This window comes from Blastococcus sp. SYSU DS0552 (assembly GCF_054050815.1).
In genome coordinates this window covers 1-55,350 of record NZ_JBJHAB010000005.1, presented here as the reverse complement: position 1 = coordinate 55,350, position 55,350 = coordinate 1, and the positions used below count along the sequence as shown (strand labels likewise).

At 75.0% G+C, this 55,350-nt stretch carries 56 protein-coding genes; 16 read left to right on the top strand and 40 right to left on the bottom strand.

Features of this window, described 5'->3' with window-relative positions; translation table 11 throughout:
* Window positions 1–9 precede the first annotated feature (9 nt).
* Window positions 10–279: a DUF2277 domain-containing protein gene (locus ACI8AG_RS06505; RefSeq protein WP_456588574.1), complete on the top strand. Its 270-nt coding sequence runs from the start codon at window positions 10–12 to the stop codon at window positions 277–279.
* Window positions 280–348: 69 nt separating this feature from the next.
* Here ACI8AG_RS06505 and ACI8AG_RS06500 read toward each other — a convergent pair whose 3' ends face one another.
* The gene (locus tag ACI8AG_RS06500; protein WP_456596361.1) at window positions 349–594 is read right to left on the bottom strand and encodes a hypothetical protein; all 246 of its coding nucleotides are present in this window, start codon (window positions 592–594) and stop codon (window positions 349–351) included.
* A 75-nt stretch (window positions 595–669) separates the two neighbouring features.
* Between ACI8AG_RS06500 and ACI8AG_RS06495 the strand changes: the two genes are divergently transcribed.
* Both ACI8AG_RS06495 and ACI8AG_RS06490 read left to right on the top strand, forming a co-directional pair.
* Window positions 670–1,152, top strand: a complete 483-nt coding sequence (locus ACI8AG_RS06495; protein ID WP_456596360.1) for a GNAT family N-acetyltransferase — start codon at window positions 670–672, stop codon at window positions 1,150–1,152.
* Between the two features lie 49 nt (window positions 1,153–1,201).
* Complete coding sequence (locus tag ACI8AG_RS06490) at window positions 1,202–2,635, top strand: hypothetical protein (RefSeq protein WP_456596359.1); 1,434 nt, start codon at window positions 1,202–1,204, stop codon at window positions 2,633–2,635.
* An 11-nt stretch (window positions 2,636–2,646) separates the two neighbouring features.
* Here ACI8AG_RS06490 and ACI8AG_RS06485 read toward each other — a convergent pair whose 3' ends face one another.
* From ACI8AG_RS06485 to ACI8AG_RS06460, 6 genes are all read right to left on the bottom strand, one after another.
* The gene (locus tag ACI8AG_RS06485) at window positions 2,647–3,348 is read right to left on the bottom strand and encodes a glycosyltransferase (protein WP_456596358.1); all 702 of its coding nucleotides are present in this window, start codon (window positions 3,346–3,348) and stop codon (window positions 2,647–2,649) included.
* Window positions 3,345–4,196 (bottom strand): NAD-dependent epimerase/dehydratase family protein, encoded by an 852-nt coding sequence (locus ACI8AG_RS06480; RefSeq protein ID WP_456596357.1) that lies wholly within the window; start codon window positions 4,194–4,196, stop codon window positions 3,345–3,347. Before ACI8AG_RS06480 ends, ACI8AG_RS06485 begins: the two co-directional genes overlap by 4 nt.
* On the bottom strand, window positions 4,193–4,996 hold the full coding sequence (locus tag ACI8AG_RS06475) for an aldolase/citrate lyase family protein (protein WP_456596356.1): 804 nt from the start codon (window positions 4,994–4,996) through the stop codon (window positions 4,193–4,195). The genes ACI8AG_RS06480 and ACI8AG_RS06475 overlap by 4 nt, the downstream gene beginning before the upstream one ends.
* A gap of 58 nt (window positions 4,997–5,054) precedes the next feature.
* Window positions 5,055–6,128 carry an ABC transporter ATP-binding protein gene (locus tag ACI8AG_RS06470; RefSeq protein ID WP_456596355.1) on the bottom strand — a complete coding sequence of 358 codons (1,074 nt, stop codon included), beginning with the start codon at window positions 6,126–6,128 and terminating at the stop codon, window positions 5,055–5,057.
* On the bottom strand, window positions 6,125–7,642 hold the full coding sequence (locus tag ACI8AG_RS06465; RefSeq protein WP_456596354.1) for an ABC transporter permease: 1,518 nt from the start codon (window positions 7,640–7,642) through the stop codon (window positions 6,125–6,127). Before ACI8AG_RS06465 ends, ACI8AG_RS06470 begins: the two co-directional genes overlap by 4 nt.
* 92 nt (window positions 7,643–7,734) lie before the next feature.
* Entirely contained in the window at window positions 7,735–8,745 is a 1,011-nt protein-coding gene (locus ACI8AG_RS06460) for an iron ABC transporter substrate-binding protein (protein ID WP_456596353.1), read from the bottom strand.
* A gap of 261 nt (window positions 8,746–9,006) precedes the next feature.
* Between ACI8AG_RS06460 and ACI8AG_RS06455 the strand changes: the two genes are divergently transcribed.
* On the top strand, window positions 9,007–9,714 hold the full coding sequence (locus ACI8AG_RS06455; protein ID WP_456596352.1) for a hypothetical protein: 708 nt from the start codon (window positions 9,007–9,009) through the stop codon (window positions 9,712–9,714).
* A 49-nt stretch (window positions 9,715–9,763) separates the two neighbouring features.
* Entirely contained in the window at window positions 9,764–10,147 is a 384-nt protein-coding gene (locus ACI8AG_RS06450; protein WP_456596351.1) for a PaaI family thioesterase, read from the top strand.
* A 9-nt stretch (window positions 10,148–10,156) separates the two neighbouring features.
* Here the strand turns inward: ACI8AG_RS06450 and ACI8AG_RS06445 are convergent, their stop codons facing one another.
* Complete coding sequence (locus ACI8AG_RS06445) at window positions 10,157–10,387, bottom strand: hypothetical protein (protein ID WP_456596350.1); 231 nt, start codon at window positions 10,385–10,387, stop codon at window positions 10,157–10,159.
* 135 nt (window positions 10,388–10,522) lie between these two features.
* On the opposite strand from ACI8AG_RS06445, the gene ACI8AG_RS06440 reads away from it, so the two are divergent.
* The gene (locus tag ACI8AG_RS06440; RefSeq protein ID WP_456596349.1) at window positions 10,523–10,804 is read left to right on the top strand and encodes a DUF427 domain-containing protein; all 282 of its coding nucleotides are present in this window, start codon (window positions 10,523–10,525) and stop codon (window positions 10,802–10,804) included.
* A gap of 9 nt (window positions 10,805–10,813) precedes the next feature.
* Here the strand turns inward: ACI8AG_RS06440 and ACI8AG_RS06435 are convergent, their stop codons facing one another.
* From ACI8AG_RS06435 to ACI8AG_RS06390, 10 genes are all read right to left on the bottom strand, one after another.
* The gene (locus ACI8AG_RS06435) at window positions 10,814–11,227 is read right to left on the bottom strand and encodes a hypothetical protein (RefSeq protein ID WP_456588566.1); all 414 of its coding nucleotides are present in this window, start codon (window positions 11,225–11,227) and stop codon (window positions 10,814–10,816) included.
* Window positions 11,228–11,391: 164 nt separating this feature from the next.
* On the bottom strand, window positions 11,392–12,366 hold the full coding sequence (locus ACI8AG_RS06430) for a ferritin-like domain-containing protein (protein WP_456596348.1): 975 nt from the start codon (window positions 12,364–12,366) through the stop codon (window positions 11,392–11,394).
* Between the two features lie 149 nt (window positions 12,367–12,515).
* Window positions 12,516–12,734: a hypothetical protein gene (locus ACI8AG_RS06425; RefSeq protein ID WP_456596347.1), complete on the bottom strand. Its 219-nt coding sequence runs from the start codon at window positions 12,732–12,734 to the stop codon at window positions 12,516–12,518.
* A gap of 207 nt (window positions 12,735–12,941) precedes the next feature.
* Window positions 12,942–13,733, bottom strand: coding sequence for an enoyl-CoA hydratase/isomerase family protein (locus ACI8AG_RS06420; protein ID WP_456596346.1), 792 nt, complete (start codon window positions 13,731–13,733; stop codon window positions 12,942–12,944).
* A 33-nt stretch (window positions 13,734–13,766) separates the two neighbouring features.
* Window positions 13,767–14,630 (bottom strand): glycerate kinase, encoded by an 864-nt coding sequence (locus ACI8AG_RS06415; protein WP_456596345.1) that lies wholly within the window; start codon window positions 14,628–14,630, stop codon window positions 13,767–13,769.
* Window positions 14,549–14,941, bottom strand: a complete 393-nt coding sequence (locus ACI8AG_RS06410; protein ID WP_456596344.1) for a glycerate kinase — start codon at window positions 14,939–14,941, stop codon at window positions 14,549–14,551. The genes ACI8AG_RS06415 and ACI8AG_RS06410 overlap by 82 nt, the downstream gene beginning before the upstream one ends.
* Window positions 14,884–16,164: a nickel-dependent lactate racemase gene (gene larA, locus ACI8AG_RS06405; protein WP_456596343.1), complete on the bottom strand. Its 1,281-nt coding sequence runs from the start codon at window positions 16,162–16,164 to the stop codon at window positions 14,884–14,886. Before larA ends, ACI8AG_RS06410 begins: the two co-directional genes overlap by 58 nt.
* A 31-nt stretch (window positions 16,165–16,195) precedes the next feature.
* Window positions 16,196–17,080, bottom strand: coding sequence for a fumarylacetoacetate hydrolase family protein (locus ACI8AG_RS06400; protein ID WP_456596342.1), 885 nt, complete (start codon window positions 17,078–17,080; stop codon window positions 16,196–16,198).
* Window positions 17,081–17,094: 14 nt separating this feature from the next.
* A complete protein-coding gene (locus ACI8AG_RS06395) occupies window positions 17,095–18,213 on the bottom strand; it encodes a cupin domain-containing protein (RefSeq protein ID WP_456596341.1) in 1,119 nt (372 codons plus the stop codon).
* A gap of 37 nt (window positions 18,214–18,250) precedes the next feature.
* Window positions 18,251–19,429: a hypothetical protein gene (locus ACI8AG_RS06390; protein WP_456596340.1), complete on the bottom strand. Its 1,179-nt coding sequence runs from the start codon at window positions 19,427–19,429 to the stop codon at window positions 18,251–18,253.
* 314 nt (window positions 19,430–19,743) lie between these two features.
* Here ACI8AG_RS06390 and ACI8AG_RS06385 point away from each other — a divergent pair, with 314 nt between their 5' ends.
* On the top strand, window positions 19,744–20,274 hold the full coding sequence (locus tag ACI8AG_RS06385) for a flavin reductase family protein (RefSeq protein ID WP_456596339.1): 531 nt from the start codon (window positions 19,744–19,746) through the stop codon (window positions 20,272–20,274).
* Between the two features lie 29 nt (window positions 20,275–20,303).
* Window positions 20,304–21,287 (top strand): alcohol dehydrogenase catalytic domain-containing protein, encoded by a 984-nt coding sequence (locus ACI8AG_RS06380; protein WP_456596338.1) that lies wholly within the window; start codon window positions 20,304–20,306, stop codon window positions 21,285–21,287.
* A gap of 30 nt (window positions 21,288–21,317) precedes the next feature.
* On the opposite strand, the gene ACI8AG_RS06375 is transcribed toward ACI8AG_RS06380, so the two are convergent.
* The 8 genes from ACI8AG_RS06375 to ACI8AG_RS06340 form a co-directional block, all read right to left on the bottom strand.
* Window positions 21,318–22,970, bottom strand: a complete 1,653-nt coding sequence (locus ACI8AG_RS06375) for a thiamine pyrophosphate-binding protein (RefSeq protein ID WP_456596337.1) — start codon at window positions 22,968–22,970, stop codon at window positions 21,318–21,320.
* A gap of 5 nt (window positions 22,971–22,975) precedes the next feature.
* On the bottom strand, window positions 22,976–23,794 hold the full coding sequence (locus ACI8AG_RS06370) for an ABC transporter ATP-binding protein (protein WP_456596336.1): 819 nt from the start codon (window positions 23,792–23,794) through the stop codon (window positions 22,976–22,978).
* Between the two features lie 53 nt (window positions 23,795–23,847).
* Window positions 23,848–24,744: an ABC transporter permease gene (locus ACI8AG_RS06365; protein WP_456596335.1), complete on the bottom strand. Its 897-nt coding sequence runs from the start codon at window positions 24,742–24,744 to the stop codon at window positions 23,848–23,850.
* Entirely contained in the window at window positions 24,741–25,550 is an 810-nt protein-coding gene (locus ACI8AG_RS06360) for an ABC transporter permease (protein ID WP_456596334.1), read from the bottom strand. The genes ACI8AG_RS06365 and ACI8AG_RS06360 overlap by 4 nt, the downstream gene beginning before the upstream one ends.
* A 71-nt stretch (window positions 25,551–25,621) precedes the next feature.
* Complete coding sequence (locus tag ACI8AG_RS06355) at window positions 25,622–26,626, bottom strand: ABC transporter substrate-binding protein (protein WP_456596502.1); 1,005 nt, start codon at window positions 26,624–26,626, stop codon at window positions 25,622–25,624.
* A gap of 176 nt (window positions 26,627–26,802) precedes the next feature.
* Window positions 26,803–27,660 (bottom strand): SDR family NAD(P)-dependent oxidoreductase, encoded by an 858-nt coding sequence (locus ACI8AG_RS06350; RefSeq protein ID WP_456596333.1) that lies wholly within the window; start codon window positions 27,658–27,660, stop codon window positions 26,803–26,805.
* Entirely contained in the window at window positions 27,653–28,609 is a 957-nt protein-coding gene (locus ACI8AG_RS06345; RefSeq protein ID WP_456596332.1) for a LysR family transcriptional regulator, read from the bottom strand. Before ACI8AG_RS06345 ends, ACI8AG_RS06350 begins: the two co-directional genes overlap by 8 nt.
* Before the next feature lie 13 nt (window positions 28,610–28,622).
* The gene (locus tag ACI8AG_RS06340; RefSeq protein WP_456596331.1) at window positions 28,623–29,429 is read right to left on the bottom strand and encodes an alpha/beta fold hydrolase; all 807 of its coding nucleotides are present in this window, start codon (window positions 29,427–29,429) and stop codon (window positions 28,623–28,625) included.
* Between the two features lie 479 nt (window positions 29,430–29,908).
* On the opposite strand from ACI8AG_RS06340, the gene ACI8AG_RS06335 reads away from it, so the two are divergent.
* Together ACI8AG_RS06335 and ACI8AG_RS06330 are read left to right on the top strand one after the other, a co-directional pair.
* The gene (locus tag ACI8AG_RS06335; protein WP_456596330.1) at window positions 29,909–35,866 is read left to right on the top strand and encodes a DUF4011 domain-containing protein; all 5,958 of its coding nucleotides are present in this window, start codon (window positions 29,909–29,911) and stop codon (window positions 35,864–35,866) included.
* Between the two features lie 74 nt (window positions 35,867–35,940).
* On the top strand, window positions 35,941–36,276 hold the full coding sequence (locus ACI8AG_RS06330) for a hypothetical protein (protein WP_456596329.1): 336 nt from the start codon (window positions 35,941–35,943) through the stop codon (window positions 36,274–36,276).
* Between the two features lie 27 nt (window positions 36,277–36,303).
* Here the strand turns inward: ACI8AG_RS06330 and ACI8AG_RS06325 are convergent, their stop codons facing one another.
* Genes ACI8AG_RS06325 through ACI8AG_RS06310 form a run of 4 tightly spaced genes read right to left on the bottom strand, consistent with a single transcriptional unit; the run spans window position 36,304 to window position 40,478 of the window.
* A complete protein-coding gene (locus tag ACI8AG_RS06325) occupies window positions 36,304–37,362 on the bottom strand; it encodes a DUF3048 domain-containing protein (protein WP_456596328.1) in 1,059 nt (352 codons plus the stop codon).
* A 57-nt stretch (window positions 37,363–37,419) separates the two neighbouring features.
* A complete protein-coding gene (locus tag ACI8AG_RS06320; protein WP_456596327.1) occupies window positions 37,420–37,842 on the bottom strand; it encodes a hypothetical protein in 423 nt (140 codons plus the stop codon).
* 55 nt (window positions 37,843–37,897) lie between these two features.
* A complete protein-coding gene (locus ACI8AG_RS06315; RefSeq protein ID WP_456596326.1) occupies window positions 37,898–40,117 on the bottom strand; it encodes a SpoIIE family protein phosphatase in 2,220 nt (739 codons plus the stop codon).
* A gap of 10 nt (window positions 40,118–40,127) precedes the next feature.
* Window positions 40,128–40,478 carry an STAS domain-containing protein gene (locus ACI8AG_RS06310; RefSeq protein WP_456596325.1) on the bottom strand — a complete coding sequence of 117 codons (351 nt, stop codon included), beginning with the start codon at window positions 40,476–40,478 and terminating at the stop codon, window positions 40,128–40,130.
* 68 nt (window positions 40,479–40,546) lie between these two features.
* Between ACI8AG_RS06310 and ACI8AG_RS06305 the strand changes: the two genes are divergently transcribed.
* Entirely contained in the window at window positions 40,547–40,975 is a 429-nt protein-coding gene (locus ACI8AG_RS06305; protein WP_456596324.1) for an ATP-binding protein, read from the top strand.
* A 12-nt stretch (window positions 40,976–40,987) separates the two neighbouring features.
* Here the strand turns inward: ACI8AG_RS06305 and ACI8AG_RS06300 are convergent, their stop codons facing one another.
* Complete coding sequence (locus tag ACI8AG_RS06300; RefSeq protein ID WP_456596323.1) at window positions 40,988–41,527, bottom strand: flavodoxin family protein; 540 nt, start codon at window positions 41,525–41,527, stop codon at window positions 40,988–40,990.
* 123 nt (window positions 41,528–41,650) lie between these two features.
* On the opposite strand from ACI8AG_RS06300, the gene ilvA reads away from it, so the two are divergent.
* Both ilvA and ACI8AG_RS06290 read left to right on the top strand, forming a co-directional pair.
* A complete protein-coding gene (gene ilvA, locus ACI8AG_RS06295; RefSeq protein ID WP_456596501.1) occupies window positions 41,651–42,937 on the top strand; it encodes a threonine ammonia-lyase IlvA in 1,287 nt (428 codons plus the stop codon).
* Between the two features lie 125 nt (window positions 42,938–43,062).
* Window positions 43,063–44,445, top strand: a complete 1,383-nt coding sequence (locus ACI8AG_RS06290; RefSeq protein WP_456596322.1) for an HNH endonuclease family protein — start codon at window positions 43,063–43,065, stop codon at window positions 44,443–44,445.
* A 237-nt stretch (window positions 44,446–44,682) separates the two neighbouring features.
* Here ACI8AG_RS06290 and ACI8AG_RS06285 read toward each other — a convergent pair whose 3' ends face one another.
* Window positions 44,683–45,330, bottom strand: a complete 648-nt coding sequence (locus tag ACI8AG_RS06285; protein ID WP_456596321.1) for a response regulator — start codon at window positions 45,328–45,330, stop codon at window positions 44,683–44,685.
* Window positions 45,327–46,610, bottom strand: a complete 1,284-nt coding sequence (locus ACI8AG_RS06280; RefSeq protein WP_456596320.1) for a sensor domain-containing protein — start codon at window positions 46,608–46,610, stop codon at window positions 45,327–45,329. Before ACI8AG_RS06280 ends, ACI8AG_RS06285 begins: the two co-directional genes overlap by 4 nt.
* A gap of 165 nt (window positions 46,611–46,775) precedes the next feature.
* Between ACI8AG_RS06280 and ACI8AG_RS06275 the strand changes: the two genes are divergently transcribed.
* The 3 genes from ACI8AG_RS06275 to ACI8AG_RS06265 are packed head-to-tail and all read left to right on the top strand — an operon-like array spanning window position 46,776 to window position 48,927.
* Window positions 46,776–47,714, top strand: coding sequence for an ABC transporter ATP-binding protein (locus ACI8AG_RS06275; protein WP_456588551.1), 939 nt, complete (start codon window positions 46,776–46,778; stop codon window positions 47,712–47,714).
* Entirely contained in the window at window positions 47,711–48,493 is a 783-nt protein-coding gene (locus tag ACI8AG_RS06270; protein ID WP_456596319.1) for a hypothetical protein, read from the top strand. Before ACI8AG_RS06275 ends, ACI8AG_RS06270 begins: the two co-directional genes overlap by 4 nt.
* Window positions 48,490–48,927, top strand: a complete 438-nt coding sequence (locus ACI8AG_RS06265; protein ID WP_456596318.1) for a TIGR02611 family protein — start codon at window positions 48,490–48,492, stop codon at window positions 48,925–48,927. The genes ACI8AG_RS06270 and ACI8AG_RS06265 overlap by 4 nt, the downstream gene beginning before the upstream one ends.
* Before the next feature lie 44 nt (window positions 48,928–48,971).
* On the opposite strand, the gene ACI8AG_RS06260 is transcribed toward ACI8AG_RS06265, so the two are convergent.
* The 7 genes from ACI8AG_RS06260 to ACI8AG_RS06230 form a co-directional block, all read right to left on the bottom strand.
* Window positions 48,972–49,541 carry a putative immunity protein gene (locus ACI8AG_RS06260; protein ID WP_456596317.1) on the bottom strand — a complete coding sequence of 190 codons (570 nt, stop codon included), beginning with the start codon at window positions 49,539–49,541 and terminating at the stop codon, window positions 48,972–48,974.
* Between the two features lie 16 nt (window positions 49,542–49,557).
* Complete coding sequence (locus ACI8AG_RS06255; RefSeq protein WP_456596316.1) at window positions 49,558–50,514, bottom strand: D-2-hydroxyacid dehydrogenase family protein; 957 nt, start codon at window positions 50,512–50,514, stop codon at window positions 49,558–49,560.
* Window positions 50,515–50,536: 22 nt separating this feature from the next.
* On the bottom strand, window positions 50,537–50,764 hold the full coding sequence (locus ACI8AG_RS06250) for a hypothetical protein (protein ID WP_456588546.1): 228 nt from the start codon (window positions 50,762–50,764) through the stop codon (window positions 50,537–50,539).
* 40 nt (window positions 50,765–50,804) lie between these two features.
* Window positions 50,805–50,960, bottom strand: coding sequence for a hypothetical protein (locus ACI8AG_RS06245; protein ID WP_456588545.1), 156 nt, complete (start codon window positions 50,958–50,960; stop codon window positions 50,805–50,807).
* A 54-nt stretch (window positions 50,961–51,014) separates the two neighbouring features.
* Window positions 51,015–51,644, bottom strand: a complete 630-nt coding sequence (locus ACI8AG_RS06240; RefSeq protein WP_456588544.1) for a hypothetical protein — start codon at window positions 51,642–51,644, stop codon at window positions 51,015–51,017.
* A gap of 100 nt (window positions 51,645–51,744) precedes the next feature.
* Window positions 51,745–51,906, bottom strand: a complete 162-nt coding sequence (locus ACI8AG_RS06235; RefSeq protein WP_456588543.1) for a hypothetical protein — start codon at window positions 51,904–51,906, stop codon at window positions 51,745–51,747.
* Between the two features lie 110 nt (window positions 51,907–52,016).
* Window positions 52,017–55,208, bottom strand: coding sequence for a carboxyl transferase domain-containing protein (locus ACI8AG_RS06230; RefSeq protein WP_456596315.1), 3,192 nt, complete (start codon window positions 55,206–55,208; stop codon window positions 52,017–52,019).
* Window positions 55,209–55,350 lie beyond the last annotated feature (142 nt).

Genomic DNA, 55,350 nt, shown 5'->3' with positions numbered 1-55,350 from the left:
GCTCCCGGCATGTGCCGGAACATCCGCCCGCTGGCGAACTTCGCGCCGCCGGCGGCCGACGAGGAGATCCACGCCGCCGCGCTGCAGTACGTGCGCAAGATCAGTGGCACGACCAAGCCGTCGCGCGCGAACGCCGAGGTGTTCGAGCGGGCGGTGGCGGAGGTGGCCGCGGCCTCGGCCCGGCTCCTCGACGCCCTGGTCACCACCGCCCCGCCCAAGGACCGCGAGGCGGAGGCAGCCAAGGCGCGGGCCCGGGCCGCCGCCCGCTACGGCGGCTGACCACTCGGCACGGCGTTCCCGGCCATCGGGAACGCCGTGCCGCGCCCGGTCGCCCATCGGGCGGGCCGGTCAGTTCTCCGACGCCGGGCCGACGTCGTGCGGGTCGGGGGTGCGGAAGGTCGGGTCGTCCGGCGGGTCGACGTCGTCACTCCCGGCCGCCGCCGCGGGACGGTCGGTCTCCGGCGAGCGGTCGGGTTCCTCCCCGCCCTCCCCGAACCCGTCGGCGGGCGGGGGGGCGCCGGCTCCCGGGTCCGCGGCGGGGATGCCTTCGTCGGGTTGGCCGAGGTTGGGTTCCAGCGGGCTCCACATCGACATGCCGGTCCCCTACCCCGGCTCGGCGCCTTACTCCCCTCCGATCGCCGCCCGGCTGCCTGGGCTAGAAACGTCGGCATGAGCTCCGCCGGGACGTCCGTCCCCGAACCCCTGCTGCGCCGCGCTCGGTTCGCCGCGCTCACGCCCTTCGAGGTCTACGCCCTGTGCCGGCTGCGCGTCGACGTCTTCGTGGTCGAGCAGGAGTGCCCCTACCCCGAGCTCGACGGGCGCGACGTCGAGCCGGCCACCGAGCACCTCTGGTTCGAGGAGGGCGGTCAGGTGCTGGCGACCATCCGCGTCCTGGACGACGGCGCCACGCGCGCCATCGGCCGGGTGGCCACCGTGGCGACGGCGCGCGGGCGGGGGTTGGCCGGGCGGCTGATCGAGCAGGCGCTGGCCGATCACGGGCACGGCCCGCTCACCCTCGGCGCGCAGGCCCACCTGGAGCAGTGGTACGGGCGGTTCGGCTTCCGCCGGAGCGGTCCGGGCTACCTCGAGGACGGCATCCCGCACGTCCCGATGCGCCGAGAGCCGGTCGGCGCCGCGTCGGGAGCGGAGTGATCGGGTCCCAGTTCCCGGCGATCCGGTCAGGGTCGCCTAACCTGCACGGGTGACGACGGTGGCGGAGCGGCCGGCTCCACCCCCCGGCCTCGCGCCGGCGTCGCGCTGGTCACCCGCGGAGCTGCTGCCCGCCGGCCTCGTCGCGGTCCTCGGCGGGTGGCTGCTGAGCGCCGGCCACGGCCTGTGGTTCGACGAGCTGTTCACCGCCGAGGTGGCGCGCCTGCCGTTGCGCGAGATCCTCACCGCGATCGTCACCGGCGAGGGCACCGCCGGCTACCTGGCCGGCGTCCCACCGTCGTACAACGCGCCCTACTACCTGGTCGTGCACGTCTGGATGTCCCTCCCGGGTCTCGGCGGGGACGTCTCGCTGAGGCTCCTGTCCCTGCTGGCGACCGCAGGCGGGCTGACTCTGATCACCCGCGCCGTCTCACGCCTGGCCGGTCGACCCACCGGAGTGCTGGGCGGGCTGGTCCTCGCGACCACCCCGCTGGTGCTCGAGCAGTCGGTGGAGGCCCGCAGCTACGGGCTGGCCGTCCTGGCCACCGGCGCCGCGGCGCTCGGACTGGTCCGCTGGCTCCAGGAGGCACCACGGGGCCTGCTGCTCTTCGGTCTCGCCGGCGCCGGCATGGGTCTGGCCCACTGGTACGCCGTCACGGTGCTCACCGCCTTCGTCGTCGCGGCGGTGCTGCTACGGCGGCGGAGTGCCCTGCCCCTCGTGCTCACCGGGGCGCTGGCCGCCCTGCCGGCCGTGGGCTTCGTGGGGCTGGCCCTGCTGAACGGGACGGGGGCGCGCAACGCCGAGCACCTGCGCGACACCGACGGCCGGTTGGTCGCGCTAGCAGCGGAGGCCTGGGCCGGCGGGCGCACGCCGTTCCTCTGGCTCACTCTGGGGCTGGCGCTCCTCGGCGCCGCCCGCGCGACCGGCGTCCGGGTCGTCGGCGCCTGCTGGGTCCTCGTCCCGCTGGCGCTGCTGGTCGCTGCGGAGCTGGTGCGGCCGGTGTTCCTGCCCCGGTACCTGCTGGCCGGGCTGCTGGGGCTGGGGGTGCTCGCGGCGGCCGGGGCCATGGCGCTGCCGCGGCCGGCGCGCGTCCCGGTGGCGGCGCTGCTGCTCGGCTGCTCCCTCCTCGCTTCCGCACCACTGGCCGACCGCGGCCCGCGCGAGCGCGCGGACGAGGTGGTGGCGCTGCTGGCCGAGCTGCACGAGCCGAGCGAGCCGATCGTCGCCGCGGACCAGCGTTCGGCCACCGGTCTCGACCACTACGTACGTACGCTCGCCCCGCAGCTGCGCCCCGACGTCGTCCTGCCGCCCGACGACGCACCGTCCGGGGAGGACCGGGTATGGCTGGTCCGCCGGCTCCTCGGCGGCCTGCCGGAACCCACCGACGACGATGCCGTCCTGCAGGAGGCGGGCATGCGGATGAGCCGCCAGTACGACTTCCCCGCCGAGAAGACCGACCTCGTCGTCCAGCTCTGGGTCCGGTGACCGCTCGCCGCTCAGCGGTGAGTGCGGGCCGCCCAGACCAACGACCGGGCAGATTGCCGTACGCGGGCCCCCGCTGTCCAGGCCGACCGGCCGACCGGACGCAGGGCCCGGGCCACCGGCACGCTGGTGACCGGCCGGCCCGAGCGACCGACGGCGAGCACCACGCTGGGCGCCCCGCGATCCCGCACGCCGCTCAGGACGGCGGCGCGCACGGTCGGCCCCAGGACGAGGAAGGCCCCGGCGTCGGGAGGGAGCCCGGTCAGGCTCCCGGCCACCCGCCGGTGCAGCGTGCCGGTGAGACGGCGCAGCGGCGACTCGTAGCGACCGCGCCGCCCGGCGAACACCGCCTCGACGTCACCCCGCGAGAGCCGCTCCAGCAGCAGCGGCACCGCCTCGGGCGGGTCCTGGAGGTCGGCGTCCATGCACACCCAGACGTCGGCGTGCGGCTCGTCGGCCAGCCCGCGGGTTAAGGCGGCGTGCTGCCCCCCGTTGACGGTGAGCACGGTGACCCCTATGCGGGCGTCCTCGCCGGCCAGGGCCTGCGCGACCGCCGCGCTGTCGTCCGGAGAAGCGTCGACGACGAGCCGCAGCCGCCACGGGTGGCCCTCGAGCGCCACGCCGAGCCGGCGGGCGAGCTCGACCAACGTCGCCTCGTTGCCGTACACCGGCACGATGACCGCGACCCGGCGCTCCGCTGCGGCGGAGGTGGTCATCCCGCCGCCCACGTGCGCGCCAGCCCCTCGGCGAGGTCGACCGTGGGCCTCCAGCCGAGCAGCTGCCGCGCACGCGAGGGGTCGCACACCCAGTCGGCGGTGTCCCAACCGCGGCCGGGGTGAGCGCCCGCAGCGGTCGCGATCGGCCGGCCGGTGACCCGCTCGGCGGTCGCCACCAGCTCCTCCGTGCTCGTCTGCACACCGGTGCCGATGTTGAGGACCGCCCCAGGTGGCAGCCGGTCGTCCACCGCGGCGCGCACGCAGGCGTCGACGACGTCGCCCACCCACACCCAGTCCCGCCTGCTCAGCCGGGCGGGCAGCGCGACGGTGCCGCCCTCACGGGCGGCAGCCATCACCACCGGCACCAATCGAGTGGGGTGGTCACCAGGCCCGTAGACCTGGAAGGCGCGGAGGACCGCGGCGCGCACACCACGTTCAGCTGCGGCCGCCTGCAGCAGCAGCGAGCCCGCCGCCTTGGTCGCGCCGAAGAAGCCCCGCGGCTCGAGGGCGGCGTCCTCGGCCAGCGGGTGGGGCGCCGCGGCGTACTCGGTGGACGACCCGAGCCGCACCACCGAGCGGCAGCGGTCGGGCAGGGCGTCGACCAGCCAGGGCGCGGTGTTGACCGCGGTGGTCGCGGCCCGCTCCTCACGGGTCGCCTTGGCGCGGCCCGCCGCGAGGGCGAAGACGACGTCCGGGTCGGCGGATCGCACGGCGGCGGCCCCGGCCCGGGGGTCGGCCAGGTCGACGTCCCTGCGGGTGAGACCCGTGACGTCCCAGCCATCCCGCTCCAGCCGGTGCACCAGGTGCCGGCCGACGAAACCGCCGGACCCGGTCACGAGCGCCCTCACGCCGGCTGCGGTACCGGTCCGGTCACGCCCGGACGCGACCCGTCGACGGCCGCGACGAAGGCCGCCCGCAACTCGGCGCACCGGGCCGCACCGGCCGCACGCAGGTCCTCCAGGGCCGCGAGCAGCAGAGGCACCTCGACGAAGGGGTCGCGGCCCGCCATGTCGGCGGTGAAGGCGCGGCGCAGGAACGTGAAGTCGGCGCCGGTGCGGAGCAACTCGGCGGCGAGCAGGTCGCCCGGCACCGGGAACCCCCGCCCCGGGAGCGTCAGACCCGCGACCCCGAAAGGGGTCTGCACATGCGCGCGGACGCCGTCGACGGTTCCGTCCACCAGTGGACGGAACAGCTCGGTGGACCCGCGGTCGATGCGCAGGTCGTTGAGCCCGACGTAGACCCGGGAGAGCGGCCGCTGCGCCAGCTCGGCCACCCGGTCCACGGCGTCCTGGGTCTCCACCAGGATGCCCACACCGCAGCGGCCGGCGACCAGGTCCACGGTCCGGTCGACCTCCTCCACGGTCCGCACCATGGGGAGGAGTACCTCGTCGGCGCCCCGCCGGACGGCCTCGTCGACCTCGCCCGCGGTCCAGGGCCCGTAGCCGTTGACCCGGCAGATCAGCCGCCCCGAGGTGGCGGCGCGCATCACGCTCAGGTCTTCGGCGGTGTCGGCGTTGATCTGGGTCCCCTCACCCGCCTGTCGTCGCAGCTTCCCGCGGCGCTCCCAGTCGACGACGATCCCGGCCGCGCCGGCGGCGACCACGGCGCCGCCCCACTGCGGCCGGGTGGTGAAGAGGAACAGGTCCATGGAAGGCAGCTTAGGCTCTCCTAACCGTCCTCCGCGCGCCCCCCGCGGCCGCGCCCCGTCAGCACGCCGGGTCGGGGACGGCGGCACGCGGAGCCGGTCCGGCGACCGGGAAGGTCAGCGCGGTGCCGGCCACCTCGATCGCGACCTCCTCCCCGACCGAGGGTAGGTCGGCGCCCTCCAGCCGGGCGGCCACGGTCACCCCGCCGGGCAGGCTCAGCCACACGCGCGAGTCGTGCCCGTAGAAGTCGACGCTGCGCACCTCGGCCCGCACGCCCGGCGCGAAGGACGGGGCGAGACGGAGCTGCTCGGGCCGCAGCAGCACGCGGACGGGTCCGTCGTCCGCCGGGTCGGAAACCGGCAGGGCGCCGAGCACGCAGTGCGCCCGGCCGTCGCGCAGCTCGCCGTCCAGGACGACTGACTCCCCGACGAACGCCGCCACGTCCAGGTCGGCCGGGCGCCGGTAGAGGGTGCGCGGATCGGTGAGCTGGACCAGCCGCCCGTGCCGTAGCACGGCCACCTGGTCGGCCATCGACAGCGCCTCCGCCTGGTCGTGGGTCACCAGCACCGCGGTCGCCCCGGCCACGGTCAACGCAGCGGCGACGGCCTGCCGGGTGCCTTCCCGCAGCCCGGCGTCGAGGGAGGAGAACGGCTCGTCGAGCAGCACCAGCGAGGGCTCGGGCGCCAGCGCCCGCGCCAGGGCGACGCGCTGCTGCTGCCCTCCGGAGAGCTGGTGCGGCGACCGGTCGGCCAGCTCCGCGTCGAGGCCGACGAGGGCCAGCAGCTCGCGCACCCGCCCCGTGTCCCGCCGCAGCCGTCGGGGCAGCCCGAAAGTCACGTTGCCGGCCACGGACAGGTGCGGGAACAGCCCGCCCTCCTGCGGCACGTAACCGATACCGCGGCGGCGGGCGGGCACGGCGCGCCCCGCGCCGGTCACGACCCGGTCCCCCACGGCCACGGTCCCCGCGTCGGGGGTGTCGAAGCCGGCGACCAGTCGCAGCAGCGTCGTCTTGCCGCAGCCTGACGGGCCGAGCAGCGCGGTGAGGCTGCCGGTCGGCACGTGCAGGTCCACGCCGGCGAGGACCGGCACGGAGCCGAACGCCTTGCTCAGGCCGGTCACGGTCAGGGAGCTCATGAGGTCGCACCTCGTCGGGTGTCGCGGGACAGCAGCACGGTGGCCGGCACGGACAGCAGCACCATGACCAGCGCGTACGGGGCGGCCGCCCCGTACTGGAGGGCGCTGCTGGCCGACCAGAACGCCGTCGCAAGCGTCGTCGTCCCGGTGGGTGCCAGCAGCAGGGTGGCGGTCAGCTCGGTGACCACCGCGAGGAACACCAGGGCCGCACCGGCGCCGAGCCCCGGGGCGAGCAGGGGCAGGGTGACGCGGCGCAGCCGGTCGGCCCCGGAGGCGCCCAGCGACGCCGCCACGTCGTCGTAGAGCGGCGGGGCCTGCTCGACGGCCGCCCGCACCGTCACGACCGCCCGCGGCAGGAAGAGGATTGCGTAGCCGGCCAGGAGCACCGGCACCGTCTGGTACAGCCACGGGGTGTTCCGGATGCTGAGGGTGACCAGCGCCAGCGCGACGACGATGCCCGGCACCGCGCTGCCCACGTAGGTGGCCCGCTCCAGCAGCGTCGCCACCCGGCTCCGGGCACGGACGGCCAGCCAGCCCGTCGGCAGCGCCATCGCCGTGGTCACCAGCGCCGCCACCGCAGCCAAGCCCAGCGTGCTGCCGGTGGTGGCCACCAGGTCGCCCCACGGCAGCCCGTCGGAGACGCCGGCCAGCACCCAGTAGGCCACCGCGCCGAGCGGGACCGCCAGTGCCGCCCCCACCAGCGCGGCGAGGCCCAGCAGCGCCGGGGCGGCGAGCCGGCCCAGCGCGAGGAGGTGGACCGGCCGGACCGCGCCGCGCCCGCTCCCGGCGTACCCGCGCGAGCCGCGCAGGCGGAGCTCCCCCAGCAGGAGCAGGAGGCAGAGCAGCACCAGGACGCCGGCGAGCATCGTGGCGCCGGGCCCGTTGAACGTGGACCGGTACTGGTCGTAGATGGCGGTGGTGAACGTCGGGTACCGCAGCATCTGCAGCGCACCGAACTCGGCGAGCACGTGCAGGGCGACGAGCAGGCCACCGCCGAGCAGCGCCACCCGCAACTGCGGCAGCTGCACCCGGCGGAAGACCGCCCAGCCCGAGAGGCCGAGCCCGCGGGCGGTGTCCTCCAGCGCCGGATCCAGACCCCGGAAGGCGGCAACCACCGGCAGGTAGACGAACGGGAAGTAGGACAGCGACACCACCAGCAAGGCGCCGGCGTAGGTGTCCAGCCCCGGCAGCAGCGAGACCCAGGCGAAGCTGTTCACGAACGCCGGGACCGCCAGCGGCGCGACCAGCAGCACGTGCCAGAGCCGGCGACCGGGGACCGCCGAGCGCTCGACCAACCAGGCCGCACCGACGCCGAGGACGGCGCAGACGGCCACGGTGCCCACCACCAGCCGACCGGTGTTCCAGAGCAGCTCGGCGACCCGCGGGCGCAGCACCAGCTCGCGGACCCCCGACCAGCCGAGGTCGACGGTGTAGCCGGCGATGTGGATCAGCGGCAGCAACGCCAGCGCCGCGACGCACACGGCGAGCGCCAGGGCGACCGGTGCGCGCCGCACGGGCAGTCCTCCCCTCCGCCCGGACGCGCGGGTGCCCCGGGTCGCCGGACGGGCCGGCGACCCGGGGCCCGGGTCCTGCAGCGCGGAGGGGGTCAGAGCAGGCCCACTTCCTGCATCAGCTCGGTCACCTTCGGGGCGTCGAGGCTGCCGGGGTCGAGCTCGGGCGCGCCCAGATCGGACAGCGGCGGCAGCGCATCGGCCGAGGCGACCCCGTTGCCGACCGCGTACTCGAGGGCGGTGCTCTCGGCCAACCGCTCCTGGGCGGCCGGGCTCGTCAGGTACGCGACCAGCTGCCGCGCCTGCTCCTCCTGGTCGGAGGAGGCGAGCACGCCGGCACCCGAGACGCTCAGGAAGGCGCCCGGGTCCTGGTTGCCGAAGTAGTGCAGCGACGCGTCGTCGCCGATGAGCCCACCTTCGGCCTGGTCGCGGTACCAGTAGTAGTGGTACATCACCCCGAGGTCGACCTCGCCCTCGTCGACAGCCTTCATCACCGCGGTGTTGCTGGCGTAGATCTCGGCGTTGCGCTCGAGGCCGGTCAGCCAGGCGCGGGTGGCCTCCTCCCCCTCCAGCGCGAGGACGGCGCTGACGATCGCCTGAAAGTCCGCGCCGCCGGCGGCGATCCCGACGCGGCCCTGGTACTCCGGCTCGGCCAGCTCGAGGAGCGAGGCGGGTAGCTCCTCCTCGGGCACGGCGTCCGGGTCGTAGGCCAGGACGGTGGAGCGGGCGGCGAAGCCGGTCCAGTTTCCCGACGACGGCCGGAACTGCTCGCCGACCTGGGCGAGGGTGTCCTCGTCCAGCGGCGCCAGCAGCCCGGCCCGGTCGACGACGTCGATCGCGGGGCTGTTCTCGGTGAGGAAGACGTCCGCCGGCGAGGCGTCGCCCTCCTCGATGATCTGGTTGGCCAGCTCGGAGTCGTTGGCGTCGCGGAACTCGAGCTCGATGCCCGTTTCCTCCGTGAAGTCGGCCAGCATCGTGCGCACCAGGCTCTCGTGCTGCGCGCTGTAGACGGTGAGGGTGTCTGAGTCGGAGCCACAGGCAGCCAGCGAAGCCGCCAGGGTGAGGGTTGAGACGACGCCGACGGTCGCACGCCCGAGCCTGGTCACGAATGTCCTCCTGCGGGATAGGCGAGGCACACCTAAGCATGCGCGATCCCGCCCGGGCCAACCGCCTCACGGTGTGGTCCGCTCCAACGGCCGCCGGGCAGCGCCCTCGCGATCGGTCGCGGTCGCCCGCCGGCTGCTGCACCGGCTGCCCTGAGCCCCCTCCGCGCCGGTCCCACCGCTCTTCCGCGCGACCGGTCGTCGGCACCGCGGATGCCGGAACGGGACGGGGCACGGTGCCGGTCCGCGGGGTAAGGGGCAGGGATGCAGCGGCGCACGGGACCCGATCCCCTCGAGAACCCCGACGACCGGGACCCCGCCGAGGCGCCGGACGCCCCGGAGCGGGAGGGCCTGGCCCGGAGGCTGGACAAGCCGATGGGCGCCCTCGGGCTGGTCTTCGTCCTGGTGGTGCTCGGCCAGTCCCTCGCCCGGCAGCCGTGGCTGACCACCACGCTGAGCGTCGTCGGCTGGGTGCTCTGGGCCGTCTTCGTGGCGGAGTTCGTCCACCGGGCCGCCACGGCCCGCGACCAGCGCCGCTTCTGGGCGCGCAACTGGTGGCAGGTGGTCTTCCTGGCGGTGCCCTTCCTGCGGTTCGCCCGCGCGCTGACGTTGCTGCGTGCGGCGCGGGTCGGCGGCGTCGTGTCGGCCGCGGTCCGCGGGTCCCGCTCGGCGGGCCGCCTGCTGAGCGGCCGCATCGCCTGGCTCGGTGCGGTGACCGTCGTGGTGGTGCTGGCGTCCAGCCAGCTGCTGTACGTGCTCGGCGCCTACGACTCCTACGGCACGGCGCTCTACGACGCGGCCCTCGCCACCATCAGCGCCCGGCCCCTCACCGCCGACGCCGACGTCGCGCGCGTCCTCGACATCGCCCTGGCCACCTACTCGGTGGCCGTGTTCGCGACGCTGGCCGGTGCGCTCGGCGCCTTCTTCCTCGAGCGGCGTGACGACGGGAACGTGGCCGCCCGGGGAGCATGACGCCGGGCACCGGGCGTGCGACCGCGCGCCGCGGGGTAGCCGCCCCGCCATGAGCGACGACGTGACCACAGGTGGGTACGCCGAACGGCTGGGCGCCCGCCCGGAATCGGCCGGCGAGGGCGCGGCCCGGATGGGGTTCGAGGTGACCGAGGAGCACCTCAACCCGGCCGGCACCCTGCACGGCGGGGTGCTGGCGACGCTCGTCGACACCGCGATGGGCCTGGCGGTGCGCACCACCACCGGCGACGGCGAGGTGCCCGCGACCAGCCAGCTGACGGTCACCTACCTGCGGCCGGGGAAGCCCGGCCCCCTGCAGGTCACCGCGCGGCTGCGCACGCGGGGCGAGCACCTGACGGTCTGCGAGGCGGACGTGGAGCAGGACGGCAAGGCGCTGGTCCACGCCGTCGCGACCTTCGCGCTGCTGGGTTCCTGACCCTGCGGGTCACCCGGGCAGCGGCGCGGGCACCTCCTGGACGACGGACGGGACCGCCGCCCCCTGGTCGTCGTCCTGGTCGTCGGTCCTGGTCTGGGCGACGACGAGGATGTAAGTGAAGATCCCGGCGATGACGAGCAGGATGCCGAGCGGGATCAGGATGCGGCCGAGCCGCCTGCCCTTCGGGCTGCCCTCCCCGGCGCTCCGGTCGTCGTCGCCGCGGTGGTCGGGGTGCGCCATGGGTGGTCCTCCTGGGGTCGGTGGAGCGCGGTGGGCCGGCCCGGGGGCCGGCCACTCCTTCATGCCCGCGCTACCGGGCGTCACTCCCCGCGGCCGCGACCGGCGCAGCGACCGCGGGCGGAGGACGATCAGGGTATGACCACCGCCGCCTGGAACGGCGTCGTCGTCGCCGAGTCCGACGACATCGTCACCGTCGAGGGCAACGCCTACTTCCCCCGCGCGGCCGTCCGCGACGACGTGCTGCGCCCCTCGGAGACGCAGACCGTCTGCCCCTGGAAGGGCACCGCCTCCTACTACAGCCTGGAGGTCGACGGTCAACGCAATCCGGATGCCGCCTGGTCCTACCCGGAGCCGAAGGACGCCGCGAAGCAGATCTCGGGCAGGGTGGCGTTCTGGAAGGGCGTGGAGGTGCGCTGACCTCGTCGGTCAGCGGCCGGGGCGGGTGCCGGCGAGCTCGCGGGCCGACGCGGCGGCCTCGGCGTCGAGCTGGCGGTCGATCGACTCGGTGAAGGAGTCCCAGGCCTGCTCCGGCGTGATCCCCAGCGCGGCAGCGATCTGGTCCCACTCCGCGCCCCCGCGCAGCGCGGCGCGGATCCCGACCAGCTGGCTGTCGTGCGCGCGGCGCGAGACGACCTCACCCAGGGCGAGCAGCTCCAGCGCCTCGTACACGTCGAGCTGGGTACCGGTGTCGCGCAGGGAGGCCGACCAGTCGTCGGCGTCGTCGTCACGGACGGTGTTCAGGGCGGTATCGCCGTTGTCGCGGCGACTCAGGAAGTCGAGCCGCGTGGCGGCCGTCGTCAGCGAGAACTCCGCCTCGAGGGCCTCGGGTGTGATGGTCATGGGTCGAGCTTCCCCTTCGACGTGGGAGCGCCAAACCCGGCGCAGGCGGGATTTCACCCACGCGGAGGGCCCGCACCCCCCGTGGGGATGCGGGCCCTCCGCGTGCTGGCCCCGTCCCGAGGCTCACCCCGAGCCTGCGAGGGTGAGGAGGACGGGGTCCTCTTTCACTTGTCGACGCCGACGGCTTCCTTGGCCAGGGCGGCCAGCTGCGTCTGCGCGGCGCTCGCCACGTTCGACCGGTTCTTGTGGGTCTCCTCGTAGCGGATGATCACGTTGACGTCGTGCGGCGTCTTCAGCTGCTTGATCGCCTTGACGGCGTCCTGCACCGACATCGAGTCGTAGCCCTTGATCGGCAGCTCGTCGGCGGTGACGTCGCCCAGCTCCTCGCGGGTGGCCCGGGCGGCGTCGGCAGCGTCCTGGTTGCCCTCGCGCTGCGCGATCCGCTCGGCGCGGCGCAGCGAGGCGGCGCGGCCGACGGTGAGGGTCTCGCGGACGGCCCCGGTGAGCGCCGACGCGCGGTCACCCGCGGCGGAGAACCGGTCGGAGGTCTCCTCACCGGCGTGCCGCACGGTGTCGACGGCGTGGTTGACCGTGTTGGCCCAGAAGCGGACCGGCGCGTTGACGCCACGGGCCACGGCACCGGCGACCTTCTGCACCGGGGTGGCGACGAGCGCGGCCGGGCCGCCCAGGGCCTCCTCGGCCAGGACCACGGTGAGCCACTCGACGGTCGCCTGGTGCGCCTCGACGAGCTTCTCGGCCAGGCGCTGGGTCTCGACGTCACCGGCGGTCTCGGCGAGCACCTTGAGGTAGGTGGCGCGGTCGAGCAGCTGGTGCTCGAGCTGCAGGTCCTGCAGGAGCGCCTCCTCGATGGAGGTCGACTGCTCGAAGGTGGCCTTGAGGGCGGCGGAGAGCCGGCCGACGACCGGCGTCACGACGTCGGGGACACCACCGAGGGCGCGCAGCCGCTCGGTGATCTCGAGCGTGCGGGCCGCGGCGTTGTCGGCGTTCTGGGTGAGCTCCCGACGGACGGCGTCGGTGCGGGCCTGGCTGATCCGCGTCCGTGCGATCTGCTCCTCGGTCTGCGTGAGCAGGACGAGGGCGCGCAACTGGTTGATCATCTTGGCGTTGTTGTCGGTCATGGGGGATGCAGCTCCAGAGATCGAGGATGACCTGACGTCTCTGTGTGTGCCCCGGATCCTCCGCGTGCTAACAAGAGCAAGCGGATTGCTAGCAGTGAGCCTCGTCACCCGGACGGGTGACGAGGCCCTGACCGCGACGGCCGCTCGGCTCAGCCGGCCTGGGCCGGCAGGTTCTCCTGGGCGTGCGCGCGCCGCGGCCGGACGTCGAAGCGCAGCACCGGCTGGGTCATGTCGTCGGTGACCTCGTAGGGCGGGCGCGGGGCCAGGCGGACCGGGCGGGGCGGCAGCGACGACGGCGGCATGGTCTTGCCGCAGCCGACGCAGTAGCGGCCTCGCTGGTGCACGGCTCCGCAGTGCGCGCAGTTCATGTCGTCTCCTCGGGGTCGGTACCGGCACGGACAGGCGGACCCTCGCAGGCCGCACCCCCGGGTTGCAGCCAGATCTGACGGGTGGGACGAGCCGTTACCCGAACGTCATGAGCGACCCGTTTCCGAATTCCGCTCCCCGGGACCTGCCTCGTGCGCGGATCGGCAGATCCGGGCCGCGGACCTGGCGATCCGCGCCCACGGTCGGGTTCAGCGGCCGGTCCAGCGGGGCGGGCGCTTCTCCAGCCGGGCGGCGATCCCCTCGGCGCGGTCCTCGCTGAGGTAGGGGTTGGGGCCGACGTCGAGCCGCAGCCCCTGCCAGAGCGGCAGCTCCAGCGCCTTGATCGCGGTCTCCTTCATCCGCCGGACGGAGATCGGCGCGTTGCCGGCGATCCGGTCGGCCAGCTCCAGCGCCGCGGGCAGCACCTCGTCGGGCGCGACCAGCCGGTTCACCAGCCCCCAGCGCTGGGCCTCCGTGGCGTCGATCGGGTCGCCGGTGAACAGCAGCTCCAGCGCGATGCCGACCGGGATCCGCTTGGGGAGCACGACCGAGCCGAAGTTCGCTCCCATGCCGATCGCCGCCTCGGGCAGGGCGAAGCGGACCGCCGGCGAGGCGATCCGGAGGTCGCAGGCGAGCGCCAGCTCGAACCCGCCGGCGACCGCCGGGCCGTTGAGGGCGGCGAGCACCGGGACGGGCGTCTCGGTGACGACCTCGAACACCGACCGCGCCGGCCGGTTCATCGGCGGCCGGAACCGCTCGCCCCGCTGGTCGGCGGCGCGGATCTCCTTCAGGTCGAACCCGGCGCAGAACGCCGGCCCGGTGCCGGTGAGGACGACTGCGCGCACGCCTTCCTCGACGACCCGCAGCAGCTCCTCCACGAGGTCGGCCTGCAGCTCGGTGGAGAGCGCGTTGCGCCGCTCGGGCCGGTCGAGGGTGAGCACACGGACGTGCCCGCGCTCCTCGACGATGAGTCCGGACCCGTGGCGCCTCAGCTCGCTCATGCGCTGCAACATCCGGCCCAGCGGCCGTCCACGTCAAACCGACCGGTACGCCAGATCCCGGCCGATCTCCTCCAGGAGGGTGGCGGCCTCACCCATGGCCCGGGCCTCGTCGCCGCCGGCCTGGTCCACGAGCGCCCGGCAGCCGGAGATGCCGGCCGCGGCGAGCCGCTCCGCGGGGACGTCGCACTGCCCGCTGACCGCGATGACCGGCACCCCCCGCGGGGTGCGGCGCGCGCCCCCGACCGGCGCCTTGCCGTGCAGGCTCGACTCGTCGAGCCGCCCCTCCCCCACCACCACCAGGCGCGCGCTGCGCAGGTGGGTGTCAGACCCGAGCCGGTCGAGGACGACGTCGATGCCGGGCCGGCGGGTCGCGCCGAGCACGGCGAGCGCGGCGAGCGCGGCGAACCCGGTGCCGCCGGCCGCCCCGGCGCCGGGGGCCCCGGACAGGTCGCGGCCGACGGCCACGGCGACGCGATCAGCCCAGCGCGCCAGCCCTTCCTCGAGGATGACCACGTCGGCGGGCCCCGCCCCCTTCTGCGGGCCGAAGACCGCCGCGGCGCCGTGCGGGCCGAGCAGCGGGTTGACGACGTCGCTGGCCAGGGTGACGGTGCACAACCCCAGTCGTGGGTCGAGGCCGGTCAGGTCCAGCCGGTCGACGCCGGCCAGGGCGGCGCCTCCGGGCGGCACCTCATCCCCGGCGGCGTCCAGCACGTGGGCGCCGAGGGCCTGCAGCACCCCGGCCCCACCGTCGGTCGTGGCGCTCCCGCCGACGCCGAGCACCAGATCGCGGCAGCCCAGGTCGAGGGCCGCGGCGATCAGCTCTCCGGTGCCCCGGGTCCCCGCGGTGAGCGGCTGCGGCCGGCCGTCCAGCAGAGCGAGCCCAGACGCCTGGGCCATCTCGACACGGCCGAGCCGCCGTGGACGGCGAGCACGGCCTCCACGGGACGCCCGTCGGGACCCGTCACCCGCGCCGGGACCGGCCGCGCGCCCGCGGCCACGAATGCGTCGACGGTGCCCTCCCCGCCGTCGGCCACGGGGAGGACCACCGCCTCTACGCCGCCGGATCGCAGCCCCCGTGCCAGCGCCTCGCCCGCCTCCCGCGCCGTCAGTGAGCCCCGAAACTTGTCTAGGCAGACGACTACCGGCCCGGTCAGCGCCCGGCTCCCCGGACGTAGGGGATGGTCTGCGGCCCCTCGGGGAGCACGCACACCCGGGCGCCGGGGCCCACCGCGGCCACCTCCTCGGCGACCGCCGCGCCGATGTCGGCGGTCTGGGCCAGGTGCGCAGAAGCCAGCTCCGCGTCGGACAGGTACGAGGTGTGCATGACCACGCGCGCCGAGCTTTGAATCCGCGCCTGAATCTGCACCTGCCACTGGTCGGGCACCGTCTTCTCACGGCCGCCGATCATGTCCAGCAGCTCCTGCGGCGAGCCGGCCGATGTGAGCACCTCGCGGTAGGAGCCGTGGTCGGGGAAGCCGTCGACGCACTCGGCGGCGCAGACGATGAGCCCGTCGGCCCGGACCACCTGCGCAGCGGCGGACATGCCCTTGACCGACTGGTACAGGTTCTGGTCCAGAGGGAATCCCGAGCCCGTCGTCACTACCACGTCGAACGGGGCCTCCACCGGCGCCATCGCCACCTCGCGCGCCCGCTCGGTAGCGGCGGCGTGCATGGCCAGGAGGTCGCCGCCGAAGGCCTCGATCACCTGCTGCTCGCGGTTGAGGATCACGTCGAAGGCGAACGTGACGCCGGTGGCGGCCGCGATCGCGCGGACGTCGTCGTGTACCGGGTTCCCGACCGTGATGCCCCAGGTGGCGCGCGGGTCGCCGATGCGGCGGGCGTCGTGCAGGACGAGCACCGTCTCCAGCGCCGCCAGCCCGGGGGCGACCATCTTCGGCCCGCCCGAGAAGCCGGCGAAGAAGTGCGGCTCGACGAACCCGGTGGTGATCCGGACGTCGGCGCCCACCCACAGCTCGTTGAGCCACACCGGGACCCCATCGCCGAACGTGCCGACGAACCGGTGGGTGTCCCCGGCGCGGGAGTCGTGGTTGACGATCCGCACACTGTCGACGACGGCGTCGCCGAACATCGCCCGCAGCTCGGCCTCGGTGTTGGCCCGGTGGGTGCCGGTGGCCACCAGGACGACGACGTCGTCGAGGTCGACGATCCCGTCGAGCTCCTCCAGTACGGCGGGGATCATCAGGTGCCGCGGCTGGGCACGGGTGCCGTCGCATGCGGAGATCGCCACGGTTTGCCCGCGCCGCACCCGGTCCCGCAGCGGCGGGCCGGCCACCGGCTCCCGCAGCGCCCGGCGCAGCTCGCCGGCCACGTCCGGGGCAGCCGGGGTGTGCCGGGGGGTGATCACCGCGGCGCCGCGCGGCAGGTCCACGGTCAGCCCGGTGCGCCCGTAGGACAGGGTCACCTGCTGCACGTGCGGCCCTCCCCCCGACGGCTCCCGGCCATCAGACCACCTGGACGGTCATAGAGCCGATCCGGCTGATGCTCATCTCCAACTTCTCCCCCGCCGCGATGGGGCCGACCCCCGGAGGGGCGCCGGTGAACAGCACGTCGCCCGGCTGCAGCGTCATGATCGTCGAGGCGTAGGCCACGATGTGCGGCACCGGGGTGAGCAGGTCGCGGGTGTTCACCGACTGCCGGACCTCGCCGCCGCAGGTGAGCAGGATGTCGAGGTCCGAGCCGTCCCCGACCTCGTCGGTGGTGACCAGCCACGGCCCGAGCGGCGAGAAGGTGTCGTAGCTCTTCCGCTTCGAGCGGTCCGCCGCGCTACGGACGGTGATGTCCAGACCGGCGGTGAAGCCGAACACGTGCTCCGTCGCCTGCTCGACCGGGATGTCCTTGCCCCCGGTGCCGATGACGATGACCAGCTCGGACTCGTGGTGCACCTCGTGCCCGGCCCGCACCACCTCCGGCGGGAGGACGACGTCCGCGCCCGGCCCGACGATCGACGACGTCGACTTGAGGAAGACGTCGAACTCCATCATCCAGGCCTCGACGCGACCCAGCGTCCGCTCCTGCACCTCGTGCATCTCGGCGACGTGGTCGCCGTAGTTGCTGGCCGCCGCGAGCACCTTGGACGGCGCCAGCACGGGGGCGCGGAGCGTCACCTCGGCCAGCGGCCGCGGGGTGCCCGAGGCCGCAGCGGCCTCGAGCGCCGGGCGGACGGCGGCGAAGTCGCGGCACAGCGCCCGCCACCAGCCGGCGGTCAGCGGGTCGGGGTCGTGCGGCCACGGCAGGGTGCCGGTGACGTCGACGACCGCCTGGCCGTCGCCGACGACGACCCCCAGCCGGGCCGCGCCCTGGGCCGAGTCGAACAGGGCCAGCTTCACGTGTGCGGTTCCTTTCAGCGGGCGGAGAAGACGTCGGTGACGGTCTGGGGCTCGGGCAGCACCTCGCGGCGGGCGATCCCCAGCGCGCGCAGCACCGGCTCGTCGGTGACGACGAACAGATCGGCCTGCTCGTCGGAAAGGTGCTCGACGGCGCACCAGGAAGGGACGACGAACATGTCGCCGGGCCCCCAGTCGAAGCGCTGGCCCTCGATGACGCTGGACCCGGAGCCGCTGAAGACGACGTAGATCGCGTTGCCCGCGCGCCGCACCGGGGCGCTGTGGCCGCCGGCGCGGACCCGGTGCACCAGGCAGCTCATCGTAGGCAACACGCTGGCACCGGTCTCGGGGTCGACGTACTCCAGCTCCAGGAGCGGGGCGTCGGTGGTGGCGGCGAGCCGCTCGAGCTCGGCGGCGGTGTCCGCCCAGCGGTAGTTCATCAGCTCGCTGTGCCGCGGGCTCAGCGTGTCCTGCACCTGCCCGGCGACGTAGCGCACGCCGTCGGGGTGCAGCCGCTCGGAGACGTTGTGCTCGGCCGGCTCGGGCTGGCTCTCCCCCGGGCCCGGGTACTCCTCGAAGAACACGCCGTCGAGCGCCTCGACCATCGGCAGGTCCAGGCCGTCGAACCAGAACATCTCCGAGTCGCCGCCGTTGGTGTGGTCGTGCCAGTTCATCGACGGCGTGAGCACCAGGTCACCGGGGCACATGTCGCAGGCGTCGCCGTCCACCGTCGTCCACACGCCCTCGCCCTCCAGGACGAAGCGGATCGCGCCGGGGGTGTGCCGGTGCGCCGGGGCGACCTCCCGCGGGCCGAGGCACTGCAGCGCGCCCCACAGCGTGCCGACCGCGTACGGCCGGCCGCCGAGGCCGGGGTTCTGCAGCGAGAGCACCCGCCGCTCGCCGCCGCGCTCGACGGGGACCAGCTGGATCGACCGGCGGGCCAGCGGCTTCATCGTCCCGGCCGACCACAGCCACGGCACGGCCTTCGGCTTGGGCGTGGGCGTGAGCAGCTGCTCGGTGATGGTCCACAGCGGCCGCAGGTCCACCGCGGCGAGGTCGCGGTAGAGCGCCTGGAGCTTCTGCTCCTCGTCGGCCGCGGCCAGCGGGACGACGGCGGGGTCGGTGTCGATGCTCATCGGAAAACTCCTTCGGTCTCGGGGCGGCGGGCGGCGGTCACTTGAGGTTGAAGTGCACCCAGCGCTTGCCCTCGGCCAGCCCGGCGAGCTCGCGCCCGGCGGCGCGCAGGATCATCGGCGACGACGAGATGTGCTGCGTGCCGCCGTGGACGTCGCGGAACAGGCGCTGGACGGTCCCCCGGCGCAGGGCCTCGGTGCCCATGTTCGTGTAGACGAACTGGGCGATGGCGTGGGTGGACCAGGTGGCGTTGTTGAGGGCGACCCGGTTGAGCGTCTCCAGCCGCAGCGGGATCTCGCCCCCCGTCGCCAGGACGTCCTCGATCTCCTCCCACACCTCGTACAGCAGGGCGGAGGCGGCCCGCAGCTTCACCTCGGCCTGCGCGTACTGCTCGTGGAAGCTCTCGCTGTCGGCCTGCCCGCCCGGCCGGCCCGCCTTGGCGCGGACGGACCCGCTGAGCTCGTCGAGCAGGCGTCGGCCGACGCCCAGCGCCCAGGCGCCGTGGTTGATGCTGGCGAAGTTACCGATGCCGATGCGGTAGAGGTTGCCGCCGGTCACGGGCTCGCGGCTCAGCGACGGGTAGCTCCAGTTTGAGGGGACGAAGCAGTCCTGCAGCGTGTAGTCGATGCTGCCGGTGCCGCGCAGCCCCATCACATCCCAGTTCTCGACGAAGGTCACCTGCTCAACCGGGACGATGAAGAACCGCGTCTCACCGGTCTCGGTGTCGGCGGCCGCGGTGTGCAGGTGGGTGGAGTGCTTGATGCCGGAGGCGAACGCCCACGCGCCGCTGACGAGGTGGCCGCCCTCGACGGGCACCGCGGTGCCCGGGCGCGTGCCCTGGCCGGCGATGCCCAGCCGCGGGGTGGCGAACAGCTCGCGGGCGGTGTCCTCGTCGAAGAACGCGCCGGCCAGGCCGGTGGCCATGCCGATGGCCATGGTTACCCAGCCGGTCGAGGGGTCGGCGTGGGAGAGCACCCGGAAGAGGTCCATCGACTCGCGGGGGCTCATCTCGGCGCCGCCGAGCGCCTTCGGCGTGAACACCGACATCGCCCCGCTGGCGTAGAGCGCCTCGATCACCGGCTCGGCGATGCGGCCCTCGCGGTCGTTGGCCTCGCCGAAGCCGTCGATGAGGTCGTGCAGGCCCTCGGCCTCGCGGATGATCTGCGCGGCGTCGCGCGCGGCGGCCGGCTGGGCCGGCTTCGCTTCTACCGTCGTCATGTGCCACTCCTGTGTGGTCGGAAGACAAACGCGGACGTACCGCGGAACCGACGCCGAATCTATGGCAGGAACCACAGGAACTCGATGCCCCGGTGATAGTGACCGGTGCGCCGGAGATTCCTCCTCGGAATGAGCGATCGATGGCCATTCGGGAAATCGCGGAATTGCTGGGTCCCGGAGCCTCATGCGCGTCGGTTATCACAGCAAGTGAACAGCTATTGGAGATCGGGCGCACCCGTGACGTAGACAGGGTCGGACGGATTTTGTCGACCCGCGTCCCGCTTCCCGCGGCGGCGCGGACGGAAGGAGCCCGGATGACGATCGAGGCCACGGTGCCCACGCCGGCCGCCCCCGATCCGCACGCCTTCCGCGCCGTGTGCGGGACCTTCGCGACAGGGGTCACCGTCGTCACCGCCGAGGGCCCCGACGGCCCGCACGGCGGCACGGTGAACGCTTTCACCTCGTTGTCCGCCGACCCGCCCCAGATCATCGTCTGCCTGGCCAAGCACTCCCGGACGTGGCAGGCCGTCGCCGCCTCCGGCGCCTTCGCCGTCAACATCCTCTCCGCCGCCCAGCAGGACGTGGCACGGCTGTTCGCCTCCAGCGAGCCGGGCAAGATGTCGCGCGTCGAGTGGGCGCCGGCGGAGAACGGCGCCCCGCTGCTCGACGGGGTCGTCTCCTCGATCGAGTGCACGCTGACCGCTGCCTTCGAGCAGGCGACCCACATGCTGCTGATCGGCTCGGTGACCGGCGCCACCCACCACGCCGACCGCGAGCCGCTCATCTTCTTCCGCAGCACCATGCACGAGGGGCTGACCCCCGGCGGCGGGGAGACCGGCGCGTGAAAGCCCTGCGGTGGGGTGGTCCGGACCGGATGGCCATCGGCGAGGTCGACGAGCCGGTCGCCGCCCCCGGGGACGCGCTCGTCGACGTCCACCGCGTGGGCATCTGCGGCTCCGACGTGACCGCGTACCGCGGCCGCATGGGGATCGCCCGCCCCGGTGACGTCCGCGGCCACGAGTTCTCCGGGGTTGTCAGCGCGGTCGGCAGCGAGGCCGACGTGGCCTGGGTGGGTCGCCGGGTGGCGGTCAACTCGCAGGTGACCTGCGGCGCGTGCCCCGCCTGCCGCCGGGGCGAGGACAACCTCTGCCCGGACCTTCAGATCATCGGCGTGCACCGGGCGGGCGCGCTCGCCGAGCGGGTCGTCGTGCCGGTCCGCAACCTCGCCGCCGTCGACGACGCGGTGACACCCGAGATGGCCGCGACCGCCGAGCCGCTCGCGCAGGCGTGCCACGACGTACGGCTCGCCCTGCAGGGGCGGACCCGGTCGGCGCTGGTGATCGGTGCGGGTTCCATCGGCGGGCTGGTCGTCCACGCAGCGTGCCTGCTCGGCCTGGACCGCGTCGTCGTCGCCGACCCCGACCCGGACCGGCGGGCGGCCGCCCTGGCCGCCGGTGCCGCGGCCGCGGTGGCCGACGTGGCCACGGCCGGCGAGCACGCGGCGGGCCTCCCCGAGGCCGGGTACGACGCGGTGTTCGACGTGGTCGGCACGCAGGAGACCCGCTCCGCCGCGGTCGACCTGGTCCGGCGCGGCGGCCGCGTGATCATGGTCGGGCTGCACACTGACGTCACCGAGCTGTCCTGGTTCCCGGTGATCCGCCGCGAGGTGACGATCGTCGGCGCCAACTGCTTCGACCGGGGCGACTTCGAGCTGGCCGTCGGCTGGCTGCAGGAGGGCCGCGTCCGGCCGCCGGAGACCGTCGCGCACGTGTCGCTGGACGAGGGGCCGCAGGCGTTCGCGGACCTCGCGGCCGGCCGGGTGCGCGCGGCGAAGACCTTCGTCCGGCTCGCCGACTGACGACCACGCCCGGCCCCGGGACGACCCGGGTCAGGCGTGGTCGTAGAGCGGGTTCCGCACGTCGCGGCTGATGTGGCAGTCCAGGAACAGGGGACCGGCCGCGCGGTCCCAGCCCTCGACGGCCCCGGCCAGGTCGGCGGTCTCGCGGACCGCGATCGCCTGGGCGCCCATGCCACGCGCGGCGGCGGCCAGGTCGGCGTAGCCGAAGACGGCCTGCTCGGGCGGGACGCCCCAGTCCTTCATGTGGGCGAGCTCCGAGCCGGCGGCGCCGTCGTTCATGCAGACGACGACCAGCGGCAGCCGCTCGCGCACAGCGAGCTCGAGGTCGCCCATCGTCAGGTAGAAGCCGCAGTCGCCGATGACCAGGACCGACTGCGTCCCGGGCTCGGCGATCGCCCCGGCGGCGGCCGCGCCCAGCGCGCTGCCGACCGCCCCGAACTCGGGCAACCAGACGAGCGATCCCGGCCGGTCATGGGTCATGTGCACGATCGGGAAGCCGCCGAAGTGCCCGTTGTCGAGGAATACCCGGCGCGGGCGCGGCAGCACCCGGTCGAGGGCGGCGCTCAGCGCCCGCGGGTCGATGCGGCCGGGCGCCGAGACGTCCTCGAACCCCGCCACCGGCGGCGCGACGGCGGGCGACCGGTCCCCGGTCCGCCCGGCGAACGCCGCGCCGAGCCGCTCCACCACCTCCCGCGCGTCGCCGAGGACGGCGACCTGCGGCCGGTCGTAGGCGGTGAACGCGGCGGCCGCCCGGTCGACGTGGACGATGGTCGCGCCGGCGAGGAACTGCGACCGGCGGGTGTGGAAGAAGTTGAGCGACGTGCCGACGGCGACCAGGCAGTCGGCGTCGGCGATCACGGCGGCCGCCTCGGGCGTCGAAAACCCGCCGAGGATGCCGAGGTCGGCCGGGTGGCCGGCGAACAGCCCCAGCGCGCGGACCGTCGTCGCCAGGTGGGCGCCGGTGAGCTCGGCGAGCCGCACGAGGGCCGGGCCCGCCCCGGCCTCGACCGCGCCCCGGCCGGCCACGACCAGCGGCCGGCGCGCGGCCAGGAGCGCCTCGGCGGCGGCGGCGAGGTCGGCCTCGGGGGCGGGCTCCGGGTCGGGCGGCGGCCCGGCGAGCACCGGCGCCGGCCCGGCCGGCAGCAGGTCGATGCCGGCCGGCAGGACGAGGACCACGGGCCGCTGCTCGCGCAGGGCCAGGTCGTGCGCGTCGACGAGGTCCTGCGCGGCGGTCTCCCCCGTCGCGCGGACCGTGGCGATGCCCACCGGGTCGAGCAGCAGCACCGGGTCCAGGCCCTGGACGCCCGCGGCGAACGGCGACTGCCGGACGTCGAGCCCCGACGAGTCCGACGTCAGCATGACCACCGCCGAGCGCGCGCGGTCGGCCGTGAGCAGGGCGGTCAGGGTGTTGGTGAAGCCCGGCCCCTGGGTCACGGTGCACCAGCCGACCCGGCCGGTGACCCGCGCCCACCCGTCGGCCGCCCCGACGGCACCGTTCTCGTGCCGCAGGTGGTGCACCGCCACGCCGTGCCCGGTGGCCAGGTGGTGGATCAACCGGACGTTGCCCGCCCCCATCAGCGTGAAGAGGTCGGTCATCCCCAGGCCGGTCAGGGTGGCCGCGACCTGCTCGACGACGGTCGTCGTGGACCCGGGGGCCTCCGTGCGGAGCGGCGTCGTCGTCACGGGGGTCAGTGCGGCATGACCAGGGAGAGGAGGTGCTTGCGCAGGTCCAGGAACGTCTCGCTGGACCGCGTCGCGACCTGCTCCCGCTGGCTGCCAAGGGGCACGTCCACGATCTCGCGGACCCGGCTCGGGGAGCCGGAAAGCACCACGATCCGGTCGGAGAGGTAGATCGCCTCGTCTATGTCGTGGGTGACGAGGACGACGGTGATCCCGAGCTCCGTGCGCACCCGGAGGATGAGGTCCTCGAGGTCGAAGCGCGTCTGGGCGTCGACGGAGGCGAACGGCTCGTCCATCAGCAGCAGGTCGGGCTTGTAGGACAGTGTGCGCGCGATCGCCACGCGCTGCTGCATGCCGCCGGAGAGCTGCCAGGGGTACTGCTTCTCGACGTGGCCGAGCCCGACCGCGTGCAGCACCTCCTGCACCCGCTGGGCCCGCTCGGCCTTGGGCACCCCGCGGGCCTTGAGCGGCAGCGCGATGTTGGCGCCGTTGGTGAACCACGGGAACAGCGAGCGGCCGTAGTCTTGGAACACCACGCCGAGCTGGTCGGGCACGGAGGTCAGCCGGGCGCCCTCGAACTCGACCGAACCGCGGCTGGGCGAGGCCAGGCCGGAGATGCAGCGCAGCAGGGTCGTCTTGCCCGCACCGCTGGGGCCGACGACGCAGACGAACTCGCCCTTGCGGATCGAGAAGGTGACCTCGTCGATGGCCATGCGCTCGTCCGGCTTGCCGACGTTAAAGACCTTCCGCAGCCCGCGGACGTCCAGGACGGGCGTGTCGGGGCCGGCGGGCGTCGTGCCGCCTTCGGTGGCGAGGGTCTGGGTCATGCCGTCTCCGATCCGGTGGGGGGTGGTGCGAGGGAAGGGTGCGGGGGCGCCGGTCACGGGGCTCCCCCTCCGACGGCGCGCGAGCCGTAGTACCAGGCGAGCACGCGGTGCTCGACCGCCACGAACAGGTAGTTGAGGAGCGTGCCGATCACCGAGAGGATGAGGATGCCCGTCCACATCGTCGTGATCGCGAAGACCGTCTGGGCCTGCAGGATGAAGTAGCCGATGCCCTCCTGGGCCGCGACCATCTCGCTGACCACCATCAGGATGATCGAGACCTGGAGGCTGGCCCGCAGGCCCGCGGCAATCTGCGGCGAGGCACCGGGCAGGACCACCTGCCAGACGGTGCGCAGGGCGCTGAAGCGCATCGCCCGGGCCGTGTCGAACTTGACCTGGTCGATGCCGCGCATCCCGTCGAGGGTGTTCAGCAGCGCCGGCCAGGTGGCGCCGAATGCGATCAGGGCGATCTGCCGCATCTCGCCCAGGCCGAACAGCGCGATCATCGCCGGCAGCAGCGCGGGGGCGGGCAGCACGTACAGGAAGTAGACGATCGGCGAGGTGGCGCTGCGCACAACGGGCAACCGCCACAGCAGCGCACCGCCCGCGACGCCGATCAGCGAACCGGCGACGAAGCCGAGCGCGAGGTTGCGCAGGCTCGGCAGCAGCTGCAGCTTCGCGTCGCCGGCGATCCACTCCTCGTGGAGCTCCTCGACGATGGCCGACAGCGGCGGGAAGTACGGCGACGTGCTGTTCGCCGAGAGGAACCACCAGGTCACGAGGATCGTGACCGGCAGCCAGACCGCGAGCGCGAACCGCTGCCAGCGAGGTCGGCCGCTGCGGGCCCGCGCGGGCGCCGGGGAGTCCTTCGGGCGGTGCGCCCCCGGGAGGGCGCCCGCCGGCGAGGCGACCTCCGTGCTCGGTGCGGCGGTGCCGGTCGTCGCGGCGGTCATCGGGCCCCCAGCTCGTTGTTGCGTGCGTTGCGCTGGCTCTCGTGCCAGTGCATGCCCTTCTTCTCCAGGAGGAAGAAGGCGCCGGTCAGCAGGACGCCCAGGAAGCCCGAGACCAGGATGTAGGCGTACATGGTCGGGTAGGACGTGACGCCGCCGTTGCGGGCGATGAGGATCGCCCGGCCGATGCCCTCGGCGCCGCCGACCAGCTCGGAGACGACGGCGAGGATGAGCGCGCTGGCCGACGCGATGCGCAGACCGGTGGCGATGTAGGGCGAGGCGCTCGGGATGGTCACGGTGAGGAAGCGGCGGAACCCCCGGACGCCCAGGGCCCGCGCGGTGTCGCTGACCGTGGGATCGGTGGACCGCACGCCGTAGATCACCTGGACGACCAGCGGCCAGAAGGCGGCAAAGGCGACCAGGAAGACCTTCATCTCGAGGGTGGACCCGAGGACGAGGATCACCAGCGGCAGGATGGCGATGGCGGGGATCGCCTTGAAGATCTCGATGACGCTGGCCGCGCTGCGGTACGCGATGTCGCTGGCCGCCAGCGCCGAGCCGACGGAGATGGCGAGGACCGCGGCGATCGAAAGGCCGATGGCCCAGCCCTGGAGGGTCGCCCCCACGGCGGTCCACAGCGCCTCGGTCGCCAGGGCGGTGACCAGCGCCTCCAGGGTCTTGCTCATGGTGGGGAACTGGTCGGGCCGGAAGAGACCCGAGGCGGTGACCGCCTGCCAGATCCCGAGCACGAGCAGCAGGGTGACAACCGGGGGCAGCACCGGCCGGGCGTACCGGGCGATCGCGTTCATGGGGACCTCTCTGTCGCTCTGGCCGGGGAGGGCGGCGCCGGCGCGGCCCCGCCCTCCCCCGTGAGTCGTTGCTAGTAATCCAGCGCCGGTTCCCAGACGTACTCCTCCACCGGCGGCAGGTCCTCCAGGCCGGCGAACTTCCGGAGCAGCTCCTGGACCGTCTCGAAGCCCTCGGTGTCCAGGGCCGGGTCGCACGTGGTGCACCAGGTGGCCGCCTCGGCAGCCTCCGGGGTCAGGCCCATGTGCTCGACCAGCGTGGCGCGCGCGTCCTCCACGTTCTCGGCCGCGTGCTCCTGGGACTCGACCATCGCCTTGGCGAAGCCTTCGACGAGGGCCTCGTTCTCGGCGATCAGCTGCTCGCTGGTGAGGAACAGACCGACGGCCTGGTCGGCGAACAGCTCGACGTTGGGCTTGGCGACCACCGTGGAGCCGTCGGCGAGGGCCTCGGCGATGAACGGGCTCTGGACGACGGCGGCGTCGACGTCGCCGGCGGCCAGCGCGGCCGGCATCTGGCCGAAGGGCATCTGGACCAGCTGGATGGTGTTGACGTCGACGCCCTCGCGCTCGGCCAGCTCCTGCGCGGCCAGGGTGTTCAGCGACGAGAGCCCGATGACGGCCAGCGTCTTGCCGCCGAGGTCACCGGGGCCCTCGATGCCGGAGTTGGGGCCGGCGACCAGGGCGTTGCCCATGTCATCGGCCTCCTCCGAGGCCTGCTGGCCGTCGGGGGTCGCGATGGCCTTCACCGGGATGTTGTTGTCCCGGGCGTTGATCAGGTGGACGACGGTGGCGAACCCGAAGTCGTACTGGCCGCTGGCCAGGCCCGAGATGATCGCCGCGATATCGGTCTGCGGCACGAGCTCGAGTTCGAGCCCGTGCTCCTCAAAGATGCCGTCCTCCATGCCGAGGAACAGCGGGGCGAACTGCGACGCCGGGTTGAAGGCGACCTGGACGGTCGTGACCCCGCCGCTCCCGGTCGAGCCGGACGCGTCGGAACCTCCCTCGTCACCGCCGCCGCACGCCGTCAGGGACAGGAGCACGGCCGCCCCCGCTGCCGTCGCGGCCCGGAGCCGTTGCATGCTTCTCACAGACGTACCTCTCCATCGTCGTTGATGCGGATCCCCGGGTGCGGAAATCCCCGCCGGAATGCGGCGACAGGACAATGACATGCCGGGTGTTGCAGCTCACAGTAGTCGGCGGAAGATTTGCCGGTCGGATCAATAAAGCATTACGTGATAACGCTCAGCACTCAGCCTCAGACCGAGTTCCGGCCGGTCGTCGCGCCCCCGTCGACGACCAGAACCGACCCGGTTACATAACTGGATGCTGGCGACGCCAGGAAAAGCGCCATGCCTTCCACCTCAGAAGGGTCCGCCAGCCGTTTCAGGGCGGCCGCGCGGGCGAATTCCTCGACGACTCCCGACCGGCCCGGGTTGTTCGAGCCGATGTTGGTCACGAAGGCGCCGGGGGCGATCGCGTTGACCAGGATCCCGCGGCCGGCCAGCTCGATCGCGGCGTTGCGCACGAGCGCCACGACGCCGGCCTTCGTCGCGGTGTAGGCGTAGCCCACGAGGGGGTCGGCGCGGACCCCGGCGAGCGAGGACGTGACCACGATGCGGCCGTAGCCGGTCGTCATGGACTGGGCGGCCGCGCGCACCGTGTTCAGCACCCCGGTGAGGTTGACGTCGAGCACGCGCTGCCACCGCTGGTCGTCGACGGCGTCGAGCCGCCCCTCCGGCAGCACCGGCCCGGGGCCGGCGGAGATCCCGGCGTTGGCGAAGGCGACGTGCAGGCCGCTGCCCCACTGCGCCGCCGTCGCCATGAGGTCGTCGACGGCAGCGGGGTCGGTGACGTCGGCGACGGCGCCGTGGACGTCGCACCCCTCCTTCTGGAGCGCCTCGGTCGCCTCCTCCACGCGCTCGCGGTCGACGTCGGCCAGCGTCACCCGGGCGCCGTTGCGCGCCAGCACCCGGGCCATCGCGAGGCCCAGCCCGCTGCCGGCACCGGTGACGACCGCGCCGAGCCCGTCCACGCGGAATAGGTGCTGGGCGAGGGAGTCCTCGGGGCTGCGGACGGTGTCGGGCGTGGTCGTCGGTCCAGGGTGCTCAGGCACCGCGGCTCACCTCCGGGGCGGCGTGGGGGGTGGGCGGGGTGGCGGCCCGGGGCACCGGGGTGCGGCCGCCGGCTTCCCACGGCCGCAGCCGGAGGAAGTTGTCGAGGACGGTGGCCCGCGGACCGGAGTGCCACATCGCCCCCATGGTCAGCTTGAGCCGGTCACCCTCGATGGGGACGTAGGCCACGTTGTGCTGGGGGGCCAGCCGCGCCGAGGAGGGCGCGAACGCCACGCCCAGCCCCCCGGCGACGAGGCCGATCGCGACCGAGGTGCTGTTGACCTCGTGCGCCACGCGCGGGCTGAAGCCGGCCGAGTTGCAGGCCGCGACGTAGTAGTCGTGCAGCTCCGGCTCCACCTTGCGGTCGATCAGGACGGTGTCCTCACCGGCAATCTCCTCGAGGCGCACGGACGCCTGCGTGGCGAGCCGATGCCCCTTCGGGACGACGAGGGAGACCGGCTCCTCGCTGAGGACCTCGGTGGCCAGGTCGGGCCGCGCGACGGTGGGCAGCCGGGTGAACGCGAAATGCATGCTCCGGCTGGCGATCCGCTCGACCGCCGTCCGGCTGGTGGCCTCCGACAGGGTAAGCAGGACGCCCGGGTAGTGCTGCCGGAACACCCGCAGCGACCGCGGCAGCAGATCGGCCAGGGCCGGCTGGATGAACCCGATGTTGAGCCGGCCGACCTCGCCGCGGCTCACCGCCCGCGCGCGCACCATCGCGCCGTCGGCGTGGGCCAGGACCTCGGTGGCCTCCTCGAGGAACACTCGGCCCGCCTCGGTGAGCATGACGTGCCGGCGGTCGCGCTCTAGCAGCGGCACCCCGAGCTCCCGCTCGAGCGCGCTGATCTGCTTGCTCAGCGCCGGCTGGACGATGTGCAGCTTCTCCGCGGCCTTCCGGAAGTGCAGTTCCTCGGCGACGGTGACGAAGTAGCGCAGGTGGCGGAGCTCCACGAACCCTCCCGGGTCAGACGGCGGGCACGCCAAGGCCGGCGTGCGCGAGGAAGGCGTCGGGCCGCTCCACGTGCGGCAGGTGACCGGCACCGGGCACGACCGCCAGCTGGGTATGCGGGATCGCCGCGGTCCAGGCGCGGGCGTGGGAGACGGGGATAATCCGGTCGTCCTCGCCCCAGATCAGCCGCACCGGCATCCGCAGGGCGGCGGCACGGCGGGGCAGCGCCGGGTCGTGCATGTAGGGGTCGCCGGCGAGCCGCCGGGCGGCCTCGCGGTTGCGCCGGTCCCGCTCAACCGCGACCGGGTCCATGTCCAGGGCGCGACGTCGGGCGGCCTCCTGCATCTCGGCGCCGGAGAACGTCAGGGGCGCCGCCAGGTCGGGGGGGAGGTCGAGAACCTGCGGCGCCTCCTCCTCGGCCGGCATCCCGGCCGGGTCGATGAGCACCAGCCGGCCCACCCGCTCGGGGGCGAGCAGCGCCAGCTCCACGGCGACCCACCCGCCGAAGGAGCAGCCCACGACGTCGACGGCGTCGACCCCCAGCTCGTCGAGCAGCCGCAGGTGCACCCCGGCGACGTCCGCGGGGGTCGCGACGGCGAGGTCGTCGCTGCCGTTGAAGCCCGGATGGTCGGGACGGAGCACGCGGTGGGCGCGGGCCAGCTGCGCCAGCGCGGGCAGCCAGCCGCCGAGGTCGCCCACGCCGTGGAGGTAGAGCAGCGACGGCCCCTCGCCGTCGCGCAGGAGCCGGACGCGGCCGCTGTCGACGGCGACGAACGCCTCGTCGACCTGGATGGCCGGAGGAGTGGGAGGAACGGTCGCCATCGTGCTCCTTCAACTCGGCGGGCCAGCAGCCCGACGTGACGGTAAACACAGCGGCTGATGAGCGCTAATATCCCTTCGGCTCGCTGTGAGCACAACGAGTGATCACGCAGGCGACTCTCGCCCCGCTGGCCGCACGTCGTTACGGGGCTCGGGGGAGGGACTGCCCCTCCCGGCGAACTACTGCCCTCGGCCTAGGCCTGAGGCGTTGGGGCGACCGCGCGGCGACTTCCGGCTGGGTCGACGACGCTGTGCGGCGACCTGGTCGGCTCCTGCAAGCGAACCGGGCACGCGCCAGCCGCTGGCTCCCGGCCCCCCGGCCACTGGGGGGCGCACGCCATCGGCAGGACCGGCCGGGATCGGAACCATCGGGAGGCCGCCCATCCCTGCCCCCCAGCAACGATCGGGCTCTCCCGTCACATCCGCCCCTCCTGTCGGGGACCATGGGCGGACCAGTCCGTCCGACCCGGTAGACAGGTGACATGGAGAGCCCTGCCGACATCCAGCTCGGTGATGTCGTCGCGCCGCCGACGGTGGTCTCCATCGAGCTGACCTCCACGCCGGTGCTCAGCTACGCGCTGGCGCACAACCGCATCCCGGTCGTGTCGCGCCTGGCGCTCACCTCGCAGCGCTCGCTGCGCGGGGTCACCGTGCGCCTGTCGGTGCGCGACGCCGAGGGGCCGATCGCGCAGGCCGTCGAGCTGCTGGCCGACGTCGACGGCGGCCGCACCACGGTGCTCACCGGGATCGGCCTGGTCATGGACCCGGCCGCGATGCTGCACGTCGAGGAGCAGCGCCCCGGCGTCGTCGACGTCGAGGTGTGGCTCGACGACACGCTGATCGGCGAGGCCTCCGCGCCGGTGCAGGTCCTCGCCGCCAACCAGTGGCTGGCCACTCCCCTGCCGCTGGCGCTCGAGATGCTCGCCGCGCACGTCATGCCCAACCACCCCGCGGTGACCGGGCTGGTCACCGAGGCCGGCGAGCTGCTGGCGGAGCGGACCGGCAGCGGCGCCATGGTCGGCTACGCGGCCACCGCCGAGCGGGTGGACGAGGTGGTCGCGGCGCTGGCCGAGGTCGTGCGCCGCCGCGGGGTCCGCCACTCCGAGCCGCCGCTGAGCTGGGCCGACCTCGGCCAGCAGGTGCGCTCTCCCGGCGACGTCCTCACCTGGCGGGTGGCCACGCCCCTGGACGCCGTCGTCCTCCTCGCGGCGGCCCTCGAGCAGGCCGGCATCCGGCCGCTGCTCTGGCTGGCCGAGGGCCCCGGCGGGGTGCCGGCGGGCGGGGCGATGGCGGGCGGGGCGCACGCCTTCCTCGGCTACTGGCGGGAGGAGCGCAGCTCCGAGTCCGCCGCCACGACCGACGCCGCGCCGCTGGTCAACCTGGTCGACCTCGGGCTGATCGGCCTGGTCGAGACCACGCTGCTCACCGGCGCGGGCGAGCCCGGCGCCGACCTGCACGCCCCGGCGTACGAGCGCTGGCTCGCCGGCGAGCTCGAGCGCGTCCTCGGCGTCACCGACGTCCACCGCGCCCGGCGCGACGGCATCCTCCCGCTGCCGGCGCGCGCCCGGACGCCGGAGGGCCTGCTCCAGGTCGTGGAGTACCGGCCGGCCGAGCACAGCGCCCCGGCGTTCCCCGCCGGGCCGGTGCCGGCCCACCAGCCGAGCCGTCCCGAGGCGCCGCCCCGGGTGCAGCAGTGGAAGAACGCGCTGCTGGACCTGAGCCTGCGCAACCGGCTGATCAACTACACCGAGCGCGCCGGGCTGCCCCTCACGCTGCCGGGCACCGCGCTGCCGATCCTGGACAACTTCATCCACGACGGCACCCCGATCACGCTGCTGCCGGGCGACCGGCTGGCCGCCGTGCAGACCGAGCGCGGGCTCGCCGGCGCCGGGGACCTGCCCGCCGAGCGCCTCACCGAGCTGCTGGTCGAGCGGCGCGAGGTGCACGCCGACGTCACCTCCGGCGGGTACCTGCCCCGGCTGCGCAACCTCGCCTACCGGGCCAAGACGGTGCAGGAGGAGACCGGCGCCAACAACCTCTACCTGGCGCTCGGCTCGCTGGTGTGGGAGCTCGACGGCCGACCGCTGCGCTCCCCGCTGCTGCTGGTGCCGGTTGTCCTCGCGCCGGTCGGGCGCACCGGCTCCTACCGGCTGTCGCTGGACGAGTCGGGGGCGAGCACCCCGAACTACTGCCTCCTGGAGAAGCTGCGCCAGGTGCACGGCCTGGTGGTCCCGGCGCTGAGCGACACCGCGGAGAGCACCCCGGACCTCGAGCGCGCCCTGGAGGCGGTGCGGGTGGGCCTCGTCGGCCACGGCCTGCCCTACCGGGTCGAGGCGACGGCGGACCTGGCGATCCTGCAGTTCGCCAAGTACCGCCTGTGGAAGGACCTCGACGAGCACTGGGGCGACTTCAGCCGGAACCCGCTGGTGCACCACCTCGTGCACGAGCCGACCGAGCCCTTCCTCGACCCGGCGCGCGACTCCGGCGCCCACGTGGATCTCGACGAGCTCGCCGGCCGGCTGCCCGTCCCCGCCGACGCCTCCCAGCTGCGCGCGATCGCCGAGGCCACCGCCGGTCGCACCTTCGTGCTGGAGGGCCCGCCCGGCACCGGCAAGTCGCAGACCATCACCAACCTGCTCACCCGCGCGGTCGCCGACGGCAAGCGCGTGCTGTTCGTCGCCGAGAAGCGCGCCGCGCTCGACGTCGTGGCCCGTCGGCTGGACGCCGTGGGCATGGGCATGTTCGCCCTCGACCTGCACGACAAGGGGTCGCGCGCGTCGATGGTCCGGGCGCAGATCCGGCTGGCGCTGGAGCACGCGATCGCCGTCGACGAGCAGGGGCTGGCCACCGACTCGGAGACGCTGCGCTCGGCCCGCCGGCAGCTGGCCCGCTACGCCGACCGGCTGCACGCCGAGAACGCCGTCGGCCTGTCGCTGTACAGCGCGCGCACCGCGGAGCTCACCGCCGGCACCGACGTCCCGGCGCTCCCGGTGCCCGAGCCGTTCGTGGCCAACGCCCCGGCCGAGGTGCTGACCGCCGTCCGCCGGGCGCTGGCGCTGCTGCCCGACATCGCCGACCTCACCCGGCCGTCGCCGCGGCACCCGTGGGCGTTCGTCGACTCCCCCGAGATCGACCTGCCGGCGGCCCGCGCGGCCGCGGCCGAGGTCGACGCGGCGGTCCGCGAGGTGTCCGGGTTCCCCGAGCTCGGCGGCGTGCTCCGCCACGTCCGGACGCCGGAGGACCTCGACGCGCTGGTGCACCTGCTCTCGGGCCCCCCGGTGGGCCTCGACGTGCTCGACGAGACGTTCAGCGGCCGCTGGACCACGGCGACCGGCGCGGTGCTCGGCGAGGTCGCCGCCTTCACCGCGTTCCGGCACCCCGGTCTCGACGTCGCGACCCCCGAGGTGCTGGCGCTGCCCCTGGCCGAGATCTACGTCCGCGCGCAGACGGCCGCGGCCTCCGGGTGGTGGGGCCGCCGGAAGCGGCTGGTCGCGGTGCGCGACGAGATCGCCGCCGCCCTGCGACCGGGGACGAAGGTGCGGCCCAGGGACGTCCCGCTGCTGGTGGAGAACCTGTGGCGGGTGCAGACGGCGGTGCAGGCGATCGCCGGCCGGGTCGGATCCGTGCCGGGGCTGACCGCGCCGCCGAGCTGGAACCCCTTCACCGACCCCGGGCTGCTCGAGCGCCAGGTGGAGTGGCTGCGCCGCGCCGGCATCGCCGTCGACGGGTCCTCGCCCTTCCACGTAGCGCTGCGCAAGCTGATCGTCGCCGGCATGCCCGCCGCACCGGAGCCCGCCGAAGCCGTCGCGCGGCTGCGCGACGCCCTCACGTCGCTGCTGGCCGTCTGCCGCAGCTCGTCGGACCAGCTCGCCGCCTGGGCCGGTGAGGACGGCCTGGTGCTCCGCTGGTCGATGACCCGCCCGGAGCGCGGCCTGCTGACCCCGTCCGGGTCCGGCGCGGAGCGCTCGGTGCTCGTGTCCCTGCGCCGCTGGGTCTCCTTCCTCGACACCCTGGAGCCGCTGCGCTACGCCGGGCTCTTCGACGCCCGGACGATGCTGATCACCGGCGCCGTCGCGGCCGACGACGCGGTGCGCGCGCTGGACCGCGGCCTGGCGACCGCGTCGGTGGCCGAGCGGCTGGTCGCCACCGGGCTGGACGCCTTCGACGCCGAGGCCCACGAGGCGGCGATCGCCCGGTTCACCGAGGCCTCGCGGGCCGTCCGCCAGCACCTGACGGCCGCGCTGCCGGCGTCGGTGCTGGCCGCGAGGCCCTTCGACGCCGCGATGGGCACCGGCCAGGTCGGCGCGCTGCAGCGGGAGCTGGCCAAGCAGCGGCGCGGCCTGGGCGTGCGGCAGCTGCTGGCCCGGTACGGGGAGCTGATCACCGCCGTCATGCCGTGCGTGCTGGTGTCGCCGGACTCGGTGGCCCGGTTCTTCCCGGCGCGGGCCGACCAGTTCGACCTGGTCGTCTTCGACGAGGCCTCGCAGATCCGGGTGGCCGACGCCATCGGGGCCCTGGGCCGGGCCCGGGCCGCCGTGGTGGTCGGTGACTCCAAGCAGATGCCGCCGACGTCGTTCCTCGAGCCGACGACCACGGCGAGCGACGACTCGGTGGAGCTGGTGGAGACCGCGGTCGAGGACGAGGAGTCGATCCTCGGCGAGTGCGTGCAGGCGCGGGTGCCGCGGCACTGGCTGTCGTGGCACTACCGCAGCCAGGACGAGTCGCTCATCGCCTTCTCCAACGCCCAGTACTACGACAGCCGGCTCTCCTCCTTCCCGGCGCCCACGCACGGGCGCGCCTCGGCCGAGCCCGACGGGCGAGGGGTCTCGCTGGTGCGGGTGCCCGGGACGTTCCACCGCTCGGGTGCCGGCCGGCTGCTGCGCACCAACCCGGTCGAGGCGAAGGCGATCGTCGCCGAGATCCGCCGCCGCTTCGACGCCGTTCCGCAGTGGGAGGGCATCGACGCCGTCCCCTCGATCGGCGTGGTCACCTTCAACGCCCAGCAGCGCTCCTACATCGAGGCGCTGCTGCGCGACGCCGACGACGACCGGCTCTCCGCCGCGCTCGACCGCACCGACGGCGAGGGCCTGTTCGTCAAGAACCTGGAGAACGTGCAGGGCGACGAGCGCGACGTCGTCTTCTTCTCCACCGGCTTCTCCCCCACCGCCGACGGCACGCTGCCGCTGAACTTCGGCCCGCTGAACCGGCAGGGCGGCGAGCGCCGGCTCAACGTGGCGATCACCCGGGCCCGGCGCCAGGTCGTCGTCTTCACCTCCTTCGACCCGGCGCAGCTGCGGGCCGAGGAGACCTCCTCGGTGGGCATCAAGCACCTGCGGGCCTACCTCGACATGGCCGAGCAGGGCACCGACGTGCTGCCGCGCTCACCGCGCTCGGCGGCGGTGGTCGACCGGCACCGCGAGCAGATCGCGGCCGCGCTGCGCGAGCGCGGGCTGGTCGTGCGCACCGACGTCGGCCTCTCGGAGTTCCGGATCGACCTGTCGATCAGTCGAGCCGCCGACCCGGAGACCCCGCTGATGGCTGTGCTGCTGGACGGGCCGGCGTGGGCGCGCCGCGGCACGGTCGGCGACCGGGACGGGCTGCCGCCGGAGGTGCTGGGCGACATGCTGCGCTGGCCGGTCGTCGAGCGGGTGTGGCTGCCGGCGTGGCTGGCCGATCCGGCCTCCGTCGTCGACCGGCTGGTCGCCGCTGTGGACGCCGCCCCCGCGGTCACCCGGCCGGCGCCCGAGCCGGTGCCGTTGCCCACCGCCGCCGTCGAGTCGTTCAAGGGCGTGGCCGCGCTGCGCTCCTCGGTGACCTCGATGGCGGTGCCGACAGCGACCGCCCGTCCGGCGCCCAAGGCGGCCGCGAGGAAGCCCACCGGACCGACCGCCCTGGAGGGCGAGACACCGTTCGTGCCGTGGATCCCCAAGACCGCCGGCGAGAAGTCGGTGCTCGACGAGCTGCCGGCCTCGAAGGCCGCGCGCGCGGTGCGCCGGGTGATGGTCGCCGGCATCAAGGCCGAGGGGCCGGTCCACGTGGACCGGCTGGCCAAGCTCACCGTGGGCGCGTTCGGGCTCAACCGGGCCACGGAGGCGCGCAAGCAGATGCTGCTGTCCCTGCTGCCGCCGTCGGCCGTCGACGGGGAGCACCTGTGGCCCGAGGGGATCGACCGGGCCACCTGGACCGGGTTCCGCCGGCAGGTGTCGAGCACCGACCGGCCGCTCGAGCACGTGGCACCGGAGGAGGTCGCGAACGCGATGGCGGCGCTGTGCCGGGCCGCCGCGGGGATGCAGCGCGAGGAGCTGCTGACCGCGACCGCCACGGTCTTCGGCTACAAGCGGCGCGCCGCCTCGGTGACGCCGGTGCTGGAGAAGGCGCTGGCCTGCGCACTGGACTCCGGCCGCCTCACCGAGCAGCCGACCGGCCTGCTGACCGCCTGACCCGGACGGGGGATGCAGGACGGAACCGCTTCGGTCGATTCCTTGAGAGCACAACGATTTCAAGGAGGAACGTCTTGCGCATCGCCTGCCGGGCCACGGTGCCCGCCACCGAGAACCAGACCATGACCGCCGTCCAGGAGGTCCTCGACCGGCGCGGGTCGATGGCGCACGCCCCGGTCACCATCGCGGTGTCCGACGCCGTCGCGCTCGGCATCGCCGGCTTCTTCACCAGCCGCACCGACTCCGGGCAGGTGCTGGACCGCTTCTTCCGGGGTGGCGACGTCGACAGCACCGCGCTGCTCGAGGCCATCCAGTTCGAGCAGGGGTACGCCTCGGCCGAGCAGCACTCCGCGCTGCACTGCCTCGCGGGCTGGGTGCACGCCCGGGTGCACGCCCGCAGCGCCGCCTGAACCCGCGGCCGGCCCCTGGCCGTCGGCTCAGCCGACCGTGACCGACCCGGTCCGGACCGGCACCAGCTCCACCCAGGTCGTGCCGGGGGCGAGGAACACCGGGTTGCCGTCCGGCCCGGTCAGCGCGACCGGATCCGCCGGGCCGCCCTTGGCCCAGGTGGCGGCGAGCGTCTTGCCGCCCGTGGCGACGAGCGCCTCTCCCCCGCCGACCATCACCGTCTCCGGCACCGGGTTGCCGGCCGGGTCGGTGAACGCGGTGTCGACGACCTCGACCCGCAGGACCACGACGTTGGTCGCGCGCAGCGGCGTGCCGTCGGCCTCGACCGCGGGGACGCCGGCCTCCGCGCGCACCCAGCGACCGTCGGGCGGGCTCCACGTCCAGCGCGGCCGGCTGATGCCGGAGAGCTTCAGGTCCACGACGCCGGTGGGCACACCCGCCAGGACCGCGCCCGCCCCCTCCGGGGTCCGGGCCAGGAGGAACTGGCCGCCGGGCGGCTTCCCGTGGGCCTGGTCGGCCTGCGCCAGGAACGCGTGCGGATCGGCGTAGGTGTTGTGCGGGGCGGACCGGGCGGGCAGCCGGTGGAAGCCGCCGGCGCCGGCGTCCTGGCTGACCACCTGCAGCCCCGAGGCCGCAACGGCGTCGACGAACGGCCGCTGCCCGCCGGAGAAGGCGAAGAGCCCGCCCAGCGGGGCGGCGATGGCGGCGTCCATGGGCCGCACCGAGCGCACCGGGCCGATCTCGGCCGGCACGGTGGAGTGGTAGACGGCGACGTAACGGGGGATGCCGCCCTCGACGACCTGCTCCCACACCATGTCGGCGGCGTTGAGCCCCGTCTGCGGGCGGGCGTCGACCGAGTTCTCGATCTTCACCGCCAGCGCGGGCCGGTAGACGTGGGTGCCCTGGCTGTCCAGGCCGGTGAGCGGCCACAGCACCGGCGGAGGCGGCGGGGTGGTCGACGCGGGCGCCGCGGCCGGGGTGCCCGGCTCGGTACCGCAGGCGGCGAGCGCCGCGACGAGGAGCATCGCCGTCCCGAGACGGCGGACGGGGGCAGCGAGCCGAGGAGCCCACCGAGTGGAAAGGGTCACGCTCGCACTCCTCCGACGTGGTCAGGTCCGGCTCCCGCACGGGGCCGACCGCCGACGCTAGGGCGACACCCGGCCGGAACCGGCCCGCCGCTCCGCCGCCCGCACCCTTCGTACTGCACCCGTTACACGGCTCCCGGCGGCGGCGGCGAACCACCCGCAGCCGAGCAGGGTGAGCGTTCCGGCGACGACCGTGGGCGCCCACGCCGGCTCCTGGCGCACGACGTCCCCCGTGCCCGGCTCGGTCCAGGTGCAGACCACGCCGATCGGCCAGGCGGACGCGGTCCCCGCCACCCGCCAGGACTCGTGGGGCGGGGAGTACGGCGCGCCGCGCGACGTGCACACCTCGTGGCGCCCGTCGCCCACGGCCGGTGCCCAGGCGACCGCGAGCGTGCCCACGGCGACGGCGAGGCCGAGCAACACCAGCACGAAGCCCGGCGCGCTGCCGGGCCGCGCCGGGCGACCCGTCGTCCCGTTCCGCACGCGAGCAGGGTGCCTCAGCACGCGCCGCGCCCGCGGCACGGACACACGCGATGGCTCAGGTGCGGGCGATCCCGAGCAACGTCACGTCGTCGGTCCGCGGTGGGTCGAGCGCGGCGAGCACCGCGTCGAGCAGGGCCTGCGGTTCCACCGGCCCCCCCGCGACGGTTGCGCGCAGCTGCTCCAGCCCGGCGGTCAGCCCTCCCGCCCCACGCTCGACGAGCCCGTCGCTGACCAGCAGCAGGCGGTCGTCGCCCTGGAGGATCAGCCGTGCCTCGCGGTAGCCGGCGACGTCCAGCAGCCCCAGTGCCGGACCCCGGCCCTCGTGCAGGTAGTCGGCGTCGCCGCCGCTCGCGTGCAGCACGGGCAGGTGCCCGGCGTTGGCGATGGCCACCGCGCCGGTGGCCGGGTCCAGCTCGACGACGACGGCGGTCGCGAGCTCACCGGGCAGCAGCGCGGCGATGAGCTGGTTCAGCCCGTCGAGGGCGGCGGCGGGGCCGGCGGCGCGCAGCAGGTGGGCGCGCAGCGCGTGCCGGAGCTGGGCGGTGATCGCCGCGGCGGCGAGCCCGTGCCCGGCGACGTCGCCCAGCACGATCGACACCCGGCCACCGGGCAGCGGCACCAGGTCGTACCAGTCACCGCCGACGACGTCGAACTCGCTGGGCAGGTAACGGGCGGCCAGCTCCACGCCGGGCACCGTCGGCAGCTGCTCCAGCAGCAGCGTGCGCTGCAGGGCGGCGGACAGCCGGTTGTCCTCCGTCGCACGGTTCACGGCGGTCTCGGTGAGCAGGCCGGCCAAGGCGCGCGCGGCGGCGACCTCGTGCGCGCGCCACGGCTGCGCCGTCTCGCGCACCGTCTCGCTCCAGGCGTCGAACGAGCGGCGCGGGCTCAGCCGCGGCCCGGCGTCGGTCTGCGCCGTCTTCGGGGTGTGCGGGTTGCCACCCCAGGTCACCTCGCGCAGCGTCTCCGGCCGGAACCAGGCGACGAAGTCCCCACGGCCGCCGGCCACCTCGGCCACCTCGGCCACCAGGACGCCGCTGGCGGTGCCGGCGAGATCGGCCGCCTCGGGAGCGACCCGGCTGACGGTGTCGGTGGCGGGTACCCCGGCGTCGAGCAGCGCCCGCACGAGCGGGACCACCCGATCCGCCGGCGGGGTGGTGCCGAGCAGGTGGAGCTCACCACCGATCCGCACGGCCGCGCCGCCGGCGGGGATCAGGTCCAGCGCGGTGACGTCGCCCTCGGTGAGGGCCTTGCCCGGCCTGCGCGGGGCACGGCCGATGGCGGCAGCGAGCTCGGCCTGCCGCTGGGCGACCTCGACGACGCCGCTCTGCTCACCGGCGACCACGGTCGTGGGCAGCAGCAGCGAGGCGGTGCGCCCGAGGAACTCGGCGGCGATCCGGTCGGTGTAGGAGGGGCGGCGCGGGCCGGCGTAGTGGTGGCAGGCGATGAGGCCCCAGAGCCTGCCGCGGTCGATCAGCGAGATCGACATGGAGGCGACCACACCCATGTTGGCCAGGTACTCCAGGTGCACCGGCGAGACGCTGCGCAGCATCGCTCCGGAGAGGTCCAGCGGGCGTCCCTCGACCGTCCCGGGCTCCAGCGGGACCGGCTGGTAGGTGGCGTCGGGGATCAGCCGCATCCAGTTGGCGGCGTAGAGCGCCCGGGCCTGGGCCGGGATGTCGCTGGCGGGGTACCAGAGGCCCAGGAAGGGATCGAGGTCCGCGCGGCGGTCCTCGGCGATCACCTCGCCGTTCCACGCGGAGTCGAAGCGGTAGACCATCACCCGGTCGAAGCCGGTGAGCGCGCGCAGGTCGCGGGCCAGCACGTCGGACAGCTCGTCGAGGGTGCCTGCGGCCGACAGACGCTGCAGCACGCTCGGCAGCCGGCGGTGCCAGGCGCTCCCGGCCTCCTCGGTGCCGCGGACCGGTTCCCACTCGGTGACCAGCAGCCCGTCGGCGCGGTGCGCGACGAGGTCGACGTCGGTGCCGGCCACCCGCACCCGCAGGGGGTTCAGCTCGGCGAGGTCGCCCGCCAGACCCGCGCGCAGCCGAGCGGCGTCGGCCGGCTGGAGCAGTTCGTCGAGCGAACTGCCGGCGACCGGGCGGCCGAAGAGGTGCGCGGCGTTGGCGGAGGCGACGACGACCCCGAGGCCGGGCTCGGCCACCGCGAGGAGCACACCGTGCGGCTGCACCGCGCCCGGGACGGCGATCGGCTCCTCGGCGCAGCGGGCGAGCGCGTCGTCGTCGACGGTGGTGGGGCCTGCTGGGGAGCTCGTCACCGAGGGGACGTTACGTGGCGACGGGGTCGGGCAGGTCGCCGACGGAATCCACGATCGGCACCACCGCCTCGAGCTTCAGCAGCTCGATCGGCAGCCGCACGGGGCGGTTGCTCCGGGGGGCGAGGACGTGCAGCTCGGCGCCGACGGCAGCGGCCCGGCGAGCGACGGAGATGAGGGTGCGGGCGCCGGAGGAGTCGAGGAAGACCGTCGGCGTCAGGTCGACCACGACCGCCTCGGGCGCGGTGGCCAGCAGTGCCTCGGCGGCCTCGGCCAGTTGCGGGGCCGTGGCGATGTCCAGCTCACCCCGTACGGTGAGGCCCGGTCGCCCGGCGACCGTCGTGCGCTCCACGTCGAACAGCACTGTTCACCTCCCGCACCACGTCGTCCCCGGCGTCCGAGGGTAGGCCACCGGGGAAGGGGAGGGCGACCGTGAACATCGACTTCAGCGTGCGGTTGCCCACCGACGCGCACAGCGTGCCGCTGGCGCGCGGGCTGCTGCGGCAGGCGCTCGAGCACTCGGCGGCGCCGCAGACTGCCATGGACGAGATCCTGCTGGCGCTCACCGAGGCCTGCGCGAACGTCGTCGACCACGCCGCCGAGCACGGGGCCTACGAGGTCGCCGTCTCGATCGACGAGGCGGTGTGCCGGATCAGCGTGCTCGACGGCGGCGCCGGCTTCGACGTCGGCTCCGCCGAGGACACCCCCACCGCGCCCCTGGACGACCGGGGGCGCGGACTGGTGCTGATGCGCGCGCTCGTCGACCGGTTGCGGTTCGTGCAGGAGGACGGCCGGCACCGGGTGACCTTCGAGAAGCGGCTGGGGACCCAGTCGCACCTGCGGCTGCTCGACCCGCTCTGACCGGTCCGCGGCTCAGCCCCGCACCGGGATCGGGTGCGGCGCCACCAGTTCGCCCAGCGCCTGCCCCCACCGCCGGGCCCGGTCCTCCTCGCCGTCCAGCAGCGGGCCGACGACGTCCGCGACGAGGAAGTGCTCGGCCGGTGCGGCCAGGGTCGCGCCCAGCCGGCGGAGCAGCTTCTCCTCGGTCCGAGCCGCGTGGTCGAGCGCGGTGACCAGCACCGGGTGGTCCATCCGGGTGTCGAAGGCGGCGGCCTGGATCCCCCGCGGCAACCACACCGCGTCCAGCCACTCGTGCAGGCCGAAGGGGACGTCGGGGACGACGGCCCCGTGCTCCCGGACGGCGGTCTCCCGGGTGACCGGCCGGGGCATGCCGAAGGCGTGCGTGGGACCGCCGACCACGAGCAGCCGCACGTCGGCGAGCACCTGGATGGGGGCCTCGCGGGCCCAGGCGACGTCGACCGACAACCGGCCGCACAACCCGTGGGCCACCGCCATCGCCACCCGTTTCGCGTCCCCGGACACCGATTCGTAGACGACCAGGGCTCCGGGCATCGACCTCACCGCCTCGCGCGCCGCTTCCGGGGGCGCCGACCGTAGGCCCGTGCGGCCACCCGTGGGGCAGATCACCCACCAAACCGTGACCTCCCCGTCCGGGCACGGGGCGTGTCGTCGACGATGGGCGGTGTGAGCAGCACTCCTGGCGACGACGCGGTGCCCGACGACTTCGCCACCGCGGTCCGGGAGGCGGGCCGCCGGCTGGCCGGGGTGGCCGAGCGGACGCCGTTGCAGCGCAACGCCCGGCTCTCCGGGCTCACCGGCGCCGACGTGTGGCTCAAGCGCGAGGACCTGCAGGTGGGCCGCTCGTACAAGATCCGCGGCGCCTACAACACCATCTCCGGGCTGGACGACACCGCCCGGGCGGCCGGTGTGGTCTGCGCGAGCGCCGGCAACCACGGGCAGGGGGTGGCCTACGCCTGCCGCGCCCTGCAGGTGCCCGGCCGGGTCTACGTGCCCGGGACGACGCCGCGGCAGAAGCGGGAGCGGATCGCCGCGCTCGGCGGCGACATGGTCACGCTCGTCGTCGCCGGCGACTCCTACGACGAGGCCGCCGCCGCGGCCGCGGTGGACGCGGCCACCACCGGGGCGGCCCTGGTGCCGGCGTTCGACGCGCTGAGCACCGTGACCGGGCAGGCGACGGTGGCGGTGGAGCTCCTCGAGCAGCTGGGCGTCGCGCCCGACGTCGTCGTCCTGCCGGTGGGCGGCGGCGGGCTGCTGGCCGGGTGCGGCACCTGGCTGCGCCACCACTCCCCTACCACCCGGCTGGTCGGGGTGGAGCCTGCGGGGGCGGCCGGCATGGCGGCGGCGCTGGCCGCCGGGGAGCCGGTGGAGCTGCCGGAGATGGACACGTTCGTCGACGGCGCGGCGGTGCGGCGGGTGGGCACGGTGACCTATCCGCTGGTGCGCGACTCCGGCGCCGAGCTGCTCGCCGTACCCGAGGGCCAGATCTGCACCGAGATGCTCGACCTGTACCAGGCCGACGGCATCATCGCCGAGCCCGCGGGCGCGCTGTCGCCGGCGGCGGTGAGCGGTGGCCTGGTGGCCGTGGAGCCGGGGCAGACCGTCGTCTGCCTGCTGTCGGGGGGCAACAACGACGTCAGCCGCTACGCCGAGGTGGTCGAGCGGTCGCTGGTGCACCGCGGCCTCAAGCACTACTTCCTGGTCGAGTTCCCGCAGGAGCCGGGTGCGCTGCGCCGGTTCCTGGACGAGGTGCTCGGCCCGGACGACGACATCGTGCTGTTCGAGTACGTGAAGCGGGACAACCGGGAGACCGGCGCGGCGCTGACCGGGATCGAGCTCGGCAGCGCCGACGGGCTGCCGGCGCTGCTGGCCCGCATCGAGGCGAGCCCGCTGCGCATCCAGCTGGTGGCGCCGGGCACGACGGCGTACCGCTTCCTCATCTGACCCGTCGGACGGTGCCCTTGGGGCGCCCGGGGTGGCCGGGGCGCCCTCCCGTGTCGCACCCTCTCCGGGCTCGTCCCGCCACCTAGCTTCCGAATCCTGGTCGTCTCGCTCCGGGGGGGAAGCTCATGGGCACGCGTGTCTCGTTCCGGCCGCAGCGGGTGGTGTTGGGCCTGGTCGGCCTGGTCACCCTGCTCTTCGTCGTGGCCGGTGTCGCCACCCAGGGCATCGGCGGCGGCCTGCTCATGGCCGGCGTCGTCGCCGTCCTGATCGGCATCGGGGCGGCGATCACCGGGCGGGCCCGGTGGGCGTTCATCTCCAGCCGGCGGGTCGCGGGCATCGTCTGCGCCGCCGGGCTCGCCGCCGTCCTCGTGGGGACGGCGACGGGCACGCCGACCGCTGCCCTGACCGCCGCCAGCGGCACGGTTCCGGCCGTCCCGACCGACTCCGCCGCGCCGCCGACGCCGTCCCCGAGCGACGAGGAGGTCGACGCGGCGGTCGCGGAGGCGGAGACCGCTGAACGGGCGCACCCCGTCGACGCCCTCACCAGCGGCACGGCCGGACTGCTGGACGACGCCGCGGCCGACCAGGCCATCGACGCCGCCGGCCGCACCACGGCGCTCGCCGCCCTCGCCGCGGTGGAGGTGAAGGGCCGGGCCCCGCGCACGGGCTACGACCGGGACAACTTCGGCTCCGGCTGGGTCGACGTCGACCGCAACGGCTGCGACACCCGCAACGACATCCTGGCGCGCGACCTGACCGGCGAGACCTTCAAGGCCGGCACCCGCAACTGCATCGTGCTGACCGGCGATCTGGCCGACCCCTACTCCGGCCGGGGCATCGCCTTCCAGCGGGGGCAGGGCACCAGCGACGACGTGCAGATCGACCACGTCGTCGCCCTGTCCGACGCGTGGCAGAAGGGCGCGCAGGCCCTGGACCGGTCACGCCGGACCGCCTTCGCCAACGACCCGCTGAACCTGCTCGCCGTGGACGGCCCGCTCAACATGCAGAAGGGCGACGGCGACGCCGCCACCTGGCTGCCGCCGGACCGCGGCTACCGGTGCGCCTACGTGGCTCGCCAGGTGGCCGTGAAGGTGAGCTACGAGCTGTGGATGACCCAGGCGGAGAAGAACGCCATCGCCACGGTGCTCGCCTCCTGCCCGGGCGAGCCCCTGCCAGGCGGTGTGGTGGCCGTCCTGCCGGAGCCCGCGCCGACCACGGTCGCGCCGGCCCCCGCACCCCGGTCGACGGCTGCACCCGCGCCGAAGCCGGCGCCCGCACCGCTGCCCGCCCCGGCACCGGCTCCTGCTCCGTCGCCCGCGCCGGCTCCCGCCCCGGCCCCTGCGCCCGCTCCCCCGCCGCCCCCGCCGCCGGCCCCCGCCCCGGCCGGCACCGTCCACCCGGGAGCGTTCTGCTCGTCGCAGGGCGCGACCGGGGTCACGAAGACGGGCACGCCGATGGTCTGCACGACGACACCCACCGACGACCGCGCCCGGTGGCGGTCGGCCTGACCCGGACGACCCGAGGTCGTTCGCGCGGTCGTGTGCGATCCGGTGGCGCGCCGGGCGACACGTCTGGCCGCCGCACCGGACGTCGAGCCGCGGGCTGACGCGGCTCGACGTCCGGCGACCCGGCTCGACCCGCGTGCCGACAGGGTGCTGCGGGCTGCGGCACGGCGATCTCGGCCCGGCGCGGGAACCGACACGACGGGCGGGGACGCTCCCGCTCGGGTCAGCTCGCGGCGGCTCTCAGCCGGTCATGAAGCCGCTCTCGTAGGCGGCGATGACGGCCTGGGTGCGGTCCCGGGCGCCCAGCTTGAGCAGCACGCTGCTGACGTGGGTCTTCACCGTCTCCCGGCTGAGGAACAGCTCGGTGGCGATCTCGGCGTTGGACAGCCCACCGGCGACCAGCCGCAGCACGTCGGCCTCGCGGCCGGTGAGCTCCGGCAGCGCGGCGGCGCCGCGGGCGCGCGACGGCGCGTGCGAGGCGATCAGCCGCCGGGTCAGGTCGGGCAGCACCAGGGAGGTGCCGCGGGCGACCACCCGGATCGCATCGACCAGCTCGTCGGGGTCGGCCCGCTTGAGCGCGAAGCCGCTGGCGCCGGCCTGGAGGGAGCGGAACAGGTAGTCGTCGTCCTCGAAGGTGGTCAGCACCAGCACGCGCGGCCGCTGCGGATCGCGGGCGACCAGCTCGGCGGTGGCGGCGATGCCGTCCATGTCGGGCATGCGCACGTCCATGAGGACGACATCGGGGTCGGTGCGCGCGGCCACGTCGAGGGCCTCCCGGCCGGTGCCGGCGTCGCCGACCACGGTCAGGTCGGGCTCGCTCTCCAGGATCACCCGCAACCCCGACCGGACGAGGACGTCGTCGTCGACGAGGACCAGCCGCAGCGTCACGCCGCGCCCGCCAGCGGGAGGGAGACGCACAGCTCGAAGCCGCCGGACGGCGTGGGCCCTGCGCTGAGCGTGCCGCCGGCGGCGGCGGTGCGCTCCCGCAGCCCGGCCAGCCCGCGCCCGCCGCCGGGGCCGGGCCGGCTGTCCAGCTGCGAGGCCCGCTCGTTGCAGACGCGCACGACCAGCGCGTCGCCGTCGCGGACGACCTGGGCGACGGTCAGCGGGGTGCCCGCGTGCCGGAGCACGTTCGTCGTCCCCTCCTGCACGACCCGGTAGGCGAGCTCCTGAACGCCGGGCGGCACGTCGTCGACCTGGCCGTCGACCACGAGGGCGACCGGCAGGCCGCCGTCGCGCAGGCCGGCTAGCAGGCCGTCGAGGTCGGCGAGGGTGGGTGCGGCGAAGGGGGCGGGGTCACGGCCCCCGTCCTCGGCCCGCAGGACGGTGAGCACCCGGTCGAGCTCGGCCAGTGCGCTGCGGGTGTTGGTCTCGATGTGCTCGAGCGCCTGCCGGGCGAACTCCGGCTGGGGCGGGCGGTCGTCGGCGGGGGTGAGCGTGCGCCGCGCGGCGGTGGCCTGCAGCAGGCTCGCGGTCAGCGCGTGGCCGATGGTGTCGTGCAGGTCGCGGGCCAGCTTGTTGCGGTCGGCGAGCCGGCGGCTGCTCTGCTGCAGCGCCGCGATCTGCTGCTCGGCCCCGGCGCCGAGCAGCCGGGGGGCGACCGAGGCGGCCAGCCGGACGACCAGGTCGAGCAGCACGAGGGTGACCACCGCGACGACGGCCATCAGCGCGAGCAGCGGCAGGGAGGTCACCACGTTCCAGCGGGTCTCGAACCACAGCCCGGTGAGCGCCACGATGCCGAAGAAGAGGGTGGCGAGCGTGGCCACGCCCAGCAGCACCCGGACGCCCAGCCAGCCGACCGCCCGCCAGGTGCCGGCCGACAGCACCAGCCGCCGCACCTTGGCCACGACGCCGGGGAGGTGCCGCACGCGCTCGCCCTCGGGGATGTCGACGGCCAGGAGGGTGCGGGCCAGCCGGCGCTCGAGCCCGGCGAACCCGCGGACGGCCGCCAGCACGGCGAGGATCAGCAGGACGCCGACGCCGTAGATCACCGCGACGACCGAGCCGACCAGCGCGAAGTAGAAGGCCGCGCCCAGGAGGCCGATCGGCAGGGTCGCGAGCGCGTACACGGTGCGGCCGGGCCAGCCGGGGCTCGCCGCGGTGGCGACGACCGACCGCAGCCCGGCGGCGATCTCGGCCGCGGACCGCGGGAACGTCGACGGGGGCACGGTTCGATCCTGGCCGACCGCGCCGCCGGGCGATTCCCCCGCCGGTGTGCCCCGGTCCTCCCCCGCGCGGGGGATCCAGGTCGGCGCTGCGGGGTGATCCGCGCGGCCGCCCGCTGCCGGAACGCTTCCAGCCATGACCGATCCCCTCCTCCCTGCGAGCTCCGCATGATCCAGGTCCGCGAGCTGACCAAGCAGTACGGCGCCGTCCGCGCCGTCGACCACCTGACCTTCGACGTCCGGCCCGGCAAGGTGACCGGCTTCCTCGGTCCCAACGGCGCGGGCAAGTCCACCACGATGCGCATGGTGCTCGGGCTCGACCGGCCCACCTCCGGCCAGGCGCTGGTGGCCGGCCGGCCGTTCCCCCGCCTCGGCGAGCCGCTGCGGGCCGCCGGTGCGCTGCTCGACGCGCAGGCGATGCACCCGGGGCGCAGCGGCCGCGACCACCTGCGGGTCGCCGCCCGCACGCACGGCATCCCGGTGCGGCGGGTCGACGAGGTCATCGACCAGGTCGGGCTGGGATCCGCCGCCAGGCGACGGGTGAAGGGCTACTCGCTGGGCATGCGGCAGCGGCTGGGCATCGCCAGCGCGCTGCTCGGCGACCCCGCCGTCCTCCTGTTCGACGAGCCGATGAACGGCCTCGACCTCGACGGCGTCCGGTGGATCCGCCGGCTGGTGCGCGAGCTGGCCGACGAGGGCCGCACGGTGCTGCTGTCCAGCCACCTGATGAGCGAGATGGAACAGACCGCCGACCACCTGGTCATCATCGGCCGCGGACGGCTCATCGCCGACGCCCCGATCACCGAGGTGATGCGCGGCCAGCACGCCGGCCGGAAGGTCGTGGTGCGGACGCCGTCGGCCGACGACCTGGCCGGCGCCCTCCTGCGCCGGGGGCTGCGGGTGCACCCCACCGGCGACGGCGACCTGCTGGTCGAGGGCGCCTCCGCCGAGACCGTGGGCGACGTGGCGCTCGAGACCGGCGTGGCCGTGCACCGGCTGGCCGAGCAGCAGCACTCCCTGGAGGAGATCTACCTCGACCTCACCGGGGACAGCGTCCAGTACCGGGTGGCGGCCGCCCCCGAGCCGGCCGGGCAGGTGCGGGCATGACCGCCGCGACCCTGCGGGCGGCGCAGCCCGGCAGTGCGACGGTGCTCGCGCGGGCGGCGGGCGCCGAGTGGCTGCGACTGCGCACGGTGCGCGCGACGTGGTGGTGCCTGCTCGCGGCCGCGGTGGCCACCATCGGCATCGGGACCATGGCCGCCGTGGACGAGGCGGAGATGGCGAACGCCTCGGGGACGACGGCGGCGGCGACGATCGCCGGCGAGTACGGCACGCTGGTCGGGCAGTTCGCGCTGCTGGTGCTGGTGCTGCTCGCGGTCACCTCCGAGTACGGCAGCGGGGCGATCGGGCCGACGCTGCAGTGGACGCCGCGCCGCGGTGTCCTGCTCACCGCACGGGTCGTCGTGCCGGTCGCCGTGGTGACCGTGGTCGGGGTGCTCCTCGCCCTCGTCTCCGACCTCCTCGCGAAGCTGGTCGCGCCCGGCCTCGTCCTCTCCTCCGGCGAGCTGACCGGGAGCCTGGGGCGGGTCGCGGCGGTGCTCGTGGCCGGCGGCGTGCTGACCGCCGGCGTCGGTTTCCTGCTGCGGTCGACGGCGGGGGCGCTGGCGACGGTGTTCCTGCTGCAGCTGGTGCTGCCCTTCCTGCTCCCGGCCTTCGGCACGTGGGCCGCCGAGGTCGGCGAGTGGCTGCCGGGGACGGGCGCGGTCTGGACCCTGCTCGGGGAGCCGGACCTGACGGCCACCCACGCGGGGGCGCTGCTGGGCGGCTGGGCGCTGGCGGCCCTGGCGGCCGGTGGCTGGTCGCTGCTGCGCCGGGACGCCGGGTGACGGGCGTGGGCGTCGGGGTCGGCCTGGGTCGGACCGCCCCCGGCCGGCCCCACCCGCACCGGCAGAGGGCCTGGCGACGTCGGCTGGCGGCCTCGCCGCCGCTCGAGCAGGCGTACCGGGCGGGCGTCGGGCTCGTCGGGACGGGAATCGTCCTGGTCGGCCTGGTGACCGTCCCGCTGCCGGGCCCGGGCTGGCTCACCGTGCTGGCCGGGCTGGCCGTGCTCGCGTCGGAGTTCACCTGGGCCGAGCGGCTGCTGGCGGTCACCCGTCGGCACGTCATCCGGTGGACCGGGTGGGTGGCCGCCCAGCGGCCGGCGGTCCGCCTGCTCCTCGCGGCGGCGACGACCCTGGTGGTGCTGGGCACGCTCCTGCTGACCATGGCGGTCGTCGGGGTGCCCGGATGGCTGCCCGGGTGGCTGCCCGGAGGACGGTGAGCGCACCCGGCTCCACCGGGTGGGCGGTGCCCGCGGCGCGCGGCTCAGGGCTCCCGCAGCGATGCGTCCAGCACGTGCAGCAGCTGCCCCACCCGATCGGTGCCGGCCGGTGGGGGCGGATAGCGCCGGACCACGTCCGCGAGGTCCGGGGTCGCGCGGAGCCGGGCCCGCCCGAGGTGCCGGTCCCCGACGCCGGGCTCCCCGCCGGCCGCGAGCTCGGCTGCGCGGGCAGCGTGCGCGGCAGCGCGCAGGATGTGCCCGACCTGGGACGCCCGGGCGGCGCTCGACGCCCAGCCGAGCACGGCGCCGGGCGGGTGGAGGTAGGCGGCCGCGGCGGCGTCACCGGCGGCGTGCGCCGCGTGCTTCGCGGGCCCCGTCGCGGCTGCCTTCGCGGCGCGGTGCGCGTCCAGCGAGGTGCGGCGTTGCAGCGTCGACCGCGCCGCGCCCCGGACGAAGGCCCACGCCGCGTCGACCGCCGCGCGCGGCCGGTGGTCGTCGGGGTGCGCCTGCTCGAACAGCGGGAGCGCCTCCTCGGCGCACTCGACTGCGTACCGGGCGACCAGCCGCAGCTCGGCCGTCGTCAGCCCGGGATCACCCGGTCCGGTCTGCGGCACGGGGCCGTTGTGCCGACTACGCGGGCTCGACCACCCGGATCGGCCGGCCGGCCATCCAGGCCGCGACGTCCTCGACGGCCTCCCCGTAGAAGACCTCGTAGGTGCCCCGGGTGACGTAGCCCAGGTGCGGGGTCAGCACCGCGCGGCGCAGCTCGCGCAGGGGGTGCTCCCGGGGCAGCGGTTCGGCGTCGTAGACGTCCAGGCCCGCGCCGGCGATCGCGCCACGTCGGAGCACGTCGACCAGCGCGGCCTCGTCCACGATCGGGCCGCGGCTGGTGTTGACCAGGACGGCGGTGTGCTTCATCAGCGCCAGGTCGTCGGCGCCGATGAGGCCGCGGGTCCGCTTGGAGAGCAGCAGGTGCACCGTGACGACGTCCGCGGTCGCGAAGAGCTCGTCCTTCCCCACCAGCCGGGCGCCCACCTCGGTTGCCCGCTCTTCGGTGAGGTTCTGGCTCCACGCGACGACGTCCATGCCGAAGGCAGCGCCGATGCGGGCCACCTGCGCGCCGATCCGGCCCAGCCCGATGACGCCGAGCCGGGCGCCGTGCAGGTCGGTGCCGATCGTGGTCTGCCAGCCACCGGCGCGCATGGCGGCGTCCTCCTGCGGCACGTGCCGCACGGTGGCGAGGATCAGCGCCCAGGTGAGCTCGGCGGTGGCGGTGCCCGACGCCGCGGTGCCGCAGACGGTGATGCCGAGCTCGGCGGCGGCCGCGACGTCGATCGACTTGTTCCGCATGCCGGTGGTGACGAGCAACCGCAGGTCGGGCAGCCGTTCGAGCACGTCGCGGCCGAAGCGGGTGCGCTCCCGCATGACGACGACGACGTCGACGCCGCGCAGCCGGGCGACCAGCGCATCCGGATCGGCGACGGCGTCGGCGAACGTCACCACCTCGGCCGGTTCGGGCAGCCGGGACCAGTCGCAGAACTCGGCTGCGACGGACTGGTAGTCGTCCAGGACGGCGATGCGGTGCACGGCCGCAAGGTCTACCGGACGCTCAGCCCTGCGGGCCGGTCGCGTCGGCGATGCCGCCCGGTTTGTCGCCGTCCTGGCCGCTCGGCGTCCGGGTCACGTCCCCGGACATGCCTCCCTCGGCCGCCCGGGGCGACTGCTCCCGTGCGGCGCCGACCTGGCCCTCCTCCGGGGTCTCCCCCGGCAGCCCCGCCTCGTTCGACGGGTCGTTGGCGCCGCCGTAGGGGCGGCCGGTCATCGATCCCTCGGTCATCTCGGTCCTCCTCGTACCTAGCCGGTCGACGCCGCCCCGGTCAGCGCGCGGTCGTGCCGCCGGAGCCGGTGCCCTTGCCCTTGTTCCTGAAGTTCGAGACGGCGTCCTTGATCTTCTGCTGGTTCTGCGGCTTCCTGGCCTCGTCCATGACCTTCTTGGCCATGCCACCCTTGGCGATCTTGCTCATGATTCCCATGTTCCGGTGCATGCCCACTGTTCCGGCACGCCGAACCCCCGGAAGGCGATCGGATCACGCGGCCCCGGGCGGGTCGGCCTCCGCGTCGGGCCCGGCGCCCGGGTCGCGGGCGAGCAGGTAGGTGGCGACGCCGAGGATGATCCCGGCGGCGGCGGACAGCGCCACGATCACCGGGGTGCTGATCTCGCCGAGCACGGCGGTGAGCAGGTCGCGGGAGCGGGACGTGGGGTCGGCGAGGACCACCCCGACGAAGACGGCGACCAGCACCCCGGTCCCGGCGGCGGCGACGTGGGCGAGCCGGCCGGTGAACCCCATGCGGTCGCTCACGCTGCGGGCGGCCTTGACGATGCGTCCGGCGCGCAGGATGCGCAGGGCGCCGACCGTGCGCACCAGCCGCAGGATCTGGACCGGGCCGAGCGCGAAGACGACGGCGACGACCACCGCGACGGTGAGGGCGACCAGCCCCACGTGCCCGCGCAGCCAGGCACGCTTGTTCTCGGCGACGACGAGCAGGATCACCGTCTCGGCGACCAGCACCAGCCCGCTGACGGCGTCGATCGCGTGCCCGGCGGTGCCCAGCGTGCCCTCGGCGACGGTGAGGAACATGGCCGGGATCGAGGCCAGCGCGGCCACCAGGACCGGCACGGCGAGCCGCTCCTGCCAGCGCTCCTCGCGGGTCTTCACCGGGGCCCGGGAGGCGGACCCGGGAACGGGAGCGACCCCCGGCCGCGAGGCGGCTGCCTCGGGACCGGGGGTCGCTCCGTGGTTCCGCACGGTGCGGGGGTCAGCGGGTGGCGCCGCGACCCTTGCCGCCGCCGCCGCCACCGCTCTTGTTCTGGAAGTCCGCGATGAACTTCTTGATCTTCGCCTGGTTCTGCGGCTTCTTGGCCTCCTGGAACACCTTCGCCGCCACCCCGGACGCGATGAGCTTCCGCATCATTCCCATGTCTGCCTCCTCGTCGTCGCACCGGCTCGCCGGCCGGCCGGCTGATCAGGACCATCCCTGCCCCGCGGCGGCCCCCGCCAACCACCGGGCGGCAAGTCTCACCCGGTCGGTCACCAGGTGTCGACGTGCGGGCGCACCTTGCCCGGCGGCCGGGGGGTGGCCGCCGCCTCGCGGGTCAGCGTGGCGATCCAGCGGCGGGTGTCGACGGGGTCGATGACGTCGTCGATCTCCCAGTGCGCGGCGACGTTGAGGCCGCGGCCCTTCTCGTAGGCGGCGGCGACGGCGGCGTCGAACGCCGCCACCCGCTCGGCGTCGTCCTCGATCGCGGCGAGCTCCCGGCGCATGCCGAGGCGCACCGCGCCCTCCAGGCCCATCGGCCCGAACTCGCTGGTCGGCCAGCCGACGGTGAACCGCGGCACCTTGGTGCTGCCCCCGGCCATCGCCTGCGCGCCCAGCCCGTAGGCCTTGCGGACGACGACGGTGCCGACCGGCACCGACAGGGTGGCGCCGGTGACGAACAGCCGGGAGAAGTGGCGCACCGTCGCCGTCTTCTCCGACTCCGGCCCGACCATGAAGCCCGGGGTGTCGCAGAGCGAGAGCACCGGCAGGCCGTGCGCGTCGCAGAGCTGGAGGAAGCGGGCGGCCTTGTCGGCGGCGTCGGCGTCGATGGCCCCGCCGAGATGCGTGGGCACGTTGGCGAGGACGCCGAGCGGCGCACCCTCGACCCGCGCCAGAGCGGTGATCATGCCGGCGCCCCAGCCGTCGCGGAGCTCGAGCACCGACCCCTCGTCGGCCAGCGCCCCCGGCACCGCGCGCATGTCGTAGACCCGCTTGCGGTTCTCGGGCACGAGGTGGCGCAGCAGCCGCTGGTCGGGGGCGGTCCACCCGGCCACCGGCCCCTGGAAGTACGACAGGTACTGCCGGGCCGCGGCGACGGCGGCGGCGTCGTCGGCCACCCGGATGTCGACGACCCCGTTGGCGTGCTGGACGTCGATCGGCCCGATCTCCTCCGGTGCGACCACGCCGAGCCCGCCGCCCTCGATCATCGCCGGTCCGCCCATGCCGATGTTCGCGTCCTCGGTGGCGATGACGACGTCGCAGGTGCCGAGCAGCGCGGCGTTGCCGGCGAAGCAGCGGCCGCTGGCGATGCCGACGGTGGGCACCAGGCCGGACAGCCGGCCGAACAGGGCGAAGGCCGCCGTGTCGAGCGCGGAGACGACCGGGTGGTCGACGTCGCCGGGCCGCCCGCCCCCGCCCTCGGCGAAGAGGACGACCGGCAGCCGCCGCTTCTCCGCCAGCTCGAACAACCGGTCCTTCTTCAGGTGCCCGCGCATGCCCTGGGTGCCGGCGAGCACCGTGTAGTCGTAGGAGACGACGACCGCCGGGTGGCCGGCGATGTCGGCGAGGCCGCCGACGACGCCGTCGGCGGGCGTCTTCCGCTGCAACTCCTCGCGGCTGCGGCGGCGTTCCTGCGCGGCGAAGACCAGCGGCCCGTACTCCAGGAAGCTGCCCTCGTCGACGAGGTCGGCCAGGTTCTCCCGGGCCGTGCGCCGGCCCTGCGCGTGCCGCTTGGCCACGGCCTCGGGGCGGTGCTCGTCGAGCCCCAGCTCGTGGCGGCGGCGCACCTCGGCGAGGTCGGGGCGGTCGGCGTCGAGGTCGATCGCCGCGGCGTCGGCCGCGGCGTCGCCGTCGGCGTGCTGCACGTCGGCGAGCAGCTGCCCCTGCCGCACGGTGTCGCCGACCCGCACCGCGACCCGCCGTACGGTGCCGCCGGCCGGCAGCGCGACGACGTGCTCCATCTTCATCGCCTCGAGCACGACGACCGCTCCCCCGGGCTCGACCGTGCTGCCCTCGGCCGCCGCGACCGCGACGACGGTGCCGGGGACCGGCGCGCGCAGCCCCTCCCCCGCCTCGGGCGCGGGCGCGGGCGCGGCGCTGCCGGCCAGCTCGGCGAGGTGGTCGTCGACGAAGGTGGTGGTGGCGCGCGCCACGTCCGGGTGCGCGAGCAGGGCGCGGAGGAATTCGGTGTTGGTCGGGACGCCGGCGACCTGCACCTCACCGAGCGCCCGGTGCAGGTGGCGCAGCGCGTCGGCGAGCGCGCCCTGCCGCTCGTGCACCACCACCTTGGCCAGCAGCGGGTCGTAGCGCGGGCTCTGCTCGGCGCCGGGGCGGGCGGCGGTGTCCACCCGCACGCCCGGGCCGCCGGGGAGCGCGAGGGCAGTGATGGTGCCGGCGGAGGGGACGACGGCGCCGTCGGCGGTGAGGGTCTCGGCGAGGACGCGGCCCTGGATGGCGGTGCCGACCGGACGGGGCGCACCGTCGGCCAGCCCCAGGTCGGCGAGAGTCGCGCCGGCGGCGACCCGCAGCTGCATGCGCACCAGGTCCAGGCCCAGCGTCTCCTCGGTGACCGTGTGCTCCACCTGCAGCCGCGGGTTGCACTCCAGGAAGGCGAACCGCTCGGGCGCCCCGGCGGGCACGAGGAACTCGACGGTGGCCAGCCCGCGCAGCCCGACGTGCCGGGCGAGCGCCGCCGCCGCGTCGTGCAGCCGGCCGCGGACGGCATCCGGCAGGTCCGGTGCGGGGGCGATCTCGACGACCTTCTGCCGGTTGCGCTGCAGCGAGCAGTCGCGGTCACCGAGGACGACGACGTCCGCGCCGGCGTCACCGAGCACCTGCACCTCGACGTGCCGGGCGTCCTCGACCAGCTCCTCGGCCAGCAGCGCCTCGGCGCCGAACGCGACGCGGGCCTCGCCGGCCAGCGCGGCGACCGCGGCCGCGACGTCGTCGCCTCGGCGCAGGACGCGGGTGGCCCGCCCGCCCCCGCCGAACCGCGCCTTGAGCATCACCGCGCCGGTCGCGTCGAGCAGGTCGGCGACCTCCTGCGAGGTGGCGGCGTCGCCGGTGCCGCGCGGGACCGGCACGCCGGCGGCCTCGGCGGCCGCGCGGGCGAGCACCTTGTCACCGAGCGTCTCCAGGACGGCGGCCCCGGGGCCCACCACCGCCGGCGCCTCGTCGCTGACGCCGCACGCCAGGGGCAGCTCTGGGCTCTCGGAGAGGAAGCCGTAGCCGGGGTGGATCAGCGCGCAGCCGGTGTCCACGGCGGTCTGCACGATGGCGGCGGCGTCGAGGTAGGCGGACGGGCCGCTGCCGGGGAGGAGGTGGACCTCGTCGGCGGCGGCGAGATGCGGGGCGTGCGGCTCGTCGGCGGCGGCGACGGCGACCGACGTCAGCCCCTCGGCGGCGGCGGCGCGGGCGATGCGTACGGCGATCTCGCCACGGTTGGCGATCAGCAGGCGGGCCACCCGGCGATGCTCGCACGCCCCACCGACGGGCCTGTGGCGGTGGTCACCCCGCAGACGACGGTGGGGGGGGGGGGGGGGGGGGGGGGGGGGGGGGCCGGGGGGCGGGGGGGGGGGGGCGGGGGGGGGGCTGTTGGGTGGGTGT

Coding starts and splice junctions, on each gene's coding strand:
- ACI8AG_RS06505 (WP_456588574.1), top strand. CDS start 10: ATGTGCCGGAACATCCGCCCGCTGGCGAACTTCGCGCCGCCGGCGGCC.
- ACI8AG_RS06500 (WP_456596361.1), bottom strand. CDS start 594: ATGTCGATGTGGAGCCCGCTGGAACCCAACCTCGGCCAACCCGACGAA.
- ACI8AG_RS06495 (WP_456596360.1), top strand. CDS start 670: ATGAGCTCCGCCGGGACGTCCGTCCCCGAACCCCTGCTGCGCCGCGCT.
- ACI8AG_RS06485 (WP_456596358.1), bottom strand. CDS start 3,348: ATGACCACCTCCGCCGCAGCGGAGCGCCGGGTCGCGGTCATCGTGCCG.
- ACI8AG_RS06475 (WP_456596356.1), bottom strand. CDS start 4,996: ATGGACCTGTTCCTCTTCACCACCCGGCCGCAGTGGGGCGGCGCCGTG.
- ACI8AG_RS06470 (WP_456596355.1), bottom strand. CDS start 6,128: ATGAGCTCCCTGACCGTGACCGGCCTGAGCAAGGCGTTCGGCTCCGTG.
- ACI8AG_RS06455 (WP_456596352.1), top strand. CDS start 9,007: ATGCAGCGGCGCACGGGACCCGATCCCCTCGAGAACCCCGACGACCGG.
- ACI8AG_RS06450 (WP_456596351.1), top strand. CDS start 9,764: ATGAGCGACGACGTGACCACAGGTGGGTACGCCGAACGGCTGGGCGCC.
- ACI8AG_RS06445 (WP_456596350.1), bottom strand. CDS start 10,387: ATGGCGCACCCCGACCACCGCGGCGACGACGACCGGAGCGCCGGGGAG.
- ACI8AG_RS06440 (WP_456596349.1), top strand. CDS start 10,523: ATGACCACCGCCGCCTGGAACGGCGTCGTCGTCGCCGAGTCCGACGAC.
- ACI8AG_RS06435 (WP_456588566.1), bottom strand. CDS start 11,227: ATGACCATCACACCCGAGGCCCTCGAGGCGGAGTTCTCGCTGACGACG.
- ACI8AG_RS06430 (WP_456596348.1), bottom strand. CDS start 12,366: ATGACCGACAACAACGCCAAGATGATCAACCAGTTGCGCGCCCTCGTC.
- ACI8AG_RS06425 (WP_456596347.1), bottom strand. CDS start 12,734: ATGAACTGCGCGCACTGCGGAGCCGTGCACCAGCGAGGCCGCTACTGC.
- ACI8AG_RS06420 (WP_456596346.1), bottom strand. CDS start 13,733: ATGAGCGAGCTGAGGCGCCACGGGTCCGGACTCATCGTCGAGGAGCGC.
- ACI8AG_RS06415 (WP_456596345.1), bottom strand. CDS start 14,630: ATGGCCCAGGCGTCTGGGCTCGCTCTGCTGGACGGCCGGCCGCAGCCG.
- ACI8AG_RS06395 (WP_456596341.1), bottom strand. CDS start 18,213: ATGAGCATCGACACCGACCCCGCCGTCGTCCCGCTGGCCGCGGCCGAC.
- ACI8AG_RS06390 (WP_456596340.1), bottom strand. CDS start 19,429: ATGACGACGGTAGAAGCGAAGCCGGCCCAGCCGGCCGCCGCGCGCGAC.
- ACI8AG_RS06385 (WP_456596339.1), top strand. CDS start 19,744: ATGACGATCGAGGCCACGGTGCCCACGCCGGCCGCCCCCGATCCGCAC.
- ACI8AG_RS06380 (WP_456596338.1), top strand. CDS start 20,304: ATGGCCATCGGCGAGGTCGACGAGCCGGTCGCCGCCCCCGGGGACGCG.
- ACI8AG_RS06370 (WP_456596336.1), bottom strand. CDS start 23,794: ATGACCCAGACCCTCGCCACCGAAGGCGGCACGACGCCCGCCGGCCCC.
- ACI8AG_RS06365 (WP_456596335.1), bottom strand. CDS start 24,744: ATGACCGCCGCGACGACCGGCACCGCCGCACCGAGCACGGAGGTCGCC.
- ACI8AG_RS06360 (WP_456596334.1), bottom strand. CDS start 25,550: ATGAACGCGATCGCCCGGTACGCCCGGCCGGTGCTGCCCCCGGTTGTC.
- ACI8AG_RS06355 (WP_456596502.1), bottom strand. CDS start 26,626: ATGCAACGGCTCCGGGCCGCGACGGCAGCGGGGGCGGCCGTGCTCCTG.
- ACI8AG_RS06340 (WP_456596331.1), bottom strand. CDS start 29,429: ATGGCGACCGTTCCTCCCACTCCTCCGGCCATCCAGGTCGACGAGGCG.
- ACI8AG_RS06335 (WP_456596330.1), top strand. CDS start 29,909: ATGGAGAGCCCTGCCGACATCCAGCTCGGTGATGTCGTCGCGCCGCCG.
- ACI8AG_RS06300 (WP_456596323.1), bottom strand. CDS start 41,527: ATGCCCGGAGCCCTGGTCGTCTACGAATCGGTGTCCGGGGACGCGAAA.
- ilvA (WP_456596501.1), top strand. CDS start 41,651: ATGGGCGGTGTGAGCAGCACTCCTGGCGACGACGCGGTGCCCGACGAC.
- ACI8AG_RS06290 (WP_456596322.1), top strand. CDS start 43,063: ATGGGCACGCGTGTCTCGTTCCGGCCGCAGCGGGTGGTGTTGGGCCTG.
- ACI8AG_RS06275 (WP_456588551.1), top strand. CDS start 46,776: ATGATCCAGGTCCGCGAGCTGACCAAGCAGTACGGCGCCGTCCGCGCC.
- ACI8AG_RS06270 (WP_456596319.1), top strand. CDS start 47,711: ATGACCGCCGCGACCCTGCGGGCGGCGCAGCCCGGCAGTGCGACGGTG.
- ACI8AG_RS06250 (WP_456588546.1), bottom strand. CDS start 50,764: ATGACCGAGGGATCGATGACCGGCCGCCCCTACGGCGGCGCCAACGAC.
- ACI8AG_RS06245 (WP_456588545.1), bottom strand. CDS start 50,960: ATGGGAATCATGAGCAAGATCGCCAAGGGTGGCATGGCCAAGAAGGTC.
- ACI8AG_RS06235 (WP_456588543.1), bottom strand. CDS start 51,906: ATGGGAATGATGCGGAAGCTCATCGCGTCCGGGGTGGCGGCGAAGGTG.